Consider the following 56,768-nt stretch of genomic DNA (forward strand, 5'->3'; position numbering starts at 1 on the left):
TGGCGGCAGGCTGGGCGGCGGGCTGGGCCGGCGCCTTCGGCGGCGTCACCGGCTGCCGGCCCGGTGTCGGCGGAGCGGCCGCGGTGCCGTTCGCGGCCTTGCCGGCCGCGCCTTCGGTGGCCTGGGGCGCCCCGGGGGACGCGGGGGTCACGGACGCGGGCCGGGTGCCCGGCTCGTAGTCCGAGAAGAAGTTCCACCAGGCTTCGTCAACCGAGTTCGGGTCCTCGAGGTACTTCTGGTACAGCTCGTCGACCAGCCACTCGTTGGCACCGAAGTCTGTGATCTTTGGGTCGGCACTTGTTTGCGACGACTCTGTCGACACGGCGGAGATCGCCCTCTTCCGCAGCTCGCAATGAGTTATTAGACCCACCAAGGTTACAAGGTCCGCCTACTGACTTGTCCCGTGAGCTCGCACTGCGGGGTCGGCGGGCGCCTGTAACGGCACAGGCGCCCGACAGGAGACATCGGGTCCGAAGCCACCGCGAGAACCGACCCGGGGGCCGCCGGGCCGAACCTCAGGTGACGGAGAGCGAAACGTTGCGATCGCGTGCGAAGCCAGGTTCGAGCTTGCGAGAACCTGATCGCGCAGCGAGCCCCTGGGCGAGCCGGAGCGATGCCAGCGATCGCCGCAATGCCCGTTGAAGGAGGCCCGCCAGGGCCGACGCCAAGGGCGTTGCAGAAAACTCAGTGCGTGTGGGGGGCGACGGTCGGGCCCTCCGAGGCCTGGACGAGGACGAAGCCCTGGCCCTGGTAGGCGAGCTGCATGGCCTCGCCGCTGCCGCGGCCGATGAGGGCGGAGGCCTTGAAGGTGCGGTTGACGCCGACCTGGAGGCTGGTGCTCCACGCGACGGCGGACTGGCCGTCGGCGAAGGTCGGGGCGCGGCCGCAGTCCAGCATGACGGGGGTGCCGTGGGTGGTGAGGGCGACCCAGCCGGTGCCGTGCAGGGTGGTGTTGAACAGGCCGCCCGCGGCGATGCCGGCGCCCTGGACGCGCTGGATGTCGGACTGGAGGTGCGAGTCGTAGGCGAGGATGTTCTTGCCGTTGACCGTGATGCCCTCGTTCTCCAGGTAGAAGAGGTGGATGTCGTCGGCGTCGTTGGCGACGAACAGCAGGCCCTGGCCCTTGACGCGCATCAGGGGCACGCCCTCGCCGGTGACGGCCTTCTTGATGAACTTGCCGATGCCGCCGGCGCCCTCGTAGTCGAACTCCATCTGGCCCTGGAAGGCGACCATGGAGCCCTGCCGCGCGAGGACGTCCCCGTTGAGGTGGACGCGGAGCATCTTCGAGTTCTGGAGGGCGAAGTGCCCGGGGAGCTGCTGCCCCTGGTCGATGTTGCCGAAGAACTGGCTGCGCATGGTCGGATGGCCTCTCGTTGCCGTCGTGGGGATCTTCTGGAGATCCGCCAGCATAACGACGGGATGCGCTCGGCTTTGAACTTCTCGGACGTTGGGGCAATCCGGAGGGGCCGGCCGGACGAATCAGGGGCGTGATCCTCGACGGAGCGCCCGGCCTTCCCGGCGCGGGCGAGAGCGCCGGCATGGGCGCGGACATGGGCCTGGGCATGGGCGCGGGCAGGGTGGTCGCCGGGCGGTACCGGCTGCTCGAAGAGGTCGGCCGCGGCGGCATGGGCGTGGTGTGGCGGGCCCGCGACGGCGTCCTCGATCGCGAGGTCGCGGTCAAGGAGGTCGTGGTCCCGCCGGGGCTGGACGAGGCGGGGCGCGAGGCGCTGCCGCGGCGGGCCGTCCGGGAGGCCAGGTCGGCGGCGCGGCTGTCCCATCCGGGGGTGGTGACGGTCTTCGACGTGGTGGAGGAGGACGGGCGGCCCTGGGTGGTGATGGAGCTCGTCCAGGCCCGTTCGCTCCAGGAGGTGATCAGGCGGGAGGGGCCGCTGGCGCCGGACCGGGCCGCGCGGATCGGGCGGCAGGTCGTGGCGGCGCTCGGGGCGGCGCACGCGGCGGGCATCCTGCATCGGGACGTGAAGCCGGGGAACGTGCTGATCGCCCGGGGGGACCGGGCGGTGCTGACCGACTTCGGCATCGCGGTGATCGAGGGGGACGCGAGCCTCACGCAGACGGGGGCGCTGCTCGGGTCGCCCGCCTACATCGCGCCGGAGCGCGTCCGGGGCGAGCCCGCGCAGCCCGCGTCGGACCTGTGGGCGCTGGGGGCGACGCTGTACGCGGCGGTGACGGGCCGTCCGCCGTTCCAGCGGGACGATCCGGCGGCGGTGTTCGGTGCCGTGCTGACGACCGAGGCGACCATTCCGCCGTACGCGGACCCGCTCCGCCCGGTGCTGGAGGGGCTGCTCGACAAGGACCCGCGCCGCCGCCTGCCGGCGGACGTCGCGGAGGCGCTCCTGCTCGCGCTCGGGGGCGGCGAGCAGGGGCGGGACGGCGGCAGGGCCGTCACAGGGGACGCGGGTCCGGCGGTGACGCGCGCGGAGGCCGTGGTCGCCGGGCCCACGTCCGTCCTGGAGAGCGTGGTCGAAGGGACTCGGGGCGGCGGGCCGGAGGCGGGCGAGGAGGAGGTCTTCTGGCGGATCGGAGGCGTCCTCGCCTACTCCGGCATCGCGCTCCTGGTGCTGGGTGTCCTGCTGGTGGTGCTCAGCCTGCGCTGAGGTTCTCGCGGCCGTGCGGGGCGGTCCAGTCGATGAGCGGGCCCTTGGGGACGATCCCGGTGGGGTTGATGTTGGGGTGCGTCCCGTAGTAGTGGCGCTTGATGTGGTCGAAGTTCGTCGTCTCGCCGAACGCGGGGATGGAGTACAGGTCGCGGGCGTAGCCCCACAGGTTCGGGTAGTCGGTGAGGCGCCGCAGGTTGCACTTGAAGTGGGAGTAGTAGACGGCGTCGAAGCGCGCGAGGGTGGGGTAGAGGCGGACGTCGGCCTCGGTCAGGGCGTCCCCGAGCAGGTAGCGGCGGGTGGACAGCCGCTCCTCCAGCTGGTCGAGGGTCGCGAAGAGGGCGTCGAAGGCCTCCTCGTAGGCCTCCTGGGAGGTGGCGAAGCCGGCCTTGTAGACCCCGTTGTTGACGGTGGAGTAGACGAGGTCGTTGAGCTCGTCGATCTCGGGGCGGAGCGCCTCGGGGTAGAGGTCGGGTGCGCCGGGCCGGTGGAGGGCCGTGAACTCGGTCTCCATGGTCGTCGTGATCGCGGGGTAGTCGTTGGTGACGAGGCGCCCGTTCACGGTGTCCCAGACGCACGGGACGGTGTAGCGGCCGTCGAACGAGGGGTCGCTGGCGAGGTACAGCTCGGACAGAAAGACGGCCTTGGTCACCGGGTCGTGGTCGGGGAACCGCCAGCCGCGCTCGTCCCGGATGGGGTCGACGACGCCGACGCCGATGGCGTCCTCCAGGCCGAGGAGCCGCCGGACGATCAGGGTGCGGTGGGCCCACGGGCAGGCGTAGGACACGAAGAGCCGGTAGCGGCCGGGCTCGGCGGGGTAGCCGCTGCGGCCGTCGGCCGTGATCAGGTCCGTGAACCGGTTGCCCTGCCGCACGAAGCGGCCTCGGGCGAACTCCTGCGCGGTCATCCCGTTAGGGGTCGTCATGCCGGTTCCTCCCCGGGTCGTCCTTTCGGTCCCCCGGATGTCCTACCCGCGAGGGATCCTCCTATCGGAACCTCGCGGCTACGATAACCGTCGGTGGCTTGGTAGCAGACGAGCGCACCTGGCGCCCGTGGCGTGCAGGAGGTCCTCCGAGGCGGCGGACCCGATGGGACGAGGTGGCGGGGGACCCATGCTGGAGAACTTCAACGCGCTGGTGGACGGGCTGCCACCCTCCCTGATCTACCTGCTGATCGCCGCGCTGGTCTTCGCGGAGGCGGCGCTGTTCTTCGGCTTCGTCTTCCCGGGCGAGACGGCGATCGTGGTCGGCGGCGTGCTGGCGAGCCAGGGGACGCTGTCGCTGCCGCTGCTGCTGGTCATCTCGGTGGTGGCGGCCGTCGCCGGCGACTCGGTCGGATACGAGATCGGGCGCAAGTACGGGACGCGGCTGCTGGAGACCCGGGCGATGAGCAAGCACCGGGCCAAGGTCGCCACGGCGCAGGACCTGATCCGCCGCCGGGGCGCGTTCGCGGTGTTCATCGGGCGGTTCACCGCGCTGCTGCGGGCGCTGATGCCCGCCCTCGTCGGCAGCTCGCGGCTGCCGTATCCGAAGTTCCTGGTGTTCAACGTGATCGGCGGCGTGGCGTGGGTGTGCACGTTCACGCTCGGCGGCTACTTCGCGGGCGAGGCGTTCGACCACGCGGCCAAGATCGCCGGACGGGGCCTCGCGATCGGGCTCGCCGTGGCCGCCGTGGTCGCGATCATCGTCTGGAGCGTCCGCAAGCACCGCCGGGAGGCCGTCGAGGAGGCCGAGGCGGAGAGCGAGGCGGAGGGCGAGGCGGCCCGCGCGCTGGAGCAGACGAGCCCCTGACGCGGGGGAGTGTTCCCGCTGGAGGACGTCGGGCTAGAGGACGTCGAGGGGGTCGGCGTCCATGCGGCCGGTGATGAGCGGCAGGTCCAGGTAGGTCCGGATGCCGGGCTCGGCGGCGCAGACCACCGGGATCGAGTTGAGCGCGTGCGCCGCGGCGGCGGAGATCGCGTCCGACACCCACTCCTCGTCGGTGGTCAGCGTGAGCGAGGGCCTGCCGTGGACGCGGACGGCGTAGCCGGGGCGGCCCCACTCGGGGGTCTGCCGGGCGTCCGCCTTGTGGATGACCTCGAAGGTGATCACCGGGCGGCCGCCGGCGAGCCCGCTGAACGTCCAGCGCGCCGCCGCGACCGTGCCGCGGGGGATGAGGCCCGCGGCGGTCTCGAAGTCGGCGCCGGCGAGCCGGTGGTCGACGTCCACGTCGATCTCGTCGAGGTCGACGCGGAGGCCCGCCGCGATCAGGTGGAGGCTCTCGGAGAACAGCGCGCGCATCGCCGTGCGGGACGGCCGCAGCGACCGCAGGAACTCCTCCTCGGCCTTGCCGAAGCCGATCATGCGGTGGACCATCCGCCAGGACGGGTGCCGGGCGAAGTCCAGGCACTGCCGCGCGTACACGTGGGTGATGCGCCGGGAGAGGCGGGACAGCACGAGCGGCATGACGTCGGCCATGAACCCGCCGTTGAAGCCGCTCCCGTGCACGGTCGCGCCGCCCCGCTTGCACGCCTGCTCCAGCTCCGTCGCGAGGTGGGGGCCGTGTGCGTACGGGTAGACGAGCCCGTTCATGCAGATGAGGTTCTTGCCGGACGCGAGCAGGGCGCAGATCGTGTCGAGGTCGGCGAACGGGTCGCCGGCCCGTCCGGGGGAGTAGACGACGCAGTCCGCCTCCAGGGCGAGGATCTCGTCGAGCTCGCGGGTGGCGAGGATCCCGGCCGGGGGGCGGCCCGCGAGGACGGCGGCGTCCGCGCCGGCCTTCTCGGCGCTGTGCACCCAGACGCCGGCCAGTTCGAGGTTCGGATGGTCGAGCACGCCGCGGATCACGCTGCGTCCGAGGGCTCCCGTCGCCCACTGCACGACGCGGTACGGGCGCGGGGTCGGCGGGGCGGCGTCGGCCGGGCTCATCGAAGCGGTTCCTCCGTGCTCCTCGCGGCCGGGGTGGCGGGTGGGGCCGCGGTGGTCCGGTGCCGTCCGTGGGGTGAGGGCGGTGTGGGCGGTCTGGTGGGGGCGGGGTGGTGTGGCCGCGATGGGTGAGGAGACTACGCGGAAAGTCCGGCGAAATGGGGCATTCGTGGCAACTTTCCGGAAAGTCCCCGGGCCCCGGGACGGGCGGCGGGTGCGGCCGGGGCGCGGCGCGGGAAGGATCTGAGGGGGCCGCGGCCGAGTGGGATTCGGTTTAGTGGTACCACTGGGTAACCCCCGGGTGATTACCTAGGGGGCGTAGTCGGTGCGATGTGAGGAGACAGGGATGTCGGAACTGCGCTACGACGGCCGGGTCGCGGTCGTGACCGGAGCGGGCCACGGCCTCGGCCGCCAGCACGCGCTGGAGCTCGCCGCCCGCGGCGCGAAGGTCGTGGTGAACGACCTCGGCGGCGACCGGTCCGGTGTCGGCGCCTCCGCCGGCCCGGCCCAGGAGGTCGTCGACGAGATCAAGAAGAACGGCGGCGAGGCCGTCGCGAACCCCGACAACGTCGCCACCCCCGAGGGCGCGCAGGCGATCGTCAAGACCGCGCTCGACACGTTCGGCAAGGTCGACATCGTCATCAACAACGCCGGCATCCTGCGCGACAAGTCGTTCAAGAACATGAGCCCGGAGGAGTTCGACTCCGTCATCGCCGTCCACCTGCGCGGCTCGTTCCTCGTCTCCAGCGCCGCCTGGCCGCACCTGCGCGAGCAGGGCTACGGCCGCATCGTCAACACCTCGTCCCCGGCGGGCCTGTTCGGCAACTTCGGGCAGGCGAACTACGCGACCGCGAAGATGGGCCTGGTCGGGTTCACCAAGACCCTCGCCCACGAGGGCGCCAAGTACAACATCAAGGCCAACGCGATCGCCCCGGTCGCCTGGACGCGGATGACCGAGGACCTGCTGCCCGCCGACTTCAAGGACGCGCTCGGCGTCGAGCAGGTCACCCCGCTCGTCGCCTACCTGGTGCACGACAGCAACCAGGACTCGGGCGAGGTCTTCACGGTCGGCGGCGGCCGGATCGCCAAGATCTTCGTGGCGGAGGGCCCCGGCTACGGCCAGAAGGGGACGCTCTCGGTCGAGGACGTCCGGGACAACTGGGCCGCGATCAGCGCCGCCGAGCCGCTCACCGTGTTCGAGAACGTGGGCGAGCAGATGGGGCCGCTGATCCAGCAGCTCACGAGCTGAGCCGTTGTCCGGGCTGAAGCTCGACCGGCGGGACGGGGTGCTCACCGTCACCCTGTCCCGGCCGGAGCGGCTGAACGCCGTGGACGCGGCCGTGACCGAGGAGATGCTCGACGTCCTCAACGAGCTGATGCGCGACACCGCGACGCGGGTGCTCGTGCTCACCGGCGAGGGCCGCGGGTTCTGCTCGGGCATGGACATCCAGGGCGGCGACCCGGGCGGCGACCGGGACGAGGGCCGCGTCCAGCGGCTCCACCGGGGCATCGCCCGCGGCGGCGAGGTGACCGCGCGGCTGCGGGAGATCCCGCAGCCGGTGATCGCGGCGCTGCACGGCCCGGTCGCGGGCATGGGCGTCTCCTGGGCGCTGGCCTGCGACCTGCGGGTCGCCGACCCCACCACCCGCTTCGTGGTGCCGTTCGTGGACCTCGGCCTGTCGGCCGGGGACTGCGGGCTCTCCTGGCTGCTGCCCCGGCTCGTCGGGCCCGCCAGGGCCGCGGAGATCTGCTACCGGGCGCAGCGGCTGGACGTGGAGCGGGCCGAGGCGCTCGGCCTGGTCACCGAGGTCGTCGCCGAGGGGAGGGATCTGGAGGGCGCGCACGCGCTCGCCGACGAACTGCTCACCAAGTCGCCCTACGGGCTGCGCCGCACCAAGGAGCTGCTCAACTCGGCTCTGGACGCGCCGGGGCTGCGTCAGCAGCTCGCGGCGGAGACGGCGGTGCAGGCGCTGGCCTTCTTCAGCGAGGACCTCGCCGAGGGCATGACCGCGACGCTGGAGCGGCGGCGCCCGGCCTTCCGGAACCGCTGACCGCCGGCGGCGGATCGCCGATCCCCGCCGAGCCCTCTCCCGGGCTCAGTCCGCCAGGGCCCGGGAGAGGGCTTCGACGTACCGGAGGGCCGCCACCCTGGCGAGGGCCGGGTGCGGGCCCAGCGGGGCCGAGTATCCGGCGCCGATCGAGGCCGCCGCGGCCGCCACGCGGTGCCACTCCGGCTCCGGGCCGATCAGGTGCGGCGCGACCGCGACCGACGCGGCCCCGGAGACGCGCAGCTGCTCGGCGGCCGCGCGGAAGGACGCCTCGTCGTTGAGCGAGGCGGTGAAGACCGGCGCGGCGAGCCGGGAGGCGAGGAGCACGCTCGTGACCTCCGCCTGCCGGACGGCGACCGCGTCCCCCGGCGTGGCCACGATGAAGCCGGACGCGGCGGTCACCATGGTCATCATCCGGATCCGGTCGGCGCGGGCGAGGCCGGCGTCGGCCAGCCGGTCGTGCAGCGCCTCGGCGATCAGCGGGTGCGGGCCGAGCGGCTCCGCCGCGACCGCGGGCACCGGGGCCGCCGCCACGGCGTCGCGGACGGCCGCGTCCAGCGCGGGGTCGGGTCCGGTGGACAGCGGGACGACCACCGCCGCCGGCTCGTCCGGCCGCTCCTGGCGCAGCCCGGCGAGGACCGCGTGCAGGCTCGCCTCGGGGCCCTCCAGGTGGCCGACGTGGGCGGGCTGGCCGGTGTGCTCGATCTCGACCAGCCGCGCCAGTTCGGCCGCGATCTCCGTGCCGGCCTGCCGGGCGGGGCCGGGTACGGCCAGCACCAGCGTGGGAGAGCCGGGGGGAAGCAGGAAGGATTCGTCGCCGCGATGGCGCCCGCCGCGGGGTGTGCGGCGGCGTCGCGACGGAAGTGCCTCGGATGCCTGGCTTTCGGGACTCACGGCGGGAATCGTAACGCCCCCGGGGCCGGGTGTCGGCCTCCCGCCCTGGCCGGACTGGCCGCGCGGCGCGCCGGGCGCGCCCTCGTGCCCGCCCCTGTCGGTGCCTGTAAAGATCGTCGATCTCCTTTCCGTGTCGTGCCGGTGACCGGTCCCCCGTGCGCTCGGCCGGAGGCCGGTGCCTCCGCCGGCGACGGGCGGAGTGGAGCAGAGCAGCAGAGTATGGCGCATTCCACTTCCCCGAACAGGGGGAATGGTCTAAGTTGTCCGGATTTGCCGTTATCTCATTGCGGTTCGTTCGCCGTCCCGGCGGCGTGTCCGCCCTCCGGTTTCCGCCCCCCGGCCTTCCGGGCGCGCGAGTCCGCGCACCGTGGTACGGATCCCGGCTCTCGATCGATCAAATAACGGCAATGCGTGCGAAAGGCGCCAAAGGGGTTGCGGTGCCGACAGAGACCGCCTTTATGATCGCAGGCACCCTGAGCGCCGCACCGTCCGAGGTCCCATGACATCCCCTGAAGCCGGCCGCACGCGGTCGACCCGCACGCGGTCGATCCGAACCAAGGTCGCCGCGCTCCTGCTCGTGCCCCTGCTGTCGCTGATCGTCCTGTGGGGCTACGCCGCGAACGTCACCGGCCGCGAGGCGCTCGCCCAGCGGCGCTACCACACGCTCGACCGGCAGTTCGCGCCGAGCGGCCAGGGCGTCCTCGTCGAGCTCGGCAAGGAGCGGCTCGCGTCCGCGACGTTCCTCAGCGCGTCCCGCGCCGCCGCGCCCGCGACGCCGCCCGAGCTGAAGGCCCAGCGCGCCCGCCTCGACGCCGCCGTCGCGTACTTCCGCCGCCAGGCCACCTCGGACGTCGCGCGCGGCGCCACCAACGCCGAGATGGAGCGGCGCGTCTCCGACGTCCTCGACGCGCTCGGCGGGCTCGCGCAGATCCGCCGGTTCGTGGACGCCCGCTCGATCGACCGGCTGACCGCCATCAACGACTACAGCTCCATCGTCGACGACATGCACCGGCTCTACGACCGGCTCATCGTCATCGACGACTCCGAGCTGTACAACTGGACGCTGTCCACCCGCGCCGCCGGCCGCGCGATGGAGCTGATGCAGCGCGAGAACGCGCTCATCGCCGGCGTGCTCGTCGGCCACGGGCGGATGACCCCCGCCGAGCACCGCATGTTCGTGGAGATGCTCGGCGAGCAGCGCTGGCAGTGGGGCAAGCAGCGCTCCCTCCTCGACCCGCGCGTCTACGAGACCGGCACCCGGCAGGTGTTCGAGTCCAAGCAGTACTCCGACTACAAGGCGATGGAGGACCGCATCGCCGACCGCACCCGCGGGCCGCTGCCCATCCGGGCGGCGGAGTGGCAGGCGACGGCCCAGCCGCTCGTCCTGTCCGTCAACGCGATGGTGCTCGCCAACTCCAAGCGCGCCGGCGAGCACGCCGACGACCTCGGCCGCGACGCCTACGTCCGGCTCGGCGCCGTCGCCGGGCTCGGACTGCTCGCCATCGTCGTGTCGGTGCTGATGTCGCTGCGGTTCGGCCGCGGCTTCGTCCGCGAGCTCGTCGGGCTGCGCGGCTCCGCCGAGGAGCTCGCCGACCGGCGGCTGCCCGACGTCGTCGGCCGGCTGCGCCGCAACGAGACCGTGGACGTCGACGCCGAGGCGCCCCCGCTGCGCCGCGGCCGCACCACCGAGGTCGCGCGGCTCGCCGACGCGTTCGCCAAGGTGCAGCGCACCGCCGTCGACGCCGCCGTCGGCCAGGCCGAGCTGCGCGCCGGCGTCAGCCGCATCTTCCTCAACATCGCCCGCCGCAACCAGTCGCTGCTGCACCGCCAGCTCACCATGCTGGACGCGCTGGAGAGCCGCGCCGAGGCCGACGACCTGGAGGACCTCTTCCGGATCGACCACCTCACCACCCGCATGCGGCGGCACGCCGAGAGCCTCATCATCCTGTCCGGCGCCACGCCGGGACGCGGCTGGCGGCGGCCCGTCCGCATCGTCGACGTGCTGCGCGCCGCGATCGCCGAGATCGAGGACTACACCCGCGCGACCGTCCTCACCCAGTCCGAGGACGGCCTCGTCGGCGCCGCCGTCACCGACGTCGTCCACCTGCTCGCCGAGCTGCTGGAGAACGCCGCCTCCTTCTCCCCGCCCAACACCGAGGTGCGGGTCATGGCCGACCGCGTCGGCACCGGCTTCGCCATCGAGATCGAGGACCGCGGCCTCGGCGTCAAGCCCGAGCTGCTCGCCGAGGCCAACCGGCGGCTCGCCGAGCCCCCGGAGTTCGACCTCGTCGACACCGACCAGCTCGGCCTGTTCGTCGTCGCGCGGCTCGCCGCCCGGCACGACATCGACGTCTCGCTGCAACGCTCCCCGTACGGCGGCGTGACCGCGATCGTGCTGCTGCCGCACGAGCTGGTCGTGCCCGCCGAGCGGATGGCGGACGGCCCGGAGCCGCCGGACGGCGACGGCGCGGACGGCCCCGACCTGGACGGCGCCGTGAACGCGCTCGGCGCGGGCGCCGCGCAGAACGCGCCGAAGGCGATCGAGGCGGGCGCCGCGCGGAGCGCGCACGGCGCCGGCCCTCGCGGATCGGGCGAGCACAGGGCGACCGGCGCGGTGGGCGCCGAGCCGTTCATGGGACAGCAGCCGCCGACGGAAACGCGCACCGACGCGAACACCGACGTGAGCACTGGCCTGAGCACGGACGTGAACGCCGTCGCGGGCGGAGGCGAAGCCGCGGGCGCGGGCTCGGAGGCGCGTGCGGAGACGGTGGTGCCGCTGCGCGAAGGCACGCTGACCGGCCGGTTCGCGACCCCCGCGGCGGACGAGCACGAGTGGCGGCGGCACGGCCCGCACAGCGTCGCCCCGGCCGGACAGGCACCGTCCGCGCCCGGCGGCGGCGCAGGCCCGTGGGGGACGCCCGACGACGGCCCGCCCCCGCCGCCCGTCCGGTTCGGGGACGCCACCGCCATGCCGCGCCGCCCGTCCGTGAACCCTTGGTCCGACGACGCGGCGGAACCGGACGACCCCTTCGCGGACCAATCGACCGGAACCGGACCCGGCGCGGGAGAACGGACCGCGGCGGAGGCTCCCGGGGAGGCGGCCGGAGGCGGTACCGTCGGCGGCGACCCTGGGAAGGGGCCCGCCCAGGAAAGCGCCGGGACGTACGCGGGACTGCCGCGCCGCGTGCGCCAGGAGAACCTGGCGCCGCAGCTCCGGAAGGCCTCCGCGCCGCCCCCGGCGGCCGGCGGCGGCACGTCCTCGGGCGTCGCCCGGTCGCCGGAGGAGGCGCGGTCGCTGATCGCGTCGATCCAGCAGGGATGGCGGCGCGGGCTCGCGTCGGATGTGGGGGATGAGGGAACGCGATGATGCACAACACCGCGAGCGGCGAGCTGAACTGGCTGCTCAACGACTTCGCCGAGCGGGTCACGACCGTGCGGCAGGCGGTGATCCTGTCGCGTGACGGGCTCGCCGTCGCCGCCACCAGCGAGCTCGGCCGCGAGGACGCCGAGCACCTGTCGGCGCTCGCGTCCGGCGTGCAGAGCCTCGCGCGCGGCGCCGGCCGCCACTTCGCGGGCGGCAACGTCCGCCAGACCATCATCGAGATGGACGCGCTGCTGCTGTTCGTCACCGCCGCCGGCGACGGCACCTGCCTCGCCGTGCTCGCCGAGGCCGAGGCCGACGCCGGGCTCGTCGCCTACGAGATGGCCGTGCTCGTCAAGCGCGTCGGCCAGCACCTCCAGGCCGGGCCGCGGTTCGGCGCCGACGAGCGCGTCCAGGGCGCCCCCGGCGGCGGCTTCGGCGGGTTCGGGGGCGCCGGGGGAGCCGCCCCGCGGGGACTCTGACGGATGTCCCCCTCGCCGGAGCGGTGGCTGGACCGGGACGCGGGCCCGGTCGTCCGCCCGTACGCCATGACCCGGGGCCGCACCCGCCCGCGCGGCGCCGGCTTCGAGCTCATCGCGGTGGTGAAGGCCACCGGGGAGCAGCCGGGCGACCGGCTGCGCTACAGCCCGGAGCACCTGCGGATCCTGCGCGGCTGCGAGCGCCCCGTCCCGGTGGTCGACCTCGTCGCCGACGTCGCGCTGCCGCTCGGCGTCGTCCGGGTGCTGCTCGGCGACCTCCGCGACGAGGGCCTGATCACGGTGCTGCCCGCCGCCGAGCCCGCGGGCGACCGGCCCGGTCCGGGCGTCCTGAGGGAGGTGCTGAGTGGCCTTCGCGCCCTCTGACCCGGCGGCCGCGCCCGCCCTGGTCACCACGAAGATCCTCATCGCCGGCGGGTTCGGCGTCGGCAAGACCACCATGGTCGGCTCGGTCAGCGAGATCCGGCCGCTGCACACCGAGGAGCCGCTCACCGACCGCGGCGTCCACGTCGACGACACCTCCGGTGTGCAGGCCAAGACGACCACCACCGTCGCCATGGACTTCGGCCGCATCACGCTGTCGGACCACCTCCTCCTCTACCTGTTCGGCACCCCCGGCCAGGACCGCTTCTGGTTCATGTGGGACGAGCTCGCCGCCGGCGCGATCGGCGCCGTCGTGCTCGCCGACACCCGGCGGCTCACCGGCTCGTTCCCCGCCATCGACTACTTCGAGCGGCGCGGCCTGCCGTTCGTCGTGGCCGTCAACTGCTTCGACGGCGCCGACCGGCACCGCCCCGAGGACATCGCGATCGCGCTCGACCTCGATCCCGGCGTCCCCGTGCTGCTGTGCGACGTCCGGCGCCGCGAGTCGTCCAAGGAGGTCCTGGTCGCGCTGATCGAACACGTCCTGAGCTGGACGGACCCGGCGGCGCAGCCCGCCGCCCCCGCCGGCGGCGGCGCCGTCCCCACCGGCTGACGCGCCGGACTCGGGCGTCCGCGAACCCGCGACGTAGTAGGCTCCCCCAGACCCCCGTACACCTCGCATCGGGAGGTTCCCCCGCATGTCTCGCCCCCGACCGCCGAAGGCCGCCTCCATGAGCACGGTCCGCGAGCCGTGACCGTCCCCCGCTTCTCCTCCATCCGGTCGAGGATCACGCTGCTGGTCCTCGTGCCGCTGCTCGCGCTCGCCTCGCTGTGGGTGTTCACCACGAGCATCACCTACGGCGACGCGCACCAGCTCATGCAGGCCCGCGAGTTCCAGCGCAAGTCGGTGCTGCCCACCCAGCGGCTCATCGACGCGCTGCAGAAGGAGCGCCGCCTGTCGGTCGCCGAGCTCGGCGGCGCCCGGCCCGCGGCCGAGGGCGCGATGCGGACGCAGCGGCAGGCGACCGACCGGGCCGCCGAGGAGGTCCGGCGCGGGGCACGGGACGGGGGCCTGCGCGGCGCGATCCTGCCGCAGGTCGTCCGGCGCATCGACGCGCTCGTCGCGCGGCTCGGGACGCTGGAGGCGGTCCGCCGCGGCGTCGACGAGCGCGTCACCGACCGCGGCCGCGCGCTCCAGGAGTACAGCGCGCTGATCGACGCGGGCTTCGCGATCTACAACGCGACCACGCCCGGCAACGGGGCCGTCACCGCGGACGCCCGCACGCTCACCGCCGTCGGCCGCGCCCGCGAGTTCCTCACCCGCGAGGACGCCCTGCTGACCGGCGCGCTCGCGGCCGGGCACCTCGGCGCCGCCGAGCGCGGCCAGTTCGCGCAGCTCGTCGGCGCCCAGCGGATGCTGTACGCCGACACCGTCCCGAACCTCCCGGCCGCCGCGCGCGGCCGCTACCAGGTCCTCGCGAACTCGCCGCAGTTCGCGCAGCTCCGCGAGCTGGAGGACGAGGTCATCCGCGGCGGCGACCAGACCGTCACCCCCAGGACCCGGACGACGAACCGCACCGGCACCCAGGCGGGCGCGGGCACGCAGGCCGGCGCCGGGAACACTCGCGCGGCCCGCACCGCGCCGCCCGTCGACCCGTCCGCCTGGCGGACGGCCGCCGACACCGCCAACAGCCGCCTGTACGACTTCGAGAACGGCGTCCTCGACGACATCACCGGGCACGCCCAGGGCATCGCCGTCGGCGTCGTCCTGCGGCTCGCCATGGCGGGCGGCCTCGGCCTCCTCGCCGTCGTGCTGTCCACGCTCATCGCCGTGCGCGTCGCGCGGCGGCTGCTGCGCGAGTGCCGCACCCTCGCCGGCGGCGTCGTCGAGTTCACCCAGCAGCGGCTGCCGCGGCTCGCCGAGCAGGTCCGCGCCGGGAAGCCCGCCGACCCCGAGCCGCTGCCCGATCAGGAGTACCGGATCAGCGAGATCCGGCAGATCGCCGACTCCTTCGACCGCGCCCGGCAGGCGGTCCTCGCCGCCGCCGCGGGCGAGGTCGCCGCCCGGCGCGGCATCAGCGAGGTCTTCGTCAACCTCGCCCGCCGCAACCAGGCGCTGCTGCACCGCCAGCTCAGCCTGCTCGACACGATGGAGCGCCGCACCGAGGACCCCGCCGAGCTGTCGGACCTGTTCCGCCTGGACCACCTCGCCACCCGCATGCGCCGGCACGCCGAGGGCCTCGTCATCCTCGCCGGCAAGAGCGCCGGGCGCGGCTGGCGGCGCCCCGTCCCGCTCGTGGACGTGGTCCGCGGCGCGGTCGCCGAGGTCGAGGACTACCCCCGCGTCCGCGTCCAGCCGCTCCCGCGCGTCTCCCTGCTCGGCTCCGCCGTCGCCGACGTCATCCACCTGCTCGCCGAGGTCGTCGAGAACGCCACCACGTTCTCGCCGCCGCAGTCGCCGGTGCGCGTCACCGGCCACCCGGTCGCCAACGGCTTCGCGATCGAGGTCGAGGACCGCGGCCTCGGCATGACCGAGGAGGCGCTGCGCGCCGCCAACGCCCGGCTCGCCGAACCGCCGGAGTTCGACCCGTCCGACAGCGCGCAGCTCGGCCTGTTCGTCGTCGGCCGCCTCGCCCAGCGGCACGACATCAAGGTCACGCTCCGCCCGTCCCCCTACGGCGGCACCACCGCGATCGCGCTGATCCCCGGCACGCTCATCGTGGAGAGCGCCGAACCGGACACCGCCGCCCGCCGCGCCACGGGACCGCTTCAGACCCTGACCCCGCCCCCGGCCGCGGCGCTGCCCGCGTCCGCCGCCACGTCCGCGTCGGCGTCGGCGTCGGCGGAGACGGGCGGCTTCGTCCGGCTGGTCGCCGAAGCGGAACCGCCCAGGCTGGCCGACCCCGGACCGCCCCGCGAACTCGGCCCCGCCGGCACCGACCGCGCCGGAACCTCGTCCGCTGAGACGCCGCGCACGGGCACCCCGTCCGCCGGCACCGGATTCGCCCGGCCCGAGTCGACCGGCTCCACGCCTACGGGTCCCAGGTTCGCGTCCAGCGGACCTGAGTCGACCGGCTCTGTGCCGGCGCGTCCCGGGTTCGCGTTGGGCGCTCCCGCGTCCGCTGGTCCCACAGCCGGTTCCGGTCCCGCGTCCGGCGGGACGCCGAGCGGAGGCGCGCGGCGCTTCGACGCGCAGCCCGTCCAGCCGCCCGCGCCGTCCCGGAGCGCGGAGCCCGCCGAGCCGGCGCCCCCGCCCGCGGACGGCGAACTGCCCAAGCGCAGGCGCCAGACGCACCTGGCACCCCAGCTCAAGGAACGCGTCGACGCCCACCTCGCCGCCGAGGGACGGCCCGTCGCCGCGGACTCCCCGGCGGCGCCGTCCCCGCACGACACCGCCGAAACGCCCGCGCCGGCGCGCCGGACCGGCGGCCACCGCCGCCCCGCCCCCGAGGCGTCCGGCACGATGCCGCTCGGCGCCCCCGTGCCCGCCGGCACCGACGGGACCGCTCCACACGACGAGCCGGAGGCGGACGGCGCCCGTTCGCCCGAGGAACTGCGATCGAAACTGTCCGCCATGCAGCGTGGCTGGCAGCGCGGCCGGCACGAGGCGGCCGAGGCCGAGGCCGGCCGGAACCGAGGCGACCAGGAGGACGACACCCCATGACAGATGCCCAGCACTCCGGAACGGAGGCCCCGGGCGGAACCGGCGGTGAACTGAACTGGCTGCTCGACAGCCTGGTGCAGCGGGTCGCCCCCGTGCAGAACGCGGTGGTCCTGTCGAGCGACGGCCTGCGCATGGCCGCCTCCCGCGGACTCGCCCGCGAGGAGTCCGACCACCTCTCGGCGGTGGCCGCCAGCTTCCAGAGCCTCGCGCGCGGCGCCGGAGAGTCCTTCGGCGGCGGACCCGTCCGGCAGACCATCGTCGAGATGGAGTCGTCGTTCCTGTTCGTCACCGCCGCCGGCCGCGGCGCGTGCCTCGCCGTCCTCGCCGACGCCGACGCCGACCTCGGCATCATCGCCTACGAGATGGCGATGCTCGTCACCCGCGTCGGCCAGCACCTGTCCGCCGGCCCCCGGGTCGCCGCGTCCGAACCGGGCGGCGTCTGAGGTGGACCGCGAGGACGGGCACGCGCCCCCCGAAGGCGCGAACGGCGCCGGCGGCGCGGGCGGCACGGCCTGGTACGACGACGCGGCCGGACCCGTCGTCCGCCCGTACGCCCTCACCGGCGGCCGGACGCACTACGACGGCGTCGAGTTCGACCTCGTCGCGCTCATCATCACCGCCGACGCCCCCGGCCCCGACGACGCCCACCCGGGCCCGCAGTGGGTCCCGGAGCCGGAACATGGCATGATCTTGGAGCTTTGCCGCACCCCGTTGTCGGTTGTCGAGATAGCGTCGGATCTGGAACTTCCCCTCGGAGTGGTCCGCGTCCTGCTCGGCGACCTTCTCGATCACTCGCTGATCCAGGTCCGACGCCCCGCGCCGGTGGCGCAGTTCCCCAGCGAGCGCGTACTCAAGGAAGTGATCGATGGAATCCGTGCGCTCTGACGCGGCCCCCACGGCGGGCGAGTCCGCGCTGACCGTCAAGATCCTCGTGGCCGGCGGCTTCGGCGTCGGCAAGACCACCCTGGTGAGCGCGGTCAGCGAGATCCGCCCGCTGCGCACCGAGGAGGCCCTCACCGAGAAGAGCATCGGGATCGACGACACCACCGCCGTCGCGTCCAAGACGACGACGACCGTGGCGATGGACTTCGGCCGGATCACCCTCCCCAACGGCCTCGTGCTCTTCGTCTTCGGCACCCCCGGCCAGGACCGCTTCTGGTTCATGTGGGACGAACTGGCCAAGGGCGCGCTCGGCGCCGTCGTCCTCGTCGACACCCGCCGCCTCGCCGACTGCTTCGCGTCCGTGGACTACTTCGAACGCCGCGGCGTCCCGTTCATCATCGGCGTCAACCGCTTCGACGGCGCCGGCCACCACACCCACGAGCAGGTCCGCGACGCCCTCGACCTGCCCCCCGAGATCCCCGTCATCACCTGCGACGTCCGCGACCGCGAAGACGCCAAGAGAGTCCTCATCACCCTCGTCGAACACATCATGAGGAGCATGAGTAGGGTTTGAAGCAGAACCCTCGGCGTCAGGCGCAGAACGCCTTCCTTCAACGGGCTCTGCGGCGATCGCTGCATCGCTTCGGCTCGCCCAGGGGCTCGCTGCGCGATCAGGTTCTCGCAAGCTCGAACCTGGCTTCGCACGCGATCGCTGTGTTTATTGCGTCGCCCTTGGCGGTCGGCCCTGGCGGGCCTTCCTTCAACGGGCTCTGCGGCGATCGCTGCATCGCTCCGACTCGCCTGGCGGCTCACTGCGCGATCAGTGCCTCGCAGGCTCGGCACTGGCTTCGCACGCGATCGCGGCGTTTAGGTCGTTGACGGCTGAGGCTCCGACCGGTGTCGGCCAGCTCGCCTTTTGACCCCCGTCCCCCTTCCTCTGGGGCGGGGGTCTTCGGTTTGCCCCCGGGGTCTTTGTCCTGTGAGTGGCGAAAGTTTGATTGATCTGACGGAAAGGTCTTCACATGGCGGCGAAAGACGGTTACGTTCTCGCCAGGAACCCGGCCGGCGGTGGCTCGGGGTCTCGGCCCGGAGGGACGGCGTGATGCGCATGACGGCTCGTCCGCAGAACGTGCATCAGGCACGGCTGCTGCGGCTGCTGCGCGACGAGGGGCCGCGCTCGCGGGCGGAGCTCGGGGAGGTCGTCCGGCTGTCGCGCTCGAAGCTGGCCGTGGAGCTGGACCGGCTGGTCGAGCTCGGGCTCGTGGAGGGGGCGGGGCTGGCGGCGTCGCGCGGGGGGCGGCGGTCGGGGATCGTGCGGCTGTCGCCGCGGCTGCGGTTCGTGGCCTTCGACATCGGGGCCACCTCGATCGACGTCGCCGTGACCGACGGCGCGCTCGAGGTGCTCGGCCACGTCAGCGAGCCGTGCGACGTCCGGCAGGGCGCGACCGTGGTGCTGGACCGCGCCCTGGACCTCCTCGGCAAGCTGCGCGACGAGGGGCTGATCCCGCAGGTGCACGGCACCGGCATCGGGGTGCCCGGGCCGGTCAGCTTCCGGGACGGGATGCCGGTCGTGCCGCCGATCATGCCGGGCTGGGACCGGTTCCCGGTGCGGGACGCGATCGGGCAGGAGCTCGGGTGCCCGGTGCTCGTCGACAACGACGTGAACCTGATGGCGCTCGGGGAGCTGCACGCCGGGCTCGCGCGGTCCGTGGACGACTTCCTGCTCGTCAAGATCGGCACCGGGATCGGGTGCGGCATCGTGGTGGACGGCGCGATCTACCGCGGGGTGTCCGGCAGCGCCGGGGACATCGGGCACATCCGCGTCGACGACGACGGGCCGATGTGCGCGTGCGGCAACGCGGGGTGCCTGGAGGCCTTCTTCGGCGGCGCGGCGCTCGCCCGGGACGCGGAGGCGGCGGCGCGGTCGGGGGCCTCGCCGCAGCTCGCGCAGCTCCTGGAGGCGCACGGGCGGCTGTCCGGCGAGCATGTGGCCACCGCGGCGGCGGCCGGGGATCCGGCGGCCGTGCAGATCATCCGGGAGGGCGGGCGGCACGTCGGGCAGGTGCTCGCCGGGCTGGTCAGCTTCTTCAACCCGGGCCTCGTCATCATCGCGGGCGGCGTCGCGGGGCTCGGGCACACGCTGCTCGCCGAGATCCGCAGCGTCGTCTACCGCCGGTCGGCGCCGCTCGCCACCGGCAACCTCCCGATCGTGCTGTCCGAGCTCGCCGGCGCCGCCGGCGTGGTCGGCGGCGCCCGCCTCATCAGCGACCACGTCTTCTCGTACTCCTGACACCGAGGAGGCCCGATGGGCCCGTCCGAACCATCCCCGCTGCTCCGGATGCGGGGGATCGTCAAGCGGTTCCCCGGCGTCCGGGCCCTGGACGGCGTGGACCTCGACGTCCAGGCCGGTGAGGTGCACTGCCTGCTCGGGCAGAACGGCGCCGGCAAGTCGACGCTCATCAAGGTGCTCGCGGGCGCCCACCAGCCGGACGCGGGGGAGATCGCGATCGGCGGGGAGCCGGTGCGGTTCGCCGGGCCGACCGCGGCGATGCGGGCGGGCGTCGCGACCATCTACCAGGAGCTCGATCTGGTGGACGGCCTGTCGGTGGCGGAGAACATCTTCCTCGGGCACGAGAAGGCGACGCTCGGGTTCACGCGGCGGGGGGACGCGGAGCGGGCGGCACGGGAGCTGCTCGGGCGGCTCGGGCACGGGGAGATCCCGCCGCGGCGCGAGGCGGGGCGGCTGCCCGCGGCGGGCAAGCAGGTCGTGAGCATGGCGCGGGCGCTGTCGCACGACGCGCGGATCATCGTGATGGACGAGCCGTCCGCGGCGCTGGCACATGACGAGGTGGCGAACCTCTTCCGGATCATCCGGGAGCTGACGGCGGCGGGCGTCGCGGTCGTGTACATCTCGCACCGGCTGGAGGAGATCCGGGAGATCGGCGACCGGGTCACCGTGCTGAAGGACGGCCGGACCGTCGCGGTCGGGCTGCCGGCGAGCACCCCGACCGACGACATCGTGGCGCTGATGACGGGGCGGGACGTCGAGTACGTGTTCCCGGAGCGGCCGGAGGCCGGGGACGGTCCGGAGGTGCTGCGGGTGGAGGGGCTCGCGCTGCCCGGCGCGTTCGAGGACGTGTCGTTCTCCGTGCGGGCGGGGGAGATCGTCGGGCTGGCGGGGCTGGTCGGGTCCGGGCGCTCGGAGATCCTGGAGACGGTCTACGGGGCGCGGCGTCCGGCGCGGGGGCGGGTGCTCGTGGACGGGCGGCCGGTGCGTCCCGGAGACACCGGCGCGGCCGTCCGGCACGGGATGGGCATGGCGCCGGAGGAGCGCAAGAGCCAGGCGCTGCTGATGAACGAGACGGTCGCCGGGAACGTGACCGTCGCCGGGATGCGCCGGTACGCGGCGTTCGGCTGGCTGAACCGGCGCCGGGAGCTCGCCGACGTGCGGAGGCAGATCGCCGCGCTGGACATCCGGCCGCCCGATCCGCGGCGCCCGGTCGCGACGCTGTCGGGCGGCAACCAGCAGAAGGTCGTCCTCGCCCGGTGGCTGCTGGACGACGCGGACCTGCGGGTCCTCATCCTGGACGAGCCGACCCGCGGGGTGGACGTCGGGGCGCGCGCCGAGCTGTACGCGGTGATCCGCGAGCTGGCGGGGCGCGGTATCGCGGTGCTGCTGGTGTCGAGCGAGGTGCCGGAGGTGCTCGGTCTCGCCGACCGGGTCCTCGTCGTCCGGGAGGGCCGCGTCGTGCACTCCGGCGACGCCCGCGCGCTCGACGAGGGCGCCGTCCTCAACATGATCATGGAAGGGAGTGCGCTGTGACCGACGCGGGTGTGGGCGAGCGCGAGGGGGCCGGCGTGCCCGTGGCGAAGGACGCGGCCGGCGGGCCCCGGTGGCGGCTCTGCGGGTCGGACGGCGGGGCGCGCGGCGTCGGCGAGGTGCACCACATCGGGCTGGTCGCGGCGCTGGTGCTGCTCGCGGTCGTCGGCCTGGTGACCGAGCCGGACAACTTCGCGACGTCCGGGAACATCGTCGGGATCCTCGCGCTCGCCGCGACGATCGGGGTCATCACCGTCGGCCAGACGTTCGTGATCATCGGTGGCGGGATCGACCTGTCCGTCGGCGCGGTGATGGCGCTCGCGTCGGTGTGGGCGACGACGGTCGCGACGCAGTCGTACGGGCCGGGGGTGATGGCGCTGTGCGCGGTCCTCGTCGGGACGGGCGCGGGCGTCCTGTCCGGCCTGCTGATCTCCTACGGGCGGCTCGTGCCGTTCATCGCCACCCTCGCGATGCTCGTCGCCGCGCGGGGGCTGGCGCAGCGGATGTCTGACCGCAGGACGCAGCTCGTCCGGCCGGAGAACGACGCGATCGAGAAGCTGTCGACGACGAAGGTGCTCGGGCTGCCGCTGGTCGTCTACATCTTCGCGGCGGTCGCGGTCGCCGGGTGGGTGCTGCTGAACCGCACCACGTTCGGCCGCCGGACGTTCGCGGTCGGCGGGAACCCGGAGGCCGCGCGGCTCGCCGGCATCGACGTCCGCCGCCACACGCTGCTGCTGTACGCGCTGTCGGGGTTCTGCTGCGGCATCGCCGCGATCATCATCATGGCGCGCACCACCACGGGCTCCAGCACGCACGGCGACCTGTACGAGCTGGACGCGATCGCCGCCGTCATCATCGGCGGCACGCTGCTCACCGGCGGGCGCGGCACCGTCGCCGGGTCGATCCTCGGCGTCCTCGTGTTCACGCTCATCACCAACCTGTTCATCCTCAACGGCCTGCAGACCAGCGACCAGCTCATCGCCAAGGGCGTGATCATCGTGATCGCCGTGCTGCTCCAGCGCCGCGGGCTCCGCTCGCCCACCTGACCGGTCCGTCACACCCCACCCCAGTCCGGCGCCGTGCTTCCGGGGACGCGCGGCGCGGGACGCCCATCCCTTGATCAGGAGCACGTCATGCGGAATTCGAGCCCCCGTCCCAGCCGCCGCGGAGTCCTGTTCGGCGGCGCCGTGATCGCGGCCGGCACCGTCGCGGCCGCCTGCACGAGCAACGACGAGAAGGACACGAGCCCGGTCGCGCAGACCGGCGCGGCCGGCGGCGACAACGACAAGCCGGGCAAGCAGGTCACGATCGGGTTCTCCGCGCCCGCCGCCGACCACGGCTGGATCGCGGCGATCGCCAAGAACGCGCAGGCGCAGGCGAAGAAGTACTCCGACGTGACGTTCCGGTCGGTCGAGCCGACCAACGACATCAACCAGCAGATCTCCGCCGTCGAGTCGCTGATCTCGGCGAAGGTCGGCGCGCTGGTGCTGCTGCCGAACGACGGCGAGCAGCTCAACCAGGTCGCCCGCAAGGCGATGGACGCGGGCATCCCGGTCGTCAACCTCGACCGCGTGTTCCCCGACAAGCTGTCCTACCGGACGTGGATCGGCGGCGACAACTACGGCATGGGCGTCTCCGCCGGGCACTACGTCGGCAAGCGGCTCAAGCAGAAGGGCGTGTCCAACCCGGTGATCGTCGAGGTCCAGGGGATCGCGACGCTGCCGCTCACGCAGGAGCGCAGCAAGGGGTTCGCGGACGCGCTGAAGTCCTACGGCTACACCGTCACCGCCAAGCAGGACGCGAAGTTCACCGTCGAGACCGGCAACCAGGTCGCCAGCAACCTGCTCCAGGCCCACAAGAAGATCGACGCGCTGTGGAACCACGACGACGACCAGGGCGTCGGCGTGCTCGCCGCGATCAAGCAGTCGGGCCGCAAGGAGTTCTTCATGGTCGGCGGCGCGGGGTCCGCCAACGCGATGCGCGAGATCAAGGCGGGCGGCGGCGTGCTGGAGGCGACCGTCACCTACCCGCCGACGATGGCCGCGTCCGCGGTGCGCCTCGCGCGGCTCATCGCGCAGGGCAAGGGCATGGCCGACCTCGTGGAGCTCCAGGTGCCGCAGTCGGTGACGCTGGCGTCCGAGACGGTCACCAAGGACAACGTCGACCGGTACATGCCGCTCGGCTTCGAGTCCTAGACGCGCCGCGACCGCCGCGCGCCCGCGCCGCCCGCCCGGCGCGGGCGGCGCGAGAACAGAGAGGTGAGGCATACATGACGACCGTCGGAGTCGGGATGGTCGGGCACGCGTTCATGGGACGCGCCCACTCCCAGGCGTGGCGCAGCGTCGGGCCGTTCTTCGGCCCGCCGCTGACCCCCGTGATGGCCGCCCTGGCCGGACGATCCGCCGAGCGGGCGGGCGCCGCGGCGCGCGAGCTCGGCTGGGCGTCGGTGGAGACCGACTGGAAGGAGCTGCTCCGCCGCGACGACGTCCAGCTCGTCGACATCTGCACGCCGGGCGACGGCCACGCCGAGATCGCCGTGGCCGCGCTCGACGCCGGCAAGCACGTCCTCTGCGAGAAGCCCCTCGCGAACTCCGTCGCGGAGGCGGAGGCGATGGTCGCGGCGGCCGAGCGGGCCCGCGCGCGCGGCGTCCGCTCGATGGTCGGGTTCAACTACCGGCGCGTCCCGGCGGTCGCGCTGGCGCGGGACCTGGTCGCGGAGGGGCGGATCGGCGCGGTCCGGCACGTCCGGGCGCAGTACCTCCAGGACTGGCTGACCGACCCCGAGTCCCCGTTCACCTGGCGGATGGACCGCGACCGTGCCGGGTCCGGCGCGCTGGGCGACATCGGCGCGCACATCATCGACACCGCGCAGTTCATCACCGGGCACGCGGTCACCGGAGTGTCGGCGCTGATGGACACGTTCGTGCACGAGCGGCCCATGCCCGGCGGCGGCACCGGGCAGGTCACCGTGGACGACGCCGCGCTGTTCATCGGACGGACCGACGGCGGCGCGCTCGCGTCGTTCGAGGCGACCCGCGTCGCGACCGGCCGCAAGAACGCACTGCGGATCGAGGTCAGCGGCTCGTCCGGCGCCCTCTCCTTCGACCTGGAGTCGCTGAACGAGCTGTGGTTCCACGACGCGACCGAGGACGCCGCCACCGCGGGCTTCCGCCGGATCGTGGTCACCGAGCCCGTCCACCCGTACGCGGGGCACTGGTGGCCGCCCGGCCACGCCCTCGGGTACGAGCACACCTTCACCCATCAGATGGCCGACCTGCTCACCGCCATCGCCGACGGCGCCGACCCGAGCCCCTCGTTCGCCGACGGCCTCCAGGTGCAGCGGGTCCTCGACGCCGTCCAGCGGAGCGCGTCGTCCGGCGGCGGCTGGGCGGCCGTCGAGGGAACCCCCGTAGGGAGCGTGTAGGAGATGGCACGACCGATCACCCTGTTCACCGGCCAGTGGGCGGACCTGCCGTTCGAGGAGGTCTGCCGGCTGGCGTCCGGCTGGGGCTACGACGGCCTGGAGATCGCCTGCTGGGGCGACCACTTCGAGGTCGACAAGGCCCTCGCGGACGACTCCTACGTCCCGCGCAAGCTGGAGACCCTCGCCAAGCACGACCTGAAGGTGTACGCGATCTCCAACCACCTCGTCGGGCAGGCCGTCTGCGACCACCCGATCGACGAGCGGCACCAGGCGATCCTGCCGGAGCGGATCTGGGGCGACGGCGAGCCCGAGGGCGTCCGGCGGCGCGCCGCCGAGGACATCAAGGACACCGCGCGGGCCGCCGCGAAGCTCGGCGTCGACACCGTCATCGGGTTCACCGGATCGTCGATCTGGCACACCGTCGCGATGTTCCCGCCCGTCCCCGAATCGATGATCGAGCGCGGGTACGCCGACTTCGCCGACCGCTGGAACCCGATCCTCGACGTGTTCGACGAGGCCGGCGTCCGGTTCGCGCACGAGGTCCACCCGAGCGAGATCGCCTACGACTACTGGACGACCGTCCGGACGCTGGAGGCGATCGGGCACCGGCCCGCGTTCGGGCTGAACTTCGACCCGTCCCACTTCGTCTGGCAGGAGCTCGACCCGGTCGGCTTCCTGTTCGACTTCCGCGACCGGATCTACCACGTGGACTGCAAGGACACGAAGGTCCGCACCGGCGACGGGCGCCGCGGCCGGCTCGCGTCCCACCTGCCCTGGGCCGACCTGCGGCGCGGCTGGGACTTCATCTCCACCGGACGCGGCGACGTCCCCTGGGAGGACTGCTTCCGCGCCCTGAACGCCATCGGCTACGACGGCCCCGTCTCGATCGAGTGGGAGGACGCCGGCATGGACCGCCTCCAGGGCGCCCCCGAGGCGCTCGCGTTCGTCCGGGCCCTCAACGCGATGGAGCCGCCCACCGCCGCGTTCGACGCCGCCTTCTCCGCGGACTCCTGAGGCGACGGAGGCCGGGACCCGCGGAGAACCCCGCGGCGGGCCGCCACCATGAGGCCACGCATGGCGGCGGCCCGCCGCGATCAGCCGAGGGCGCGGAAGTCGGCGAAGTCGAAACCGGGGGAGACCACGCAGCTCACCAGGACCTCCTCCGCCCCGGCGGGCCGCGCCGCCTGCCAGTGCCCGGCCGGGACGACCGCCTGCGGCACCTGCCCGCCGCCCAGGTCCCCGCCGAGCACGACCCTCTCCGGCGTCCCGGACGGGCGGTCGCCGTCGCCGCCGAGCAGCAGGTCGAGCGGCCCGCCCCGATGCCACAGCCACACCTCGGCGGAGCGGACCGCGTGCCAGATCGACTCCTCGCCGGGCGGCAGCAGGAAGTAGATCGCCGTCCCGCTGGCCCGCTCGCCCGGATAGCCCGGCGGCGCGACCCGCACGTCCGACCGCCACGTCTCCCTGTACCAGCCGCCCTCGGGATGCGGCAGCAGGTCGAGCGCCTCCGCCGTGCCCGGACGGTCGAGGAACGCGACATGGCGCCCGTCCGGCCCGCGCCGCGCGTACCGCACGCGGGACGCCGTCGTACGGTCGACCACCCCGCGCGGCGGCGCCAGCCCCGGCGACGGATCGAACTCCACCGCCACGACCTGCCCTTCCTTGAAGACGTCGTCCGCGATCGCGAGCGCGTCGGCGGCGCCGTGCTCCCCGTCCGGCGCCCACACGGCCCCGGCGTCCGACAGCACGAACCGGGGCCCGTCCTGCCCCCGCCACCCCTCCAGCGTCATCAGAAGTTGCACGGGTCCGAGCCTAAGAGAAAACCGTTCGCGCGCGCGGCGGTACCCCTGGCAGCATGGCGCCCGCCCATCGGTCGATCAGCGGAGGCGAGATGCGCCAGGTCTTCGGAATCTCACAGCGCCCTAACCGGACGAGAGTTTTCGAGGACCACACCGCCCATGGCCGCACCCGCCACCGCCACCCTCAACCTCGGGATCCTCGCGCACGTTGACGCGGGCAAGACGAGCCTGACCGAACGGCTCCTCTACGACACCGGGGCCATCGACCGGCTCGGCAGCGTCGACGCCGGCGACACCCGCACCGACCGCGGCGAGCTGGAACGCGCGCGCGGCATCACGATCCGCTCCGCCGTCGCGACGTTCCGCCTCGGCGCGCTGCGCGTCAACCTGATCGACACGCCGGGCCACGCCGACTTCGTCGCCGAGGTCGAGCGCGCCCTCGGCGTTCTGGACGGCGCCGTCCTCGTCCTGTCGGCCGTCGAAGGCGTCCAGGCCCGGACCCGCGTGCTGATGCGGACGCTCCGCGAGCTGGAGCTGCCCACCCTCCTGTTCGTCAACAAGATCGACCGCGCGGGCGCGCAGATCGACGGGACGCTCGACGCGGTCCGGCGGCGCCTGTCCTCGCGGATCGTCCCGCTGAACGACGTCCGCGACCTGGGTAGCGCGGGGGCCCGGACCGCGCCCCGGGCCCCCGGACCGGCCGACGCCGAACTGCTCGCCGACGCCGACGACGGCCTGCTCGCCTCACTCGTCGACGGACGCGACCCGGCGCCCTCCGCCGTCCGCGCGGCACTGCGCGCGCAGACCGCCGCCGGGCTCGTCCACCCCCTCTACTTCGGGTCCGCGCTGACCGGACAGGGCGTCGCCGACCTGCTCGACGGCATCGCGGACCTGCTCCCCGCCGCGCCCGCGACCTCCGGCGACCCCTGCGGCACGGTCTTCGCGGTCGAACGCACCGCGTCCGGTGAGAAGGTCGCCTACCTGCGGCTCTTCGCCGGTGAGCTGCGCAACCGGCAGCGCGTCACCCTCGTCGGACGGGACGGCCCCCACGACGGCCGGATCACCGGGCTCGACATCGCCGGAGCCGAACTCGACCCCGCGACGGCAGGCGCGCACCTCACCGCCGGGAACATCGCCCGCGTCCACGGCCTCACCGGCGCGCGCGTCGGCGACCGGATCGGGACCCCGCAGCGCGCCGTCCCCGCGTTCGCGCCACCGAGCCTGGAGACGATCGCGCGGGCACGGCGCCCCCGCGACTCGGCGCGGCTGCGCGCCGCCCTGCTCGCCTTCGCCGACGAGGACCCGCTGATCCGCGCCCGTCCCGCATCCGGCGGCGCCACGTCCCTCCTGCTCTACGGAGAGGTGCAGAAGGAGATCATCGGCGCCCGGCTGCTCGCCGAACACGGGGTCGAGGCCGCCTTCGAGAAGAGCACCACCGTCTACCTGGAACGGCCCGTGGGCGTGGGCGAGGCGGAGGAGGACATGAACTGGCGCCACCGCAGACCCGACTTCTGGGCCACCATCGGCCTCCGCGTCGAACCCGGTCCACCCGGCTCCGGCATCACCTACCACCGCGAAACCGAGCTCGGCGCCCTCCCGCACGCCTTCGACCGGGCGATAGAGGAGACCGTCCACCGCACCCTGGAGCGAGGACTCCACGGCTGGCCCGTGACCGACTGCCGAGTCACCCTCACCCGCTCGGGCTTCGCCGGACCGGTCAGCACGGCGAGCGACTTCCGCGGCCTCACCCCGATCGTCCTCATGCGGGCCTTGGCCACCGCCAAGACTCGGGTCGAAGAACCCCGCCACAGGTTCGAGGCGGAGATCCCCGCCGACACGCTCGCCCCCGTCCTCGGACGCCTCGCCGCGCTCGGAGCGAGCCAACTTGAGCCAGTTCCGGAAGGCGACACGTGGACACTGCGCGGCGTGATCCCCGCCAGCCGCACCCAAGAAGCCGAACAAGCGCTACCAGGCCTGACCCGCGGCGAGGGGGTGTTCATCGCGGTGTCCCCGGCGTCAGTCGACGGTTAGGACGATCTTGCCGGAGACCCGTCCGGTCTCGCCGCGCTCGTGCGCCTTGGCGGCCTCCTCCAGCGGGACGACGGTGTCGATCTCGGCGCGGAGGCGGCCCGCGTCCGCGAGCGCGGCGAGTTCCGTCATCGCGGCGAAGTCGGGCTCGACGAGCAGCGTCTCCGCGCGCACCCCCGCCGCCGCGGCGTCCACCCCGTCGAGCCCGCCCGGCCGGATCGAGACGAGGGTCCCGCCGCGCTTCAGCGTCCGCAGCGAGCGCGCGCCGTAGTCGCCGGCCATCGTCTCAAGGACGACGTCCACGTCCCGGACGGTCTCGGCGAAGTCGACCTCCCGGTAGTCGACGGGCTCGTCCACCCCGATGCCGCGCAGGAACTCGTGCTTGGGAGCGCTCGCCGTCCCGATCACGTACGCGCCCCGGGCCTTCGCGATCTGCACGGCGAGGTGGCCGACGCCGCCCGCCGCCGCGTGGACGAGGACCCGCTGCCCCGCGCGCACGTCCGCCGTGTCCACCAGCGCCTGCCAGGCCGTCAGCCCGACCAGCGGCAGCGCGCCCGCCTGGACGTGGTCGATCGAGGCCGGCTTCCTCACGAACGTCCGGGACGGCGCCACCACGTACTCGGCGTGCGACCCGCCGCCGAACGGGTACCGCAGCATCCCGAAGACCTCGTCGCCGGGCTTGTGCAGCGTCACCCCGAACCCGACCGCCTCCACGACCCCCGACACGTCCCATCCGAGGACGAACGGCGGGTCGCCGAGGAAGCCGTGGCCCGCCCGCTGCTTCCAATCGGTCGGGTTCAGCCCGGCCGCGCGCACCCGGACGAGCACCTCGGTCGGGCCCGGCTCCGGCTTGTCCGTCTCGATCACCTTGAGCACATCGGGGCCACCGACGACGTCCTGGCTGACCGCGCGCATACGTTCCGGCATCGCTCTCTCCTTCTCCTCATTGCGTGCGGACTCAGCCTGCCGCGCGGTCGAGGCCCCCGATAAGTGGCGAGATTGCCAATATGCGCAAAGATTCGGCCAGTGCCGGGATCAGTCCATCTCGGACAGGCGCGCCGGGTCGAACGCGATCGGGAACGGCCTGGCCAGCGTCACCGTCTCCCCGGCGCGAGCCTTCCCCACCACCCGGTAGCCGCCGTCCTCCAGCTCCAGCAAGGTGACGGTGGGACGAGGCTCCAGATCGACGAGCCAGTAGTGCGGGATCCCCGTGGCCGCGTACTCGTCCACCTTGCGGACCCGGTCGATCTGCTCGTTCACCGTCCTCGGCGTCACGACCTCCGCCACGAGGATCAGGTCGGGCCCGTAGTAGGTGCGGGTGCGCCGCTCCAGGGCCGCGCGGGCGACGTCCCGTCCGACGGCGAAGACGTCCGGTTTGCGGACGCCCGCCGGAGTGGTCACGTCCTGTGGAGCGCCCGCCACGTGCACGTCGGCGTCGGCCTGGCGCGCCGCGTCCTTGAGGACGGTCTTCAGCTGCTCGGCGGCGTGATCGTGCCACATGTCGCCCGGCAGCTCGTGCAGCCAGCCGTCGGCGAGCTCGTACCGCCGTCCCTCCTCGGGCAGCGCGTCCAGGTCGTACAGCGTGTACGGGCCGTGCGCGCGGCCGAGCGTCCCGCCCATGGACCGTCCCCCCTCGCGTCGGCGCACCGGCCGTCGATCCGAATCTAGTGGACGGGTGCCTGGCGCGGCCGGAGGCGAAGATCGCGCGTCGGGACGGCCGGATCCGGGCGAACGTCTCGAAAACCGAGCGAAGGCAGGTTAAGATACATCGCGTCCGGCCCTGACCCTCCACCCGCCGGAGTGATCGGGCTGCGGAGGCCGACCGCCTCGAAGGAGAGATGTGATGAGCGTCGAGCAGCGTCCCCGGACGGCCGACCCCGCCCTGCGCGCCTCGGACCGCGACCGCGACGAGACGCTCGTCCTGCTGCACACCGCCTACGCCGAAGGACGGCTGACCGAGGCGGAGCTGGACGAGCGCATCGACCTGGTCCTCGCGTCCCGCACCCACCAGGAGCTTTCCCGCGTCTCCGCCGACCTGCCGCCCGCCGGCCCCGCCGCGGAAGCGCCCGCGGGCGCCCGTCCCGGCACGACCGCGGGACGCTACCAGATCGCCTACAAGAGCGGCGTCCGGCGCAGCGGCCGCTGGCGGCTCCCCGAGCGGTTCTGGTCCCTGATCTACAAGGGCCACTCCCTGCTCGACCTGCGCGCCGCCGAGTTGGAAGGCCCGGTGACGCACCTGCGCGTCCTCGCCTACAAGTCCACGGTCGAGATCATCGTGCCGCCCGGTGTCCGCGTGGAGACGGACGGTGCGGGACTCTCCACCGAGGTCCACGGCGCCCCCGCCGCGGGCGCCCCGGTCGTCCACATCCGGGGTTACGCCTATAAGGGGGAGATCGAGGTGAAAGATCGGCTTCGCCGGGCCTGAGGTGATAGAACGCTCCGGAGGCCGGATCGGCCGCCGTTCCCACCGTTGTCCGCACACGGAGTGATGTGGCGCGGTTTGATGGTGAGCGGTCGCGGAACACGATGGCCCGGCGCGGGCCATGTCCGGAGAAGGAGCGCGTGTGACGGCGAGGACCCCTGAGCAGGACGAGGCACGCCTCCCGGCCGAATCCGAGCCCGCCGACTCCCGCCAGATCCGGCGGCGCCTGACCTTCGGCGTCGCCGGCGACCTCGCCGACCTCCCCGCCACCCTGTCCCCATGGCAGCGCGCCTACGAGGCATGGCGCTCCGCCGACCTCCGCTGGCGCCACGGCGCCCCGCCCCGGGAACGCGCCAACCCCGCCCCCGCGGACCACCCCCGCCCCCGCAACACCGCCCGCGCAACCCCAGACCCAGCCCCCAGCCCGGACCGCCCCGCGAAACAACGCCGCAAGAAGCCCCGCGCCACGAAGACACCCACCAACACCACCCCCTCCGCACCACCCGCGGCCAACACGACCCCGGTAGCTGGAGCCCCCGCACCTGGCAACTCGTCCTCCACTAAGCCCACGCCCGCCAAGGACGCCGCGACAAAACCGCCTACCGCCAAGCCCGCGCCCGCCGAGACCGCCGCCGCGGGACCGTCCGCAGCGAAGTCTGCGCGTGTGGAGTCGTCGACGGCCAAGCCGTCCGCTGGAGCTCGCGGGCGTGGCAGGTCGTCCACCGCCAAGCCCGCGCCGGTCGAGGACACCGCCGCAAAACCGTCCGGAGCGGCGCCTGCACAGGTGGAGCCGACCCGGAGGCCGAAGGTGGGGGGTGTGGAGGTGGTCACGGGGGTCGGGGGGACTCCTGTGGCCGGGGCCGCGCTCAAAGCCGCCGCTCCCGAGCGGGACAGCGGTGAGAAGGGCGGGCAGAACCGCAGGTTGCAGGCCGGTATCGCCGGGGCGGCGGTGCTCGTGCTCGTTGCCGTCGGGGTGGTGTTCGCGCTCGGGGGCGAGGAGGCGGAGAAGCCTCGGGTCGCGGGGGCGGTGGCGGCCGATCGGCTGTTCGCCGCGGACCCCGCCGCGAAGACGGACGGGCTCGTCCAGGATCTGGCGGCCGTGGTCTCGGACGGCACGGCGACCGTCGCGACCGGGACCGAGGGGACGGGTGCCGAGGGGGCGGAGCGGACGGCGTTCCTCGTGTCCGCGGCCGGGAAGGGCTGGCGGACGGCGCGGGTGCGCGCGGACGACGGTGCCGAGCCGCCCCTCGGGGACCGGCCGCGGCTGCTCGCCGCCGGGGCCGGGACGTGGGTGGCGCTCGGTGCCGCCGCCGACGGTGCCGTGGTCGTGTGGACGAGCGGCGACGGCGGCACGTGGACGCGGCGGCCTGCTCCGGCGTTCGGGAAGACCGACAAGGTGAACGCGCTGGCGCGTACCGGGCAGGGTTTCGTGGCGGTTGGCGCGACCGGTGATGGGGCCGTGGTGTGGAGTTCCGCGGACGGCCGCGTGTGGCAGCGCGTCTCGGGGCTGCGGGCGCCGGGGGTCACCGGGTTCGACCGGGTCGCGGCGTCCGGGGGTGTGCTCGTGGCGCACGGGACGTCCGCGCGGAAGGTCACCAAGCGGAAGGGCAAGAGGAAGGTGACGCGCACGGTCCGCGGCGACGGCTTCTGGCGGTCGGCGGACGGTGGGCGGACGTGGTCGGCGGTGATCGTGCCGCAGCAGCGGGGTTCCTTCGGCGCGACGAAGGGGCTCGCGGTCGGGCCGGGCGGGTTCGCGACGGTGCGTGAGGGGCACCGGACGACGGGCCGGAAGAAGCATCGGAAGACGACGCGGTTCGGGGTGCTGTTCACGTCGGCGGACGGGCTCGCCTGGCGTGCCGCCGGGACGTTCGGCGGCGCGGACTACCTGTCGGTCGAGCGGTTCGGCGGCGCGGCCGCGGGGCTGGCCGTGCTGGTCCGGGGGGCGAAGGGCCGTTCCGTGCTGCTTGGTGACGGCCGGACGTGGCGGCCTGCCGGTGTCGGGAGCCTGGACGGCGTCGAGGTGAGCGGGCTGACGGTCGCCGGTGGCGCGGTCACGCTGGCCGGGCATCGGGACGGTGACGCCTTCCTGTCCGGCGTGGACCTGAAGGGTGTCCCCGGCGCCGTGCACGCGGAGCGGACGGTGCGGTCCGTCGCCGCGGGGCAGGGGCGGGCCGTGGCGGTCGGCAGCACGAACGGCGGCGCGGCCGTGTGGACCGCGGCCGGTGGACGGGCGTGGACGCGGGCCGGGTTCCCCGCGTCCGGCGGCTGGCTGTCCGATGTCGTGTACGGGGTGCAGGGGTGGCTGGCGGTCGGGCGCACGTCGGGCGCGTCGCCGGGGCCGCTCGCGCTGGCGTCGCAGGACGGGACGGCGTGGCGGAGGGCGCCGTTCCCGGGCGGTCCCGCGCCGGTCGCGGTGGCGGCGGGGCCCGCGGGCTACGTCGCCGTCGGGACGGGGGCCGCGTGGCGCTCGTCCGATCTCAAGGGGTGGCGGCGCGCGGACGTCGAGGGCGCCCCGGCGGACGTGGCGGCGACGGCGAAGGGCTACGTCGCGGTCGGCGGGCGCGACAAGGCGCCGGCGGTGTGGACGTCGCCGGACGGTGTGAAGTGGTCGCCGGTGAAGCTGCCCGCGGGTCTCGCGGAAGGGCCGCTGTCGGAGGTCGCGGCGCGGGGGGACGTGCTCGTCGCCGTCGGCGCGGGCGCCGCTCCGCTGGTGTCGGCCGACGGCGGTGCGACGTGGGCGCCGCGTCCGCTCGCCGGGGCCGCGTCCCTGACGGCGGTGGCCGCGACGCCGAGGGGGTTCGCCGTCGCGGCGGCCACCGGTGCGCGGGACGCGGCGGTGTGGGCGTCCGGGGACGGCGCCGCGTGGCGCCGCGTGCCGGTCTCGGGGCTGGACGGGCCCGGCGACCAGCGCCTCACCGCGATGACGGCACTGGGCGGCGAGGTGCTGGCCGTCGGTACGAGCGCGGACCACCGGGGCGAGTCGGCGCTGCTGTGGCGCGCGGCCGCTCCGTGACCGCTCAGGCGAGGGCGGGGTCTCCGGTCAGCCGTTGCAGCCGCAGGAGCATCCCTTGGCGCAGGAGCATCCGCTGCCGTGTCCGCAACTGCATCCTTTTTTCGTCATGAGCGGAAAGTAGCCTCGGCCGCACTCTGTGGTCTATGGCCGCGGCGGGACGAGGACCTGTCGCCGGGGGCGGGATGAGATGGCAGCGGGCCGTTCCGCGGCGGGGGAGGGAACGGCCCGTGCCTGGGTTTCGGTCAGGGTCGAAGCAGGGGGTCAGGTGTGGATGTGCAGGTCCACGCCGAGGAGGACGAGGAACCAGAGGAAGATGGCCAGCAGCGCGCTGGCGACCTGCCGTACGAGGGTCGCGTTGATGTAGCCGCGGTCCCACGCGATGAACACGCCGATGATGATGTAGATCAGGCCGACCAGGCTGATGCCCGGCCGATATCGGTACGCCATTGGGGCGTCTCCTCCCGGTTCGTGGTGTGACGATCGACCGTTGCCCCGGGCACGCGCGGCAAAACACCGGAGGTATTCGGGGCCGCTCCATGACGATCTTTTCGGCGCTTCCCAAATACGGTGCCGTGTCTGGGTCCGGTGGTCGTTCGCGGGGACGCCACAGGCGTCACACGTGCCCCGCGTCCTGCGGGAACGGGCTACTTGCCGGAGAGGCCGATGCGGACGACGGTGGGGTCGCGGTCGCCCGCGCGGTCGGCGAACTCGGCGTTGCGGTGCACGATGTCGTAGTCGTGGACGCGGCGGCGCAGCGACGGGCTGAGCAGGATGTGGTCGAGGGCCTGCGCGTTGCCGCCGGTGACCGCCGTGTACCGGTCGGCGGGCGGCACCGACGCCGGGAGGTCGGCGAGGCCGCCGGCCTGCGCCAGCGTGCGGACGGGTATGGAGGTCTCGGTGTCGCCCAGGTCGCCCGCCACGATGACGTCCGCGTTGCGGTCGACGGCCCGGACCGACTTGACGAAGCCCGCGACGACCTTGGCCTGCGCGTCGCGCCGCCACTGGCCGGGCCGGGACGGCGGCTGGAAGCGCCCGAAGACGGGCTGGTCGTCGCCGGTCTGCCCGAACCACTGGTTGGCGACCACGATGACGCGGCGGCCGTGCCAGGTGATCTCGCCGGCGAGGGGCTTGCGGGCGGCGCTCCAGACGGCGTCGCCCGGCGCGATCCGGCCGGGGCTGCGCGACAGCCCGGCGCCGCCGCCCAGCCGGACGGCGCGGACCGGCGTGGCGGCCGGGTCGGGACGCGCGGCGGGCGGGTCGTCCGGCGGCGGGTCCTGCTCGGCGGGGCGGTCCACGAACGCGAGCCCGCGGTCGGTGCGGAACAGGAACCCGGTCCGGGTGTTGGCGCCGTGCTCGCCGCCGTCGGCGTTGTCGCGGGGCTGCACCGAGCGCCAGTCGTAGTCGGGGCCGCCCGCGGCGCTGATCGCGGTGATCAGCTCGGCGACGGTCTGGTCGGCGGCGACGGTGCCGTCGTCCTCGGGGCCGCTGTTGTCCTCCACACCGCTGACCGCGATGAGGTCGGGCGACTTCAGGCCGATGACGACGTCCTGGGCGAGGGCGCCGAACCGCTCGGCGGGCGCGTCGGGGTCGAGCCCGCCGAGCGTGAGGGTGGCGACGGCGAGCTCGCCCGGCTTCGCCGCGCGGGTGGTCTCGCGGGGCGGCCCGCCGGGGGTGTGCCGGGGCGTGGCGGTGAGCAGCAGCTTGAAGTCGCCGTAGGCGTAGTCGAGGACGCCGTCGTTCGCGCCGGGCAGCCGGTCGCCCACGTTCGCCGCGGGCAGCGGCGCGAGCGCGTCGTCCAGGATGATCCGCTCGGGGTTGGGGTCGCCGTCGCGGAGCAGGATGCCGCCGCGCCGGGTCCGCTGGGTCGCACCGGCGCCGTTCGCGGGCAGCACGGGCAGCTCGCCGTAGCGGGACGGGCCGGCCGCGACGGCGTCCCGGACCCGCACCCGCATCCCTTCGAGCGACTCGTAGAAGTCGAGCCCGTTGCGCCGGGGGTCGAAGCCGCCGCCCTTCTCGACGTCGCCGGGCGCCGCGCGGACGACGCTGCCGGGGGCCCTGCGGCCGCCGGGCCCGAGGACGACCGGGGCGGGCTGCGCGGCGCCGTGCGCGTCGACGGCGGTGGCGGTGGCGTCGATCTCCGTGCGGGTGAGCCCGGCGGACGCGGCGCCGCCGGGCCGGAACTCGCTGACCGTGCCGTCCACGCGGACCGCGTCGCCCACGGCGGCGGACGGGCGCGTCCGGGTGAAGACGAACACGCCCTCGGACGTCGCCGGGTCGCTGTCGGGGTGCGGGTCCTGCATCCAGAAGCCGTTGGCGGTCAGGGCCGTGACGACGCCGGGCACTCCGGCGACCCGGGAGCCGCGCAGCCGCGACACGTGCCCGGCGCCCTGGACGTCGTGGATGCGGTACCCGCGCGCGGCGGCGTGCGCCGCGCCGGCGGGGACGGCGGCCAGGGGGACGGCGAGGATCGCCGCGACGACGATCGAACGGGCCGCCGTGGGACGGCGGAGCCGCCCCGTTCCACCTGCCTGCACCACCGCGCTCCCTGCCACCTCGTGGTCCGGTCCGACACGCAAAAGGATGGCATGCGCGGCGGACCGGTGCCCGGCGGTGCGGCTTTTTTCAGGCCCGACCGGTACGAACGCCGCAGCGCCGTACCGGACGGGCCGGCGCGGGCGGAACCGCCCTCAGTCGAGCCGCTCTCAGTCGAACAGGACGACCTGGCGGATCACGTCGCCGCCCTCCAGGGCGCGGACGGCGTCGTTCAGCTCCTCGAACCGGATCCGGCGGGAGATGAGGCTGTCGATGTCGAGCCGGCCCGCGCGCCACAGGTCCACGAAGAGCGGGATGTCGCGCTTGAGGTCGCAGCCGCCGTACAGGGACGCCTTGAGGCTCTTGCCGTCGAACAGCAGCGTGAACGCGCTCTGCGCCCAGTCGTCGTCGACCGCGCCGGCGCCGACGACGATGACGTCGCCGCCGCGCCGGGTGGCGTTCCAGGCCGTGTGGATCGCCCCGGACCGGCCGACGACCTCGAAGGCGTAGTCGAATCCGGCGCCGCCGGTGAGCTGGCCCTTGATCTCCTCCAGACCGTCCGGCGTCGTGGTGTGGGTGGCGCCGAACTGCTTGGCGACGGGGTGCTTGGCCTCGTTCGGGTCGATCGCGACGATGGTCGCGGCGCCGGAGATCCTGGCGCCCTGGATGACCGAGAGGCCGACGCCGCCCGCGCCGACGACCGCGACCGTGGAGCCCGGCCGGACCTTGGCCGTGTTGATCGCCGCGCCGACGCCGGTCGGGATGCCGCAGCCGAGCAGCGCCGCGTACTCGAACGGGACGTCCTCGGCGATCTTGATGACGCCGCGCCGCGGGACGACGAGCTCCTCGGACCAGGTGCCCATGCCCGCCATGCCGAACGCGGGGGTGCCGTCGCCGAGCCGGAACAGCGGCTCGCTGAACGACTGGGCGATGTGCGTCATGCAGAGGAACGGCTCGCCGCGCAGGCAGTCGGCGCAGGTGCCGCAGTCGGGCGTCCAGTTGACGACGACGTGGTCGCCGGGCGCGACCTCCGTGACGTGCTCGCCGACCTCCGCCACGACGCCCGCGCCCTCGTGGCCGATGACCGTGGGCGGCACCGTCGGCAGCACGCCGGTCATCGTGGACAGGTCCGAGTGGCAGACCCCGGTTGCCTTGATGGCGACCTTGACCTGGTCGGGACCCGGGCCGACGGTGGTGACGTCGTCGCGCAGGTCGAGTTCCTTGTCGCCGACCGCATGCAGGACCGCGGCGCGTGCCATGGCTGCCTCCACATCGAGGGTGGGACGCCGCGCCGTCGGGCGGGCGTCCGGGGGTGGGGGTGTGCTGGCCGGGAGCGGACGGGAGGGGGCGGGCGGCGCGGTCTCGCGGTGGAGGCAGCCGTCGGGGCTACTCCTCCAGCGTGAGCGCCGCCTTGGGGCAGGACCGCACGGCGTGCCGGACGCGGTCGGCCTCCTCGGCCGGGACGTCGGGCTGGAGGATCTCCAGCTCGTCGTCGTCGGTGAGATCGAACACCTCGGGAGCGAGGCCGACGCAGACGGCGTTGGCCTCGCACACCAGCGGGTCGACTCGTACTCTCATCGCCTTCTCCGTTCGCGATCCCGGGTGAGCGTGCGCGGTGGTGCGGGGAGAGCGCGGCGCGCCGCGGCCTCCGACGCCAACCTACCGAACCAGGTTCGGAGCTGCGCGCTCACCCAGAAAGTAGAACACGTTTCAGTCTGGCTGGGCAAGACGCGCCGCACGGAACGATCTCGGATAAGGTGCCCGCGGAGGAGATCCATGACCCACACCAAGGCGTCCACCGACCCGGGGACGACCCCCCTTCCCGAACCGGCGGCGACCGGTCCGGGAACCGGCCCGGCGATGCCGGCCGACCTGCTGCGCGTCGCGCGCCACGCCAAGGGCTTCATGCCGGACGACGAGGGCCGCGCGCTCTACGAGACGGCGCTGGAGTACGGCGGGCGGCTGGCCGGCACCGGCCCGATGCTGGAGGTCGGCACCTACTGCGGCAAGTCGGCGATCTACCTGGGCGCCGCCGCCCGGGCCGCCGGCACGGTCGTCGTCACCGTCGACCACCACCACGGCTCGGAGGAGAACCAGGCGGGCTGGGAGCACCACGACCCGTCCCTGGTCGACCCGAGCACCGGGCGCATGGACACGCTGCCGGCCTTCCGCAGGACGATCGGCGTCGCGGGCCTGGAGGACCAGGTCATCGCCGTCGTCGGGCAGTCCAGGACGGTCTCGGCGTTCTGGCGGACGCCGCTCGCGCTGCTGTTCATCGACGGCGGCCACGCCGAGGAGCACGCCCAGGGCGACTACGAGGGCTGGGCCCCGCACGTCGCCGTCGGCGGCGCCCTCGTGATCCACGACGTGTTCCCCGACCCGAGGGACGGCGGGCAGCCGCCCTACCACGTCTACCTGCGGGCGCTCGCCAGCGGCGCCTTCGAGGAGCGGCGCGTCCAGGGCTCCCTGCGCGTCCTGGAGCGGATCAGCGACACCGACCCCGTCACCCCGGCCTGAGCACGGCCCGCGCGCGAGCCCGCCCGCGGGCCCGCCCGCGGGCCCAGGCGCGGGCCCAGGCGCGGGCCGACGGGCGGGAACGGACCTAGGAGCGCGTGCGGACGGGGTCGGCGCTCCGGACGAGCCCGCAGCCGCATGCCAGCGGGTCGGACGCCGCGGACGGGCCGAGCGGCCGCCCGGCGATCTCCTTGAAGATGCGGGCGCCGGGGGAGGCGCCCTCCAGCGCGTCCGCGGCGAGGACGACCGCCGCGGCCGTGTAGGTGGAGCGGTCGCCGGGGAAGTGCCGCTCGTTCTCGAACTGCCAGCCCGTCCAGTACGAGCCGTCCTCGTGCCGCAGGTGCTGGATCGTGGTGAACAGCTCCAGCGCCCGGTCGCGGTCGCCCGCCGCGTCCAGCGCCATGACGAGCTCGCAGCTCTCGGCGGCGGTCACCCACGGCTGGTCGGACACGCAGCGGCAGCCGAGGCCCGGGACGACGAACGCGTCCCAGCCCTCCGCGATGCGCCGCGCGGCGTCCGCGCCGCGGACGGGCCCGCCGAGCACCGGGTAGTACCAGTCCATCGACCAGCGGCTCTTGTCGGCGAACGCCTCGGGGTGGGCGGCGACGACGTGGCCGAGCTGGTCGGCGGCGAGCTCCCAGCCGGGCTGCGGCTCGCCGAGGTGCTCGGCGAGCGCGACCGCGCACCGCAGCGACTGGTAGATCGACGAGCAGCCGGTCAGCAGCGCGTGGTCGGACGGCGCGCCGTCCTCGTGCCGGATCCAGATGATCTCGCCGCGGCGGGTCTGGAGGCCGAGCGTGAAGTCGATCGCGCGGCGGACCGAGGGCCACATGCGGCGGGCGAAGTCCTCGTCGCCGGTCATCAGCAGCTCGTGCCAGACGCCGACCGCGACGTAGGCGGCGTGGTTGGACTCGCCGCCGGGCTCGGTGACCTCGCCCAGCACCCACTTGGCGGGCCACGACCCGTCCGGGCGCTGGACGCCGCGGAGCCACTCGTAGGCGCGCCGGGACTCCTCGCGGAGCCCCGCGACGGTGAGGGCCATCGCGGCCTCGACGTGGTTCCAGGCGTCCACGTGGCCGGGGACGCCCGCCGTGGGGGAGAACCAGGGGATCGCTCCGGACTCCTCCTGCTGGGCCGCGATGCTCCGCGCGGTGGCGACGACGTCGTCCGCCGTCAGGACGCCGGGGACCGCCGGGACCGCGGGCGCGGCCGGAGCCCCGGTCCCGTCCTCCCCGTCACCGGCGTCCCCGCCGCGGCCGACCTCCCGGTCAGACCGCATCCGCCGTCTCCTTGGCCGGTGCCGCGGGCGTGCCCGGCGCGGAGGGCTTGGCGAAGTACACGACGACGCTCTTGCCGATCAGCGGGTTCAGCGCGCGCTCGGCGAGCCGGGTGGCGAGCGGCCGCTTCATGATGTCCCAGACGAGGAGCTGGTGGTAGGCCTTCGCGAGGGGGTTGGCGTCGTTGTCGACGCCGACGGCGCACTTGATCCACCAGTAGGGGGCGTGCAGGCCGTGCGCGTGGTGGTGGCCGCCGACGACGAAGCCGATCGACTTCAGCTTGGCCTCCAGCTCCGCGCGGGTGTAGATCCGCACGTGCCCGCCGGGGGCGGTGTGGTAGTCCTCCGACAGCGCCCAGCAGACCCGCTCGGGCAGCCAGCTCGGCACGGTGACGGCGAGCCGCCCGCCGGGCTTCAGCACGCGCAGCAGCTCGCGCATGGCGCGCATGTCGTCGGGGATGTGCTCCAGCACCTCGGACGCGACGACCGCGTCGAAGTGGTCGTCGGGAAACGGCAGGTCGAGCGCGTCACCCTGCACGGTCTCGGCGGTCGCGCCGGCGGGCACCTCGCCCTCCAGCCGCATCGCCCCGAACATCGTCTCGACGCCCTTGAGCTCCTCGGGGTCGAGGTCGAAGGCCACGACGTTCGCACCCCGCCGGTACAGCTCGAAGGCGTGCCGTCCGGCACCGCATCCCATGTCGAGGACGCGGTCTCCGGGGGTGATGGGGAACCGCTGGAAATCCACGGTCAGCAGGGTCGTGCTCCTTCCGTGCGGGGACGCTCGGGGGCGAGCTCCCACGTGGGTCTATCGCCTCGGCGCTGCGGCGAGTCGCCGGTAGTTCTGCTCGGTGATGGCGGCGCGGTAGTGCTCGACGGTGGCGCGGGCGACGGCCGGCCACGCGAACCGCTGCTGGACGCGGGCGAGGCCGGCGGCGCCGACCCGCTCGCGCTCGGCGGCGGAGTCGTGCAGCCGGCGCAGCGTGCTGGCCAGCTCCTCGACGTCGCCGGGCTCGACGAGGATCCCGGCGTCGCCGACGACCTCGGGGAGCGCGCCGGCGCGGCTCGCGACGAGCGGCGTCCCGGACGCCATGTGCTCGACGGCGGGCAGGGAGAAGCCCTCGTAGCGGGACGGCACGACGGCGATCTCCGCGGAGGCCAGCAGCTCGCCCAGCTCGTCGTCGCTGATCCCGCCGGCGAAGCGGACGCGCTCGCCGAGGGCCAGGTCCTTGACCAGCTTCTCGGTCGGGCCGTCCTTGCGCGGCCGGCTCACGACGATCACGTGCACGTCCCGCTCGGTGGCGATCTTCGCGACCGAGCGCAGCAGCACGTCCACGCCCTTGATCGGCGCGTCGGCGCTGGCCATCGCGACGATCCGGCCGGGGACGCGCTCGCCGCGCGGGTGGAAGACGCGGGTGTCGACGCCGAGCGGCAGGATCTCGATGTCGCGGGGGTCGACCTTGAAGTCCTTGACGATGTCGACCTTGGACGACTCCGACACGGTCAGCACGGGGCCGATCCGCCGGGAGACCTGCGACTGCATGGCGACGAACCCGTACCAGCGGCGCTTGCCGAGCTTCTGCTTCAGCCCGCGCGCCGCCTCCAGCTCGATCCGCCGGTCGACGCTGATCGGGTGGTGGATGCTCGTGACGAGCGGCAGCCCGAGCCGGGTGATGCCGAGGTTGCCGAGGCCGAGGACCTGGTTGTCGTGCACGACGTCGAAGTCGCCGCGCCGGGCCCGCAGCGCCCGCAGCACGCGCAGGCTGAAGGTGAGCGGCTCGGGGAAGCCGCCCGTCTTCATGTGCGCGAACTCCAGGACGTCGATCCAGTCGCGGAACTCGCTCAGCGCCGGGGTGCGGAACGGGTCCTCGTCCCGGTACAGGTCCAGGCTCGGGATCTTGGTGAGGGTGATCTCCTCACGGTCCAGGTCGGGGTACGGCTGGCCGGAGAGGACCTCCACCGTGTGCCCGAGGTCGATCAGCTCCCGGCTCAGGTGCCGGAGGTAGACCCCCTGGCCCCCGCAGTGCGGCTTGCTCCGGTACGAGAGCAGGGCCACGCGCAGGGGACCGTCCGACGGTTCGCCTGCCTCACCCACGCCTATCCCTGCCCACGCACCACTCCCGTCAGTCGAGGGACGCCGGCCGCACGCGCACCGGCATCTCCTTTATGCCGTTGATGAAACTAGACCTTAGCCTCCGCACGTTACCGGAGAGTTCAATATTGGGCATGGCGTCCAAAAGTGTTTCGAAAAGCACACTGAGCTCAAGCCGGGCGAGGTGGGCACCGAGGCAGAAGTGGGGCCCTCCGCCGCCGAACCCCAGGTGGGGGTTCGGGTCCCGCCCCACGTCGAAGACGCCGGGGTCGGGGAACACCGCGGCGTCCCGGTTGGCGGAGGCGTAGAACACCACGACCTTGTCGCCCGCGGCGATCTTGCGGCCGCCGAGCTCGACGTCCCGGACGGCGGTCCGGCGGAACAGGTTGACGGGCGTCACCCAGCGGACGATCTCGTCCGCCGCGGTCCGGACGAGGCTCCGGTCCGCGCGCAGCCGCGCCCACTGGCCGGGGTGCTCCAGCAGCGCGAGCATGCCCCCGGACGCGGCGTTGCGGGTCGTCTCGTTGCCCGCGACCGACAGCAGCATCACGAACAGCTCGAACTCGTCGCCGGACAGGACCTCGCCGCCCGCGTCCGGCTGGAGCAGCTTCGTGACGATGTCGTCGCGCGGGTTCTCCCGCCGGGACTCGGCCAGGACGTTCGCGTAGGCGTACAGCTCCACCGCCGCCTGCCTGCCGTCCTCCGGGCCGCCCTGGAACTCCGGGTCGTCCGCGCCGATCAGCGTGTTCGACCAGGTGAAGATCTTCTCGCGGTCCTCGGGCGGGGCGCCGAGCAGCTCGCAGATCACGTACAGCGGCAGCGGCGCCGCGAGGTCGCGGACGAAGTCGGCCTCGTCCCCGCGGCGCAGGGTGTCCTCGACCAGCGCCCGGCAGATCTCCCTGATGTGCTGCTCCAGCGCGCCGATGGCGCGCGGCGTGAACCCCCGGTTGACGATGCTCCGCTTCCGCGAGTGGTCCGGCGGGTCCTGGTTGAGCATCATCATCCGCTGCAGGACGAGGTTCTCCTCCTCCGGCTCGTCGAACAGCGCGAGCCGCTCGTAGGAGGAGAAGACCTCGGGGTGCCGGGACACGCGCACGACGTCCTCGTGCCGGGTGACCGCCCAGAACGGCGGGTTGCCGCGGCTCGGGTCGCCGTGGTGCCGGTGCACCGGATCGTGCTCGCGCAGCCACGCGAACTGCTCGTGGGGGATCCCGCCGCTCTCGTACACACCGGGGTCGACCAGGTCGATGTGGGGGGTGGTCATCGCCGCGCGCCTCCTCAGGGCGGGGTCACCTCAGGGTGGGGTCACCTCCGTGAGGGCGTGAAGCGGACGGGCAGCTCCTTCACGCCGTTCACGAAGTTGGACCGCAGCCGGCGGGCCTCGCCGGCCGGGCCGATGTCGGGCATCCGGTCCAGGATGGTCTCGAAGACGATCTTCAGGTTCATCCGGGCGAGATGGGTGCCCAGGCAGAAGTGCGGGCCGCCGCCGCCGAACCCGATGTGCGGGTTCGGGTCGCGGCCCACGTCGAACCGGAACGGGTCCGCGAACACCCGCTCGTCCCGGTTGGCCGAGCCGTAGAACAGCACGACCTTGTCGCCCGCCTTGATCCGCTTGCCGCCGAGCTCGACGTCGCGGACGGCCGTCCGGCGGAACTGGTTCAGCGGGCTCACCCAGCGGACGATCTCCTCGACCGCCGTCGGCAGCAGGCTCCGGTCCTCCTGGAGCCGGCGCCACTGGTCGGGGTGCTCGAAGAACGCCTGCATGCCGCCCGCCGTCGCCGTGCGGGTGGTCTCGTTCCCGGCGATCGACAGCATGATCACGAAGAGCTGGAACTCCTCCTCGCTGATCCGCGACCCGTCCGCGTCGGGCTGGAGGAGCTTGGTGACGATGTCGTCGCGCGGCGTGGACTCCCGCTCGCGCGCCAGCTCGCCCGCCCAGCCGGCGAACTCGGCGGCGTAGAGCTGCGACTCCGTCCGGTCGCCGATGTAGTCGGGGTCGTTGAACGCGACCAGCTTGTTGGACCAGTGGAAGATCTTCTCCCGGTCCTCCAGCGGCGCGCCGAGCAGCTCGCAGATCGTGTAGAGCGGCAGCGGCGCGGCGAAGTACTCGACGAAGTCGCACTCGCCGAGCGGCGCGGCCTCGTCGATCAGCCGGTCGCAGATCTCCCTGATGTGGTCCTGCAACCTGCCGATCATCCGGGGCGTGAACCCCTTGTTCACCATGCTGCGCAGTCTGGTGTGGTCCGGCGGGTCCTGGAAGAGCATCATCTGCCCGTACAGCGCGATCTCGTCGTCCGCGAACTCCTCGAACATCGCCGTCCGCGTGTGCGAGGAGAACAGGTCGGGACGCCGCGAGGCGCGCACCACGTCCTCGTGCCGCGTGACGGCCCAGAACCCGGGGACGCCGTCGTTGGGGTCCGGGTGCCAGTGGACGGGGTCGTTGTCGCGGAGCCAGGTGAACTGCTCGTGGGGGATCCCGCCGCGCTCGTAGACGCCGGGGTCGATGATGTCGATCTCGGGAGCGGCGCTGCTCCGGGGGGACTCGGTGGCGAGGTCGGAGGCGGAGCGGGGCTCAGGAGCCATCAGTGGGAGTTCCTTCGTGCCGGAGGTGGAACGGCAGTGCCGGGCCAGGGGACGGGTTCGCGCCGAGGCGGCCCCGCGTCGCGCCACGCGGAACCCGGTCACCGGCGGTGCACGCCGGCGCACGGAAAAGTGACTGAGCGCTTGCTTGGTTCTCATCTAGAACGAGTTCTAACATGAGACTGGAGTCTCATCAAGGGTCTAGACGCGTGAGTGACGCGGATCGCACCGCGCCGGGGCCACCGCCCGGGGCGACCGTCCGGGGCCGCCCGGCGGGACGGGGGTCAGCGCAGCGTGTAGCGGAGGGGGTCCGCCGTGCCGGCGCGGCGGGCCACGCCGCGGTTCTCCAGGACGCGCAGGTGCGCGGCGGCCTCGCCCGCGGCCATGCGGCGGGCCTGGAGCGGCATCTCCTCCCAGGGGTGCCGCCAGGTGAGGCCCGCGGTCAGCTCCCACAGCGTGACCGGGCGCGAGGACAGCAGGGCCGTCATCTCCGCCAGCCGCTCCTCGTGGTGGTCGATGATCTCGCGGACGCGGCCCGTCAGGCCGGTGAACCGGTACTGGTGGGCGGGCAGGACCTCGTCCGCGTCCATGCCGGAGATCTTGCCCAGCGAGCCGAGGAAGTCGCCGAGCGGGTCCACGGCCGGCAGGTCGTAGGGGTACAGGCCGATGTGCGGCGTGATCCGCGGCAGCACGTGGTCGCCGGTGAAGATCCGGTCGCCCTCCTCCAGGTGGAGGCAGATGTGGCCGGGGGAGTGGCCGGGCGTCCAGACGACGCGGAGCCTGCGGCCCGGCAGGTCCACGAGGTCGCCGTCGGCCAGCTCCCGGTCGGGCGCGGCGGGCGGGTCGACCCGCTCGCGCGCGCCGGGCGCCCGCAGCTCCGCCTCGTCCGCGCCGGCGCGGCGGAGGGCGGCGGTCTCGATCGCGCCGTGCGTGCCCTCCGCCACCACCGAGCGGAACATCCGGACGATCTCGGCGTCCGCGTGGTGCATCCCGATCCACGCGCCGGACGCCTCGCGGACCCGTCCCGCCAGGCCAGCGTGGTCGGGGTGGAAGTGGGTGACCACCACGCCGTGCACGTCGGCGACGTCCAGTCCGAAACCGGCCAGGCCGTCGCGGAGCGCGGCCCAGGCGTCCTCGTGCTCCCAGCCCGCGTCGATCAGGACGGGGCCGCGCGGGCTCTCCAGGGCGTACACCAGCGTGTACGCGAGCGGGTTGCCCGGGATCGGGACCGGAACGCTCCACAGGCCATCGCCGAGATCCTCGGGTTCGGGCTGCACGGGACCGCCTTTCGCGCCTGACGGCAGTTCGCGGGTGTCGGCTCGGGGACCTCCCCGAGGCTAGAGCCGTTCCAGGATCGTGGCGGTGGACAGGGCGCCGCCGCAGCACATCGTCACGAGGGCCGTGCCCGCGTCCCGCCGTTCCAGCTCGTGGAGGGCCGTGGTGATCAGGCGGGCGCCGGTCGCGCCGACCGGATGGCCGATCGCGATCGCGCCGCCGTTCACGTTGACCCGGTCCATGTCCGGCTCGTGGACGGACGCCCAGGACAGCACCACGGAGGCGAACGCCTCGTTGATCTCGGTGATGTCGATGTCGCCCATGGACATGCCCGCGCGCCCGAGCACCCGCTCGGTCGACTGGACGGGCCCGTCCAGGTGGTAGTACGGCTCCGACCCGACCAGCGCCTGGGCCCGCAGCCGGGCGCGGGGGCGCAGCCCGAGGGCACGCGCCTTCTCCTCGGACATCAGCAGGACGGCCGCGGCGCCGTCCGAGATCTGGGACGAGGTGCCCGCGGTGTGCCGGGCCTCCGGGCCGAGGACGGGCTTCAGCTTTGCGAGGCCCTCGGCGGTGGTCTCGCGCAGCCCTTGGTCGCGGGTCACCGTCCGGTTCTCGCCCGTCGCGTTGCCCTCGGCGTCCAGCACGGGCGCGTCGATCGGCGCGACCTCCCGGTCGAACCGGCCGTCGGCCCACGCCTTGGCGGCGAGCTGCTGCGAGCGCGCGCCGAACGCGTCGAGGTCGGCGCGGGTGATGCCGCGGCGGTCCGCGATCCGCTCGGCGGCCTGGAACTGGTTCGGCATGTCGATCGACCAGTCGTCCGGGCGCGGGTTCGCGGGCAGCACGTTGCTGCCGAGCGGCGCCCGGCTCATCACCTCGACGCCGCAGCCGATCGCGACGTCCACGACCCCGGCGGCGATCTGCGCGGCGGCGAGGTGCACCGCCTGCTGCGCCGAGCCGCACTGCGCGTCGATCGTGGTCACGCCGGTCTGCCAGGGCAGGCCCGCGTACAGCCAGGCGTACCGGCCGACGTGCCCGCCCTGCTCGCCCGCCTGCGTCACGCAGCCCGCGAAGACCTCCTCGACCTCGGCGGGGTCGATGCCGGAGCGCTCGACGGCCGCGTTCAGCGCGTGCGCCAGGACGGCCTGCGCCTTCAGCCCGGCCAGCACGCCGTTGCGCTTCCCGAGCGGCGTCCGCACCGCCTCGACGATCACCGGGGTGCCCATGCGGTCTCCTTCCGGACGCGACCCTGCGGACGCGCGCGCGATTAGAACGAGATTCGCATATAACTGTAACGTGTTCTACTTTCGCGCGGTAGAGGGCACCGGGGATCGGGCCGTCAGGCGTAGCGGACCCGGAGCTCCTTCACCCCGTTCAGCCAGGCCGAGCGGAGCCGCCGCGGCTCCCCGACCCGGGTGATCCCGGGCATCTGGTCGGCGATCGCGTCGAACATCAGCCCGATCTCCATCCGCGCCAGGCTCGCGCCGAGGCAGTAGTGCGCCCCCGTCCCGCCGAACCCGAGGTGCGGGTTCGGCGACCGCGTGATGTCGAACGACGCGGGGTCCTCGAAGACCTCCTCGTCGAAGTTCGCCGACGAGTAGTACATCGCCACCCGGTCGCCCGCCCGGATCTCCACGCCGCCCAGCTCGGTGTCGCGGACGGCCGTCCGCTGGAACGCCGTCACGGGCGTCGCCCACCGGACGATCTCGTCCGCGGCCGTCGCCGGACGCTCGACCTTGTACAGCTCCCACTGCTCCGGATGGTCGAGCAGCGCCACCATCCCGTGCGTGATCGCGTTGCGGGTCGTCTCGTTCCCGGCGACCGACAGCAGGATCATGAAGTAGCCGAACTCGTCGTCGCTCAGGCCCCGCCCGTCCACGTCCGCCTGGACGAGCCGCGTGACGATGTCGTGGGCCGGGCAGCGCCGCCGCCGCTCGGCGAGGCCCATCGAGTAGCCGATGATCTCCGCGGCGGCGCAGGCCGGATTGGCATCGTACTCCGGGTCGTCGTAGCCCAGCATCTGGTTCGACCACGCGAACAGCCGGCCGCGGTCCCGCTGCGGCACGCCCATCAGCTCCGCGATCGCCTGGAGCGGCAGCTCCGCGGCGATCTCCGAGACGAAGTCGCCCTCGCCGCCCCGGCGCAGCGCGTCCGCCACGATCCGCTCCGCCCGCTCCCGGAGCGCGTCCCGCAGCCCCCTGACCACCCGCGGCGTGAACCCCCGCGAGACGATCTGGCGGAGCTTCGCGTGCTGCGGCGCGTCCATGTGCAGCAGGAGGTTCTCGCGCTGGACGTCCAGCTCGTCGCGCCCGAAGCTCTCGTTGAACCGGATCACCGCGCCGTTCGCGCCCGCGGAGTACAGCTCGCCGTCGCGCGAGATCTCCTTGATGTGCGCGTGCTTGCTGACCACCCAGAAGCCGTCGTCGTCGAAGCCCGTCCGCCCGCGCGGCTGCGCGTTCCACCACGGGCGGGCCGTCCGGCGCAGCGCCGCGAACTCGGCCAGCGGCACCCGCTCGGCCATCAGGTCGGGGGAGGAGAAGTCGAAGCCCTCGGGAACGGCGGTCTCCGGCACGGTCGCGGTCATGGGCGTGGTCCCTCCGATGGCGCAACGGACATCGCGCTCACCGTAGAACCCGTTCCAGCGGCACGGCAAGAGAAAATGAGACTCAAGTCTAATCAAGAGTCTTGGCCAAGCGCTTGGTCAATTATGTGTGGTCCAGATGCACTTCCACGTGGTGAAATTCGAGATGCTTGCCCCTGCAACATGACCAATGGTCATCTCAAGAGCTATGGCCGGTGACATTGGTCACGCTCAGACTCGGGTTTAGCTAGAACGCGTTCTAGGGACGCGTTCGCGCGGGGAGTATCCACCGGATTCGGCGAGATGTCGCCTTGGTCCACTAATCTGGGGCACCCTCCCCCGCCCGGAGAGTGCCGAGATGCCGTCAGACGCCGACGAACCCGTGTTCGACGAAGAGTTCATCAGGGGCGCCGCGTTCACCGAGCCGTCCGCGCAGGAGCGGTCGCGCCCGCCGGGACGGCTGCGCCGGATGCGGGACCGCCGCGCCCTGCGCCGTTCCGGTCCGAGCGGCCGAGCCGGTCGCCGGGGCCTCGGCGGTCGCGGTCCGCTGGGCCGCCGGCGGCGGCGCGAGCGCCGGGAGCCGACCCACCGCAGGGCCGTCCTCCAGGTGATCGCCGGAGTGGCCGTGCTGCTGATGATCTCCACGGGGCTGTGGTGGTGGAACCGGCCCGCGCCGCGCGACGAAGCCGACGGATCGGTCATCATCGAGCAGGGCGTTCCGGACGGCGGGAACCCGGGCGGCGCCGCCCCGGGAGCGCACGGCGATCCGTTCGCGGGCTCCCCGGCGGCGTCCTACGCGGACGGCGAGGCGGGCATCCAGATGCCCGATCCGAAGGCGGCGAACGGCCTCTCGGAGGCGGACCTCGCGCTCGCGTACGTGCGCGTCCGCAAGCTGATCGTCGCCGCGAACCTGGACCCCGCCACCGTCTACGAGCGCAAGCCCGACGCGTTCCGGAGGCTGCTCGACCCCGCGCAGCGCCGGACCTTCGACCGCGACCTCGACGAGAAGGGCGAGCACAACAGCCGGACCTGGCTGACGAGCTTCGCCGCGGGCACCGCCGAGCGGGCCGTCCCGACGGTCAAGGTGCACGGGACCGTCACCGCGGCCAAGGCCCGCGACCAGGGCAGGCCCGGCGTGAAGGTGACCGCCGACCACCTGTTCGTCTACGCGGTCCAGCGGCCGGGCCGTCCGGAGACGGCGATGCGCGAGGTCGTGCGCCGCGCCATCGAGGTGTTCGTCTACCGCGAGGGCGGCGAGGTGAAGCTGTGGCTCACCCGCACGGACAGCTCCTCCGCGCCGTCCGCGTGCGACATGGGCGACGGCTTCGTCCACCCGCGGTACCGGGACGACCGGGGCGGCGCGCCGGGCGGCGAGTCGCACGACCCGTACGACCAGTCGAAGCCGATCCAGGAGGACCCCGAGTGCGGGCAGGTCACGCGCGTCTGAAGCCCGTCGGCGGCTGAGGCTCAGGCGGGATCGAGCACCACCCGCAGCGCGGCGTAGGCCGGGACGAGGACGCGGCGGGCGGGCCGCCGGGAGACGATCCGGTACGGGCGGCCGGACGCGTGGAGCGTCCGCAGCATCCGCTCGACCTGGGTCCGGGCGACGGCCGCGCCGAGGCACAGGTGGCGGCCCCCGCCGAACCAGAGCTGCCGCGTCTCCGGCACGTACGCGCGGCGGACGTCGAACGGCCCGGCGCCGTTGGTGGCGAGGTAGGTGAGCAGGAGGACCCGCTCGCCGGCGCGGAGCGTCCGGCCGCCGACGGTGGCGTCCCGCGCGACGTGCCGTCCGATCACGGCCGCCGGGGTGGCGACGCGGAGGCCCTCGCGGACGGCGTTCCCGATGAGCGACGGATCGGCGAGCAGCGCGTCCTGCTGGCCGGTGTCGTGCAGCAGCGCGGCCGTGCGGACGGTCCCGGACGCGCCCGTCTCGGTGCCCGCGATCACGAGCAGGGTCGCGAGGCCGCGCGCGAGCGGCAGGCCGAGGCCCATCTCCCGGCAGCGGCCGAGCAGGGTCCCCGGCCCGCCCTCCGCGTAGCCGCGCGGGACGCCCGCGGTGATCTCGTCCACGATCGCGCGGGCCTCGGCGACGGTCTCCGGCGCCAGCTCGGTGGACGCGGTCGTGCCCATCGCCAGCCCGGCGAGCCGCTCCCCGGCGGCGAAGACGTCCCGGTAGGCGCCGTCCGGCCGGTCGGCGGGCAGCCCGAGCAGGTCGGCGACCATCCGTCCGGCGAGGACGCGGGAGGCGTCCGCGACGTCCACGCTCTCCCCGGCGGCGAGGCGCCGCGCCAGCCCGGCGTGGTGCCGGCCCTGGGACCGTTCCACCAGCGTGCGGGCGGCGTCCTCGGTGAACAGGTCGCGGGCGCGGGTGCGGATCTCCGCATGCCGCGCGCCCCCGAAGAACTGCGCCATCTCGTCGCCGAAGAGCTGTGTCCACAAATGGCCGACGCCGCCCTCCCCGTTCATGCCGAAGGCGGCGTGGTCGTTGAGGACGCGGCGCGCCAGCACCGGGTCCGTCACGACCCAGCCGAGACGCGGGACGCGCGTGATCGGCCCGGTGTGCCGGGCCGCCTGGAGCAGCGCGTAGAGCCCGCGGTTCCCGGCCCACAGCAGCCGGGCCTCATGCCGCGCCGCGTCCGCCGTCGCAGTGGCCGTCTTCGCAGTGGCCGCCGCCGTCGCGTCCGTCTTCGCAGGGGCCGCCGCGCGGGCCGCTTCGCTGGTCATCCGGCGATTGTGCCCGGGAGAAGACTTCGCACGGTAGGGCGAAGCACCCGAATAGGTGTGAGTGGTAGTACTCACGGCCTAACGGGTTACAACGCCCAGGAGTTGTTCCGTAGGGTTCCCCTGTCCGGGGACGGCCGCTCGCGGGGAGGCTTGATCCGCACGGCGCGGCCGGGCACGGCGGGCACGGGGACCGCCTGCCGCGCGCCGCGCCGCTCACAGGACGCCGTCCACGCAGGACGAGGAACCGGGGGACCGAAACCCATGAGAGCCCGCATCACCGCCGTCGCGGCGCACCTGCCCGAGCGGACGGTCGCCAGCGCCGAGGTCGAGGCCCACGTCGCCGCCGCGAGCGCCACCGCGACCGGCGGCTACCGGCCGCACCCGACGATCATCGAGCGGATGACGGGCATCCGCTCCCGGCACGTCATGGACGACGGCGAGCAGGCGTCCGACCTGGCCGTCGCCGCGGCCCGCCGCGCCCTCGCCCGGCGCGGGGCGGAACCGGCCGCCCTCGACCTGCTGATCTTCGGGTCGGCGTCGCAGGACCTCGTGGAGCCCGCCACCGCGCACATCGTCGCCGCCAAGCTCGGCGCGACGTGCCCGGTCTTCGACGTGAAGAACGCCTGCAACAGTTTCCTGAACGGCCTCCAGATCGCGGACGCGCTGATCCGCACCGGGCAGCACGAGCGCGTCCTCGTATGCACCGGCGAGAGCCCGTCCCGCGCGATCCGCTGGAAGGTGCGCGACCGCGCCCAGTTCGCGGACGCGTTCGCCGGCTACACGCTGTCGGACGGCGGCGCCGCGGCGCTCGTCGAGGCCGCCCCCGACGGCGGGATCTTCTACCGCGACTTCGCGGCCGTCTCCAGCGCCTGGCGCGTCGGGACGCTGCCGGGCGGCGGATCCATGCACCCCCGCGACCCCGAGCACACCTACTTCAGCGGCGACGGCCGCCGCCTCAAGGACGCATTCCTCGCCGGCGGCACCGAGATCTTCGACACGGCGCTCACGAAGACGGGCCTGACCTGGGACGACTTCGCCGTCGTCGCCGTCCACCAGGTGACCGTCCCGTACCTGGAGGTGCTGCGGGCCACGCTCGGCATCCCCGCGGACCGGCTCGTCGTCACGCTGCCCGACCACGGCAACGTCGCCTCCGCGAGCCTGCCGCTCCAGCTCGCCACGGCGCTGCGGGAGGGCCGCTGCCGCGCGGGCGACCGGGTCGCGCTCGTCGGCCTCGCGGGCGGCATCAGCCTCGGCGTCGTCTTCGCCGAGCTGTGAGGGGAGCCGAGGGCATGCGCCTGTGGGTGGTCGTCCCCGCCTACGACGAGGAGCGCTCGATCGGCGCGACGCTGCGGCGGCTCGCCGAGCAGACCGACACCGCGTTCACGCTCGTCGTCGTCGACAACGGCAGCGCCGACGCGACCGTCAAGATCGTCCGGGAGTTCGCGGAGGAGCGGCGCCCCGGGCCGGACGTGCGGATCGTCCACGAGCCCGAGAAGGGCACGGGCGCCGCCGCCGACACCGGCTTCCGGCACGCCATCGCCGCCGGCGCCACCCACATCGCCCGCACCGACGCCGACTGCCTGCCGCACCGCGACTGGGTCGCCGCCGTGAAGCGCGCCTTCGGCGACGGCCTCGCCATGGTCAGCGGTCCGCTCCGCCCCCGCACGGACGAGTTCCCGCTGAAGTTCTGGGAGCGGCGGCTGCTGCCCGCCGTCGTGGAGACCGCCGCGCTGTTCGGGCGGTTCCGGCCCGGCAACCAGGACCCGTTCTACCTCGGCCCGTACGTCATGATGCCCGGCTGCAACGTCGCGATCACCGCGGACCTGTACGAGCGGGCGGGCGGCTTCCCGCGCACCCGCATCGAGGACGTCCACGAGGACCGCGCGCTCGTCAACCGCGTCCGCTACCTGACCGCCGCCTACGGCCTCCGCAAGGACGTGGTCGTGTACGGGTCGGTCCGGCGCCTCCGCGCGTTCGGCCTGGTCAGGACCCTCGGCTGGTACGCCGACCACCGCTACCGCCCCGAGGTCGTGGACATCCGATGACGCCGGGCCACTGGGAGCGGCGCCTCTACCTGACCGCGCACCCGTTCGCGTACCCGCTGCTGCGCGGCGTCGCCCGCCTCGGACCGGTCGTGCGCGTGCCCGGCGTCGGCGTGATCGTGAACGACGCGTCCGCGGCCCGCGAGGTCCTCATGGACGGGACGGCCTTCCGCAAGGACGGCCCCGGTTCGCCGGGCGAGCTGTGGACGCCGGTGCTGGGACCGTCCGTCCTGCTGAACATGGAGGGCGACGCGCACCGCGCCCTCCGCCGCCGCCTCACCGACCTCTTCACCCCGGCCTACGCGCGGGATCTGTGCGAGCGGGTGCTGTCCGCCCCGCTGGAGCGGCTCGCCGGCCGCCTCGCGCGCGGCGCGGACGTCGACCTCGTGGACGCGTCCCGGATGATGGCGGGCGCCGTGATCAGCGAGGTCATCGGCCTGGAGACGCGAACGGAGGACGCGTTCCGGGACCTGTTCGAGCAGGGCGAGCGGATCGTGTCGATGGTCTCCCTGCGGACGCGGCGGCTGTCCCCGGCCCAGGTGGCGCGGGCCCGCGCCGTCCTCGACCCGCTCGGCGATACCGCCGCGAAGGCGTACGCGGCGGGCGACCCGTCCACCGTCATGGGACGGATGCGGGCGCTCGGCCTGTCCGAGGACGAGGCGCGCGGCGCCGCCGGGGCCTTCTTCCTCACCGGCACCGAGACGGTCGCGACGCTGCTGCCCCGGCTGGTCGCGCTGCTCGCCGACTCCGGCTCGCTCGACCGCGTCGCCGCCGACCCGGACGGCCTGCTCGACCCCGCCGTGGACGAGGCCATGCGCGCCACGACGCCGACCCCCGTCATGCTGCGCAGCGTGCACCGCCCCACCACGGTCGGCGGGGTCGCGGTCCGGCCCGGCGACCGCGTGCTGATCGCCACGCACAACTGCTGCCGCGCGCACGGGCCGTTCGACCTCGACCGCCCGCACCCGCCCGAACTGCGGCGGCTCTGGTTCGGCGCGGGCCCGCACTTCTGCATCGGCTACCCCCTCGCGATGGCGGAGATCCGGCTCATCGCCCGCACCCTCCTCGCCGCCGCCCCCCTCCGCATCACCCGCCGCACCGCGGCGCGCGGCGTCCTGATCCCGACCTACCGAACCCTGACCATCCGCACCGCACCGGAGGCGATGGCGTGACGCTCGTCCGGCAGATGCTCGACCAGGCGGCGCGCACGCCCGAGGCGGTCGCGCTCGTCGCGGGCGACGGCGCCGAGCTGACGTATGGCGAGCTGCGGCGGCAGGTGCTCGCCGTCCGGCACGGCCTCCTCGACGCGGGCCTCGGCGCGGGCGACGGGGTGCTGTTCTCCGTCCGGCCGTCGCCGGAGTCGCTCGTCCTCGCCCTCGGAGTCGTGGCGGCGGGCGGCGTCGTCGTGTTCGCCGACCCGGGCGCCGGCCCGGAGATGTTCACCGCGCGGCTCAGGCTGGCGCGCCCGCGCTGGTCCGCCGCCGAGTCGATCCTGTACGCGGGCAGCCGCCTGCGGCCCGTCCGGGCGTACGCGCGGCGGCGCGGCCTGCTCCTCCCGAACCTCGCCGACCTGCGCGTTCCCGGCGGGGACCCGCTGCGGCACGTGCACGTCGGCCGGTGGCTGCCCGGCGTCCCGCGCGGCTCCCTCTCCTTCGCGGACCTGGCCCGCGGCCCCGCCCCCGAGCCCGAGCTCGGCGACGGCGACCCGGACGCGCCCGCCGCCGTGATCTTCACCTCGGGCACGACGGCGGACCCGCGCGCCGTCGTCCACACGCAGGGATCCCTCGCGGCCGCGCTCGGCCTGTTCCGCGCGCGGATGCCGCTCGGACCCGGCGACGTCGTCCACACCGACCAGCTGATGCTGGGCCTGCCGACGCTGATCTCGGGGGCCCGCTGGTCGATGCCGCCGCTGGCCTGCCCGCCCGCGGAGTTCGCGCGGCTGCTGCGCGAGCGCGGCGCCACCCACACCTTCTGCGTGCCCGTCCACCTCGCCGAGATCCTGGACGCCGTCCCGGAGCTGCCCGCGACCCTGCGGTACGTGCTGCTCGGCGCGGCGCCGGCACCCGCCGGGATCCTGCGCCGCGCGGTCGCCGCCGCCCCGTCCGCCGAGGTCCTGTCGGTGTACGCGATGACCGAGATCGTGCCGGTTGCCGTCGCGCGGGCCGCCGAGAAGCTGGCGCACACCGCGTCCGGCGCGGGCGGCGACCTGCTCGGCACGCCCCTGCCCGGCGTCACCGCCCGCGCCGCGGACGACGGGGAGCTCCTGCTGTCCGGCCCCAACCTGTGCTGCGGCTACCTCGGCGCCGACCCGCTCACGGAACTGCCGACCGGCGACCTCGTCCGCCTCGACGCCGGGCGCCTCGTCCTCGTCGGCCGCAAGAAGGACATGCTGATCCGCGGCAAGTTCAACCTCTACCCGGGCCTGTACGAACCGTCGATCACCGCGCTCCCCGGCGTGGACGACGCCGCGATCGTCGGCGTGCCCGACCCCGAGACGGGGGACGAGGAGGTCGTCCTCGCCGTCGTGGGCGCGGACGACCTGCCCGCACGCCTCCACCGCACCCTGCCGGACGTCATCGACCACGACGCCCTCCCGGACCGCATCGTCGTCCTGCCGGAACTGCCCCGCTCCGGCCGCACCCGCAAACTGGACCGTGACCTCCTCCGCGCGGAGGTCACGCGATGAGGATCGCGGTCACCGGCGCATCGGGCTTCGTCGGCGGCGCCGTGTGCCGCGCGCTGGCAGCGCAGGGCATCGCGACATTCGCGACAGGCCGCCGCCCCACCGTCCCCCCGGGCCACCTGGGCGGCGCCGAGTACCGGGCCTGGGACCTCACCGAAGGCCCGATCCCGGACGCGCCGCCCGTGGACGCCGCCGTCCACTGCGCGGGCAGCGTCACCGACTGGGGACCGGCGGCCACCCTGTTCACCGCGAACCTGATCGGCACCCGCAACGCCCTCGCGTCCTTCCCGGACGCCCGGTTCGTGCACCTCAGCACGGCGAGCGTGTACGACCCGTCCCGGCCGAGCGTCATGGTCACCGAGGACGAGGCGCCCGTCCGCCGCTACCTCAACGCCTACGGCGCGTCGAAGGCCGCCGCCGAGCGCGCCGTCCTCGCCGCCCGCCGCGAGACGATCATCCTGCGCCCGCACGCCGTCTACGGGCCCGGCGACACCACGCTGCTGCCGCGCGTCCTGTCCGCCGTCCGCGGCCCGCTGCTCCCCGCGGTCGGGACGGGCCGCCAACGCGTCAGCCTCACCTCGGTCGCGAACCTCGTCCAGGCGTGCCTGCTCGCCGCCACCGGACCGGTCGGCACGGGCGTCTTCAACGTCGCGGACGCCTTCCCGGTGACCATCGACGACGCGTTCCGCGCGATCCTCCGCGAGCGCGGCGTCCGGGCCCGTCCCGTCTACGCGCCGGAACG

The 56,768-nt window shown here is 74.0% G+C and carries 49 protein-coding genes (1 of these 49 running past the window's edge); 28 read left to right on the forward strand and 21 right to left on the reverse strand.

Annotated features, from left to right (window positions below; all coding sequences use genetic code 11):
• Together E1300_RS52360 and E1300_RS11780 are read right to left on the reverse strand one after the other, a co-directional pair.
• Positions 1-322 (reverse strand): 2-oxoglutarate dehydrogenase E1 subunit family protein (locus tag E1300_RS52360; RefSeq protein WP_242619091.1); only part of this gene is annotated, 322 nt, incomplete at its 3' end.
• Positions 323-684: 362 nt separating this feature from the next.
• Positions 685-1,356 (reverse strand): AIM24 family protein, encoded by a 672-nt coding sequence (locus E1300_RS11780; protein WP_131757003.1) that lies wholly within the window; start codon positions 1,354-1,356, stop codon positions 685-687.
• A 131-nt stretch (positions 1,357-1,487) separates the two neighbouring features.
• Between E1300_RS11780 and E1300_RS11785 the strand changes: the two genes are divergently transcribed.
• Positions 1,488-2,615: a serine/threonine-protein kinase gene (locus E1300_RS11785; RefSeq protein WP_242619092.1), complete on the forward strand. Its 1,128-nt coding sequence runs from the start codon at positions 1,488-1,490 to the stop codon at positions 2,613-2,615.
• Here E1300_RS11785 and E1300_RS11790 read toward each other — a convergent pair.
• Positions 2,602-3,540: a glutathione S-transferase family protein gene (locus E1300_RS11790; RefSeq protein WP_207399654.1), complete on the reverse strand. Its 939-nt coding sequence runs from the start codon at positions 3,538-3,540 to the stop codon at positions 2,602-2,604. The genes E1300_RS11785 and E1300_RS11790 overlap by 14 nt on opposite strands.
• 187 nt (positions 3,541-3,727) lie before the next feature.
• Here E1300_RS11790 and E1300_RS11795 point away from each other — a divergent pair, with 187 nt between their 5' ends.
• Positions 3,728-4,405 (forward strand): DedA family protein, encoded by a 678-nt coding sequence (locus E1300_RS11795; RefSeq protein ID WP_131757004.1) that lies wholly within the window; start codon positions 3,728-3,730, stop codon positions 4,403-4,405.
• Between the two features lie 33 nt (positions 4,406-4,438).
• On the opposite strand, the gene E1300_RS11800 is transcribed toward E1300_RS11795, so the two are convergent.
• Positions 4,439-5,521 (reverse strand): NAD(P)H-dependent amine dehydrogenase family protein, encoded by a 1,083-nt coding sequence (locus E1300_RS11800; RefSeq protein WP_131757005.1) that lies wholly within the window; start codon positions 5,519-5,521, stop codon positions 4,439-4,441.
• Positions 5,522-5,864: 343 nt separating this feature from the next.
• Between E1300_RS11800 and E1300_RS11805 the strand changes: the two genes are divergently transcribed.
• Both E1300_RS11805 and E1300_RS11810 read left to right on the forward strand, forming a co-directional pair.
• The gene (locus E1300_RS11805) at positions 5,865-6,767 is read left to right on the forward strand and encodes an SDR family oxidoreductase (protein ID WP_131757006.1); all 903 of its coding nucleotides are present in this window, start codon (positions 5,865-5,867) and stop codon (positions 6,765-6,767) included.
• 4 nt (positions 6,768-6,771) lie between these two features.
• Positions 6,772-7,569 carry an enoyl-CoA hydratase/isomerase family protein gene (locus E1300_RS11810; RefSeq protein ID WP_131757007.1) on the forward strand — a complete coding sequence of 266 codons (798 nt, stop codon included), beginning with the start codon at positions 6,772-6,774 and terminating at the stop codon, positions 7,567-7,569.
• Between the two features lie 45 nt (positions 7,570-7,614).
• On the opposite strand, the gene E1300_RS11815 is transcribed toward E1300_RS11810, so the two are convergent.
• Complete coding sequence (locus tag E1300_RS11815) at positions 7,615-8,343, reverse strand: sirohydrochlorin chelatase (RefSeq protein WP_242619093.1); 729 nt, start codon at positions 8,341-8,343, stop codon at positions 7,615-7,617.
• A 616-nt stretch (positions 8,344-8,959) separates the two neighbouring features.
• On the opposite strand from E1300_RS11815, the gene E1300_RS11820 reads away from it, so the two are divergent.
• The 14 genes from E1300_RS11820 to E1300_RS11885 all read left to right on the forward strand — a co-directional run bounded on the left by E1300_RS11820 (position 8,960) and on the right by E1300_RS11885 (position 25,485).
• Complete coding sequence (locus tag E1300_RS11820) at positions 8,960-11,827, forward strand: sensor histidine kinase (protein ID WP_131757009.1); 2,868 nt, start codon at positions 8,960-8,962, stop codon at positions 11,825-11,827.
• Positions 11,824-12,303 carry a roadblock/LC7 domain-containing protein gene (locus E1300_RS11825; protein WP_370784729.1) on the forward strand — a complete coding sequence of 160 codons (480 nt, stop codon included), beginning with the start codon at positions 11,824-11,826 and terminating at the stop codon, positions 12,301-12,303. The genes E1300_RS11820 and E1300_RS11825 overlap by 4 nt, the downstream gene beginning before the upstream one ends.
• Before the next feature lie 3 nt (positions 12,304-12,306).
• Positions 12,307-12,684 (forward strand): DUF742 domain-containing protein, encoded by a 378-nt coding sequence (locus E1300_RS11830; RefSeq protein WP_131757010.1) that lies wholly within the window; start codon positions 12,307-12,309, stop codon positions 12,682-12,684.
• A complete protein-coding gene (locus tag E1300_RS11835) occupies positions 12,665-13,294 on the forward strand; it encodes a GTP-binding protein (protein ID WP_131757011.1) in 630 nt (209 codons plus the stop codon). The genes E1300_RS11830 and E1300_RS11835 overlap by 20 nt, the downstream gene beginning before the upstream one ends.
• Positions 13,295-13,432: 138 nt before the next feature.
• Positions 13,433-16,345, forward strand: coding sequence for a sensor histidine kinase (locus tag E1300_RS11840; protein WP_207399655.1), 2,913 nt, complete (start codon positions 13,433-13,435; stop codon positions 16,343-16,345).
• Complete coding sequence (locus tag E1300_RS11845) at positions 16,342-16,788, forward strand: roadblock/LC7 domain-containing protein (RefSeq protein ID WP_131757012.1); 447 nt, start codon at positions 16,342-16,344, stop codon at positions 16,786-16,788. Before E1300_RS11840 ends, E1300_RS11845 begins: the two co-directional genes overlap by 4 nt.
• A gap of 1 nt (position 16,789) precedes the next feature.
• Complete coding sequence (locus E1300_RS11850) at positions 16,790-17,230, forward strand: DUF742 domain-containing protein (protein WP_131757013.1); 441 nt, start codon at positions 16,790-16,792, stop codon at positions 17,228-17,230.
• Positions 17,211-17,801, forward strand: a complete 591-nt coding sequence (locus E1300_RS11855; protein ID WP_131757014.1) for a GTP-binding protein — start codon at positions 17,211-17,213, stop codon at positions 17,799-17,801. The genes E1300_RS11850 and E1300_RS11855 overlap by 20 nt, the downstream gene beginning before the upstream one ends.
• Positions 17,802-18,335: 534 nt before the next feature.
• Complete coding sequence (locus E1300_RS11860; RefSeq protein WP_131757015.1) at positions 18,336-19,517, forward strand: ROK family transcriptional regulator; 1,182 nt, start codon at positions 18,336-18,338, stop codon at positions 19,515-19,517.
• A 15-nt stretch (positions 19,518-19,532) separates the two neighbouring features.
• Positions 19,533-21,050, forward strand: a complete 1,518-nt coding sequence (locus E1300_RS53395) for a sugar ABC transporter ATP-binding protein (protein ID WP_131757016.1) — start codon at positions 19,533-19,535, stop codon at positions 21,048-21,050.
• Positions 21,047-22,093 carry an ABC transporter permease gene (locus tag E1300_RS11870; protein WP_242619094.1) on the forward strand — a complete coding sequence of 349 codons (1,047 nt, stop codon included), beginning with the start codon at positions 21,047-21,049 and terminating at the stop codon, positions 22,091-22,093. The genes E1300_RS53395 and E1300_RS11870 overlap by 4 nt, the downstream gene beginning before the upstream one ends.
• A gap of 87 nt (positions 22,094-22,180) precedes the next feature.
• Positions 22,181-23,242, forward strand: a complete 1,062-nt coding sequence (locus tag E1300_RS11875) for an ABC transporter substrate-binding protein (RefSeq protein ID WP_131757017.1) — start codon at positions 22,181-22,183, stop codon at positions 23,240-23,242.
• 74 nt (positions 23,243-23,316) lie between these two features.
• A complete protein-coding gene (locus E1300_RS11880; RefSeq protein ID WP_131757018.1) occupies positions 23,317-24,471 on the forward strand; it encodes a Gfo/Idh/MocA family protein in 1,155 nt (384 codons plus the stop codon).
• A 3-nt stretch (positions 24,472-24,474) separates the two neighbouring features.
• A complete protein-coding gene (locus E1300_RS11885) occupies positions 24,475-25,485 on the forward strand; it encodes a sugar phosphate isomerase/epimerase family protein (protein WP_131757019.1) in 1,011 nt (336 codons plus the stop codon).
• An 80-nt stretch (positions 25,486-25,565) separates the two neighbouring features.
• Here E1300_RS11885 and E1300_RS11890 read toward each other — a convergent pair whose 3' ends face one another.
• Complete coding sequence (locus E1300_RS11890) at positions 25,566-26,273, reverse strand: cupin domain-containing protein (RefSeq protein ID WP_242619095.1); 708 nt, start codon at positions 26,271-26,273, stop codon at positions 25,566-25,568.
• Between the two features lie 156 nt (positions 26,274-26,429).
• On the opposite strand from E1300_RS11890, the gene E1300_RS11895 reads away from it, so the two are divergent.
• The gene (locus E1300_RS11895; RefSeq protein WP_131757020.1) at positions 26,430-28,301 is read left to right on the forward strand and encodes an elongation factor G; all 1,872 of its coding nucleotides are present in this window, start codon (positions 26,430-26,432) and stop codon (positions 28,299-28,301) included.
• Here E1300_RS11895 and E1300_RS11900 read toward each other — a convergent pair.
• The gene (locus E1300_RS11900) at positions 28,287-29,225 is read right to left on the reverse strand and encodes an NADP-dependent oxidoreductase (RefSeq protein WP_242619096.1); all 939 of its coding nucleotides are present in this window, start codon (positions 29,223-29,225) and stop codon (positions 28,287-28,289) included. The genes E1300_RS11895 and E1300_RS11900 overlap by 15 nt on opposite strands.
• Before the next feature lie 108 nt (positions 29,226-29,333).
• Positions 29,334-29,918: a Uma2 family endonuclease gene (locus E1300_RS11905; RefSeq protein WP_131757021.1), complete on the reverse strand. Its 585-nt coding sequence runs from the start codon at positions 29,916-29,918 to the stop codon at positions 29,334-29,336.
• A gap of 223 nt (positions 29,919-30,141) precedes the next feature.
• Here E1300_RS11905 and E1300_RS11910 point away from each other — a divergent pair, with 223 nt between their 5' ends.
• Together E1300_RS11910 and E1300_RS11915 are read left to right on the forward strand one after the other, a co-directional pair.
• Entirely contained in the window at positions 30,142-30,723 is a 582-nt protein-coding gene (locus E1300_RS11910) for a DUF1707 SHOCT-like domain-containing protein (protein WP_131757022.1), read from the forward strand.
• Between the two features lie 139 nt (positions 30,724-30,862).
• Positions 30,863-33,733 carry a hypothetical protein gene (locus E1300_RS11915; protein ID WP_131757023.1) on the forward strand — a complete coding sequence of 957 codons (2,871 nt, stop codon included), beginning with the start codon at positions 30,863-30,865 and terminating at the stop codon, positions 33,731-33,733.
• 261 nt (positions 33,734-33,994) lie between these two features.
• Here E1300_RS11915 and E1300_RS11920 read toward each other — a convergent pair whose 3' ends face one another.
• From E1300_RS11920 to E1300_RS11935, 4 genes are all read right to left on the reverse strand, one after another.
• A complete protein-coding gene (locus E1300_RS11920; RefSeq protein WP_131757024.1) occupies positions 33,995-34,180 on the reverse strand; it encodes a hypothetical protein in 186 nt (61 codons plus the stop codon).
• A 197-nt stretch (positions 34,181-34,377) separates the two neighbouring features.
• Positions 34,378-36,267 (reverse strand): DUF8508 domain-containing protein, encoded by a 1,890-nt coding sequence (locus E1300_RS11925; protein WP_242619097.1) that lies wholly within the window; start codon positions 36,265-36,267, stop codon positions 34,378-34,380.
• A gap of 168 nt (positions 36,268-36,435) precedes the next feature.
• A complete protein-coding gene (locus tag E1300_RS11930) occupies positions 36,436-37,524 on the reverse strand; it encodes an alcohol dehydrogenase catalytic domain-containing protein (protein ID WP_131757025.1) in 1,089 nt (362 codons plus the stop codon).
• 127 nt (positions 37,525-37,651) lie between these two features.
• Positions 37,652-37,843: a ferredoxin gene (locus E1300_RS11935; RefSeq protein WP_131757026.1), complete on the reverse strand. Its 192-nt coding sequence runs from the start codon at positions 37,841-37,843 to the stop codon at positions 37,652-37,654.
• A gap of 282 nt (positions 37,844-38,125) precedes the next feature.
• On the opposite strand from E1300_RS11935, the gene E1300_RS11940 reads away from it, so the two are divergent.
• The gene (locus E1300_RS11940) at positions 38,126-38,782 is read left to right on the forward strand and encodes a class I SAM-dependent methyltransferase (RefSeq protein ID WP_131757060.1); all 657 of its coding nucleotides are present in this window, start codon (positions 38,126-38,128) and stop codon (positions 38,780-38,782) included.
• Positions 38,783-38,867: 85 nt separating this feature from the next.
• On the opposite strand, the gene E1300_RS11945 is transcribed toward E1300_RS11940, so the two are convergent.
• The 8 genes from E1300_RS11945 to E1300_RS11980 all read right to left on the reverse strand — a co-directional run bounded on the left by E1300_RS11945 (position 38,868) and on the right by E1300_RS11980 (position 48,580).
• Entirely contained in the window at positions 38,868-40,058 is a 1,191-nt protein-coding gene (locus tag E1300_RS11945) for a prenyltransferase (protein ID WP_242619098.1), read from the reverse strand.
• On the reverse strand, positions 40,048-40,809 hold the full coding sequence (locus E1300_RS11950) for a class I SAM-dependent methyltransferase (protein WP_207399664.1): 762 nt from the start codon (positions 40,807-40,809) through the stop codon (positions 40,048-40,050). The genes E1300_RS11945 and E1300_RS11950 overlap by 11 nt, the downstream gene beginning before the upstream one ends.
• Positions 40,810-40,860: 51 nt before the next feature.
• A complete protein-coding gene (locus E1300_RS11955; RefSeq protein WP_370784737.1) occupies positions 40,861-42,153 on the reverse strand; it encodes a glycosyltransferase family 4 protein in 1,293 nt (430 codons plus the stop codon).
• 22 nt (positions 42,154-42,175) lie between these two features.
• Positions 42,176-43,408, reverse strand: coding sequence for a cytochrome P450 (locus E1300_RS11960; RefSeq protein WP_131757029.1), 1,233 nt, complete (start codon positions 43,406-43,408; stop codon positions 42,176-42,178).
• Between the two features lie 41 nt (positions 43,409-43,449).
• On the reverse strand, positions 43,450-44,727 hold the full coding sequence (locus E1300_RS11965; protein WP_131757030.1) for a cytochrome P450: 1,278 nt from the start codon (positions 44,725-44,727) through the stop codon (positions 43,450-43,452).
• A 281-nt stretch (positions 44,728-45,008) separates the two neighbouring features.
• Complete coding sequence (locus tag E1300_RS11970; protein WP_131757031.1) at positions 45,009-46,001, reverse strand: MBL fold metallo-hydrolase; 993 nt, start codon at positions 45,999-46,001, stop codon at positions 45,009-45,011.
• A 60-nt stretch (positions 46,002-46,061) separates the two neighbouring features.
• A complete protein-coding gene (locus E1300_RS11975; protein WP_131757032.1) occupies positions 46,062-47,222 on the reverse strand; it encodes a steroid 3-ketoacyl-CoA thiolase in 1,161 nt (386 codons plus the stop codon).
• Positions 47,223-47,335: 113 nt separating this feature from the next.
• On the reverse strand, positions 47,336-48,580 hold the full coding sequence (locus E1300_RS11980; protein ID WP_131757033.1) for a cytochrome P450: 1,245 nt from the start codon (positions 48,578-48,580) through the stop codon (positions 47,336-47,338).
• Between the two features lie 355 nt (positions 48,581-48,935).
• Between E1300_RS11980 and E1300_RS11985 the strand changes: the two genes are divergently transcribed.
• On the forward strand, positions 48,936-50,024 hold the full coding sequence (locus tag E1300_RS11985; RefSeq protein ID WP_131757034.1) for an SCO2583/SCO2584 N-terminal domain-containing protein: 1,089 nt from the start codon (positions 48,936-48,938) through the stop codon (positions 50,022-50,024).
• Positions 50,025-50,044: 20 nt separating this feature from the next.
• Here E1300_RS11985 and E1300_RS11990 read toward each other — a convergent pair whose 3' ends face one another.
• Positions 50,045-51,301: a cytochrome P450 gene (locus E1300_RS11990; protein WP_242619099.1), complete on the reverse strand. Its 1,257-nt coding sequence runs from the start codon at positions 51,299-51,301 to the stop codon at positions 50,045-50,047.
• A gap of 261 nt (positions 51,302-51,562) precedes the next feature.
• On the opposite strand from E1300_RS11990, the gene E1300_RS11995 reads away from it, so the two are divergent.
• The 5 genes in view from E1300_RS11995 to E1300_RS12015 are tightly spaced (at most 14 nt apart) and all read left to right on the forward strand, a layout consistent with a single transcriptional unit that may run on beyond the window.
• Positions 51,563-52,576, forward strand: a complete 1,014-nt coding sequence (locus tag E1300_RS11995; RefSeq protein ID WP_131757035.1) for a 3-oxoacyl-ACP synthase III family protein — start codon at positions 51,563-51,565, stop codon at positions 52,574-52,576.
• A gap of 14 nt (positions 52,577-52,590) precedes the next feature.
• Positions 52,591-53,346, forward strand: coding sequence for a glycosyltransferase family 2 protein (locus E1300_RS12000; RefSeq protein WP_131757036.1), 756 nt, complete (start codon positions 52,591-52,593; stop codon positions 53,344-53,346).
• Positions 53,343-54,515 (forward strand): cytochrome P450, encoded by a 1,173-nt coding sequence (locus tag E1300_RS12005; protein WP_131757037.1) that lies wholly within the window; start codon positions 53,343-53,345, stop codon positions 54,513-54,515. Before E1300_RS12000 ends, E1300_RS12005 begins: the two co-directional genes overlap by 4 nt.
• Complete coding sequence (locus tag E1300_RS12010) at positions 54,512-56,029, forward strand: class I adenylate-forming enzyme family protein (RefSeq protein WP_242619100.1); 1,518 nt, start codon at positions 54,512-54,514, stop codon at positions 56,027-56,029. Before E1300_RS12005 ends, E1300_RS12010 begins: the two co-directional genes overlap by 4 nt.
• Positions 56,026-56,768, forward strand: partial view of an NAD-dependent epimerase/dehydratase family protein gene (locus tag E1300_RS12015; RefSeq protein ID WP_131757038.1) — the 5' portion only. The gene runs 190 nt beyond the window's last position; 743 of the gene's 933 nt are visible here — the first part of the coding sequence; the start codon lies at positions 56,026-56,028; its stop codon lies off the right edge, out of view. The genes E1300_RS12010 and E1300_RS12015 overlap by 4 nt, the downstream gene beginning before the upstream one ends.

Source organism: Actinomadura fibrosa (assembly GCF_900659615.1).
GTDB lineage: Bacteria > Actinomycetota > Actinomycetes > Streptosporangiales > Streptosporangiaceae > Spirillospora > Spirillospora fibrosa.

What these genes read in the sequence shown, in the direction of transcription:
- E1300_RS11780 (WP_131757003.1), bottom strand. Translation starts at nt 1,356, where the DNA reads ATGCGCAGCCAGTTCTTCGGCAACATCGACCAGGGGCAGCAGCTCCCC.
- E1300_RS11790 (WP_207399654.1), bottom strand. Translation starts at nt 3,540, where the DNA reads ATGACGACCCCTAACGGGATGACCGCGCAGGAGTTCGCCCGAGGCCGC.
- E1300_RS11795 (WP_131757004.1), top strand. Translation starts at nt 3,728, where the DNA reads ATGCTGGAGAACTTCAACGCGCTGGTGGACGGGCTGCCACCCTCCCTG.
- E1300_RS11800 (WP_131757005.1), bottom strand. Translation starts at nt 5,521, where the DNA reads ATGAGCCCGGCCGACGCCGCCCCGCCGACCCCGCGCCCGTACCGCGTC.
- E1300_RS11805 (WP_131757006.1), top strand. Translation starts at nt 5,865, where the DNA reads ATGTCGGAACTGCGCTACGACGGCCGGGTCGCGGTCGTGACCGGAGCG.
- E1300_RS11820 (WP_131757009.1), top strand. Translation starts at nt 8,960, where the DNA reads ATGACATCCCCTGAAGCCGGCCGCACGCGGTCGACCCGCACGCGGTCG.
- E1300_RS11825 (WP_370784729.1), top strand. Translation starts at nt 11,824, where the DNA reads ATGATGCACAACACCGCGAGCGGCGAGCTGAACTGGCTGCTCAACGAC.
- E1300_RS11830 (WP_131757010.1), top strand. Translation starts at nt 12,307, where the DNA reads ATGTCCCCCTCGCCGGAGCGGTGGCTGGACCGGGACGCGGGCCCGGTC.
- E1300_RS11845 (WP_131757012.1), top strand. Translation starts at nt 16,342, where the DNA reads ATGACAGATGCCCAGCACTCCGGAACGGAGGCCCCGGGCGGAACCGGC.
- E1300_RS11855 (WP_131757014.1), top strand. Translation starts at nt 17,211, where the DNA reads ATGGAATCCGTGCGCTCTGACGCGGCCCCCACGGCGGGCGAGTCCGCG.
- E1300_RS11860 (WP_131757015.1), top strand. Translation starts at nt 18,336, where the DNA reads ATGACGGCTCGTCCGCAGAACGTGCATCAGGCACGGCTGCTGCGGCTG.
- E1300_RS53395 (WP_131757016.1), top strand. Translation starts at nt 19,533, where the DNA reads ATGGGCCCGTCCGAACCATCCCCGCTGCTCCGGATGCGGGGGATCGTC.
- E1300_RS11875 (WP_131757017.1), top strand. Translation starts at nt 22,181, where the DNA reads ATGCGGAATTCGAGCCCCCGTCCCAGCCGCCGCGGAGTCCTGTTCGGC.
- E1300_RS11880 (WP_131757018.1), top strand. Translation starts at nt 23,317, where the DNA reads ATGACGACCGTCGGAGTCGGGATGGTCGGGCACGCGTTCATGGGACGC.
- E1300_RS11885 (WP_131757019.1), top strand. Translation starts at nt 24,475, where the DNA reads ATGGCACGACCGATCACCCTGTTCACCGGCCAGTGGGCGGACCTGCCG.
- E1300_RS11895 (WP_131757020.1), top strand. Translation starts at nt 26,430, where the DNA reads ATGGCCGCACCCGCCACCGCCACCCTCAACCTCGGGATCCTCGCGCAC.
- E1300_RS11900 (WP_242619096.1), bottom strand. Translation starts at nt 29,225, where the DNA reads ATGCCGGAACGTATGCGCGCGGTCAGCCAGGACGTCGTCGGTGGCCCC.
- E1300_RS11905 (WP_131757021.1), bottom strand. Translation starts at nt 29,918, where the DNA reads ATGGGCGGGACGCTCGGCCGCGCGCACGGCCCGTACACGCTGTACGAC.
- E1300_RS11910 (WP_131757022.1), top strand. Translation starts at nt 30,142, where the DNA reads ATGAGCGTCGAGCAGCGTCCCCGGACGGCCGACCCCGCCCTGCGCGCC.
- E1300_RS11920 (WP_131757024.1), bottom strand. Translation starts at nt 34,180, where the DNA reads ATGGCGTACCGATATCGGCCGGGCATCAGCCTGGTCGGCCTGATCTAC.
- E1300_RS11930 (WP_131757025.1), bottom strand. Translation starts at nt 37,524, where the DNA reads ATGGCACGCGCCGCGGTCCTGCATGCGGTCGGCGACAAGGAACTCGAC.
- E1300_RS11935 (WP_131757026.1), bottom strand. Translation starts at nt 37,843, where the DNA reads ATGAGAGTACGAGTCGACCCGCTGGTGTGCGAGGCCAACGCCGTCTGC.
- E1300_RS11940 (WP_131757060.1), top strand. Translation starts at nt 38,126, where the DNA reads ATGCCGGCCGACCTGCTGCGCGTCGCGCGCCACGCCAAGGGCTTCATG.
- E1300_RS11945 (WP_242619098.1), bottom strand. Translation starts at nt 40,058, where the DNA reads ATGCGGTCTGACCGGGAGGTCGGCCGCGGCGGGGACGCCGGTGACGGG.
- E1300_RS11960 (WP_131757029.1), bottom strand. Translation starts at nt 43,408, where the DNA reads ATGACCACCCCCCACATCGACCTGGTCGACCCCGGTGTGTACGAGAGC.
- E1300_RS11965 (WP_131757030.1), bottom strand. Translation starts at nt 44,727, where the DNA reads ATGGCTCCTGAGCCCCGCTCCGCCTCCGACCTCGCCACCGAGTCCCCC.
- E1300_RS11975 (WP_131757032.1), bottom strand. Translation starts at nt 47,222, where the DNA reads ATGGGCACCCCGGTGATCGTCGAGGCGGTGCGGACGCCGCTCGGGAAG.
- E1300_RS11980 (WP_131757033.1), bottom strand. Translation starts at nt 48,580, where the DNA reads ATGACCGCGACCGTGCCGGAGACCGCCGTTCCCGAGGGCTTCGACTTC.
- E1300_RS11985 (WP_131757034.1), top strand. Translation starts at nt 48,936, where the DNA reads ATGCCGTCAGACGCCGACGAACCCGTGTTCGACGAAGAGTTCATCAGG.
- E1300_RS11990 (WP_242619099.1), bottom strand. Translation starts at nt 51,301, where the DNA reads ATGACCAGCGAAGCGGCCCGCGCGGCGGCCCCTGCGAAGACGGACGCG.
- E1300_RS11995 (WP_131757035.1), top strand. Translation starts at nt 51,563, where the DNA reads ATGAGAGCCCGCATCACCGCCGTCGCGGCGCACCTGCCCGAGCGGACG.
- E1300_RS12000 (WP_131757036.1), top strand. Translation starts at nt 52,591, where the DNA reads ATGCGCCTGTGGGTGGTCGTCCCCGCCTACGACGAGGAGCGCTCGATC.
- E1300_RS12005 (WP_131757037.1), top strand. Translation starts at nt 53,343, where the DNA reads ATGACGCCGGGCCACTGGGAGCGGCGCCTCTACCTGACCGCGCACCCG.